General features: G+C 56.8%; 59 protein-coding genes and 1 other RNA gene (2 of these 60 only partly in view). 19 read left to right on the forward strand and 41 right to left on the reverse strand.

Annotated features, from left to right (window positions below; translation table 11 throughout):
• The 15 genes from G364_RS0109995 to rsmI all read right to left on the reverse strand — a co-directional run.
• A protein-coding gene (locus G364_RS0109995; protein WP_019935007.1) for a cell division protein FtsQ/DivIB crosses the window boundary here: on the reverse strand, positions 1-490 show its 5' portion. Its footprint begins 275 nt before the window's first position; the window shows 490 of its 765 coding nt (coding positions 1-490); the start codon lies at positions 488-490; its stop codon lies off the left edge, out of view.
• A gap of 1 nt (position 491) precedes the next feature.
• Positions 492-1,409, reverse strand: a complete 918-nt coding sequence (locus tag G364_RS0110000) for a D-alanine--D-alanine ligase (RefSeq protein ID WP_019935008.1) — start codon at positions 1,407-1,409, stop codon at positions 492-494.
• Complete coding sequence (murC, locus tag G364_RS0110005) at positions 1,406-2,866, reverse strand: UDP-N-acetylmuramate--L-alanine ligase (RefSeq protein ID WP_019935009.1); 1,461 nt, start codon at positions 2,864-2,866, stop codon at positions 1,406-1,408. Before murC ends, G364_RS0110000 begins: the two co-directional genes overlap by 4 nt.
• Before the next feature lie 13 nt (positions 2,867-2,879).
• Positions 2,880-3,947, reverse strand: coding sequence for an undecaprenyldiphospho-muramoylpentapeptide beta-N-acetylglucosaminyltransferase (murG, locus tag G364_RS0110010; protein WP_019935010.1), 1,068 nt, complete (start codon positions 3,945-3,947; stop codon positions 2,880-2,882).
• Entirely contained in the window at positions 3,944-5,119 is a 1,176-nt protein-coding gene (gene ftsW / locus G364_RS0110015; protein WP_019935011.1) for a cell division protein FtsW, read from the reverse strand. The genes murG and ftsW overlap by 4 nt, the downstream gene beginning before the upstream one ends.
• On the reverse strand, positions 5,116-6,414 hold the full coding sequence (gene murD, locus G364_RS0110020) for a UDP-N-acetylmuramoyl-L-alanine--D-glutamate ligase (RefSeq protein ID WP_019935012.1): 1,299 nt from the start codon (positions 6,412-6,414) through the stop codon (positions 5,116-5,118). Before murD ends, ftsW begins: the two co-directional genes overlap by 4 nt.
• A 4-nt stretch (positions 6,415-6,418) precedes the next feature.
• Positions 6,419-7,501, reverse strand: a complete 1,083-nt coding sequence (mraY, locus tag G364_RS0110025) for a phospho-N-acetylmuramoyl-pentapeptide-transferase (protein WP_019935013.1) — start codon at positions 7,499-7,501, stop codon at positions 6,419-6,421.
• Positions 7,495-8,835 (reverse strand): UDP-N-acetylmuramoyl-tripeptide--D-alanyl-D-alanine ligase, encoded by a 1,341-nt coding sequence (locus G364_RS0110030; RefSeq protein ID WP_019935014.1) that lies wholly within the window; start codon positions 8,833-8,835, stop codon positions 7,495-7,497. The genes mraY and G364_RS0110030 overlap by 7 nt, the downstream gene beginning before the upstream one ends.
• Positions 8,832-10,307, reverse strand: a complete 1,476-nt coding sequence (gene murE, locus G364_RS0110035; protein ID WP_026344830.1) for a UDP-N-acetylmuramoyl-L-alanyl-D-glutamate--2,6-diaminopimelate ligase — start codon at positions 10,305-10,307, stop codon at positions 8,832-8,834. Before murE ends, G364_RS0110030 begins: the two co-directional genes overlap by 4 nt.
• Positions 10,288-12,036 carry a peptidoglycan glycosyltransferase FtsI gene (locus tag G364_RS0110040; RefSeq protein ID WP_019935016.1) on the reverse strand — a complete coding sequence of 583 codons (1,749 nt, stop codon included), beginning with the start codon at positions 12,034-12,036 and terminating at the stop codon, positions 10,288-10,290. Before G364_RS0110040 ends, murE begins: the two co-directional genes overlap by 20 nt.
• The gene (gene ftsL, locus G364_RS0110045; RefSeq protein ID WP_019935017.1) at positions 12,033-12,344 is read right to left on the reverse strand and encodes a cell division protein FtsL; all 312 of its coding nucleotides are present in this window, start codon (positions 12,342-12,344) and stop codon (positions 12,033-12,035) included. The genes G364_RS0110040 and ftsL overlap by 4 nt, the downstream gene beginning before the upstream one ends.
• A complete protein-coding gene (gene rsmH / locus G364_RS0110050; protein ID WP_019935018.1) occupies positions 12,344-13,288 on the reverse strand; it encodes a 16S rRNA (cytosine(1402)-N(4))-methyltransferase RsmH in 945 nt (314 codons plus the stop codon). Before rsmH ends, ftsL begins: the two co-directional genes overlap by 1 nt.
• Positions 13,289-13,290: 2 nt before the next feature.
• A complete protein-coding gene (gene mraZ / locus G364_RS0110055; RefSeq protein ID WP_019935019.1) occupies positions 13,291-13,749 on the reverse strand; it encodes a division/cell wall cluster transcriptional repressor MraZ in 459 nt (152 codons plus the stop codon).
• 203 nt (positions 13,750-13,952) lie between these two features.
• Positions 13,953-14,335, reverse strand: an RNA gene (gene rnpB / locus G364_RS16870) — RNase P RNA component class A.
• A 51-nt stretch (positions 14,336-14,386) separates the two neighbouring features.
• Complete coding sequence (gene rsmI, locus G364_RS0110060) at positions 14,387-15,226, reverse strand: 16S rRNA (cytidine(1402)-2'-O)-methyltransferase (RefSeq protein ID WP_026344832.1); 840 nt, start codon at positions 15,224-15,226, stop codon at positions 14,387-14,389.
• Between the two features lie 81 nt (positions 15,227-15,307).
• On the opposite strand from rsmI, the gene G364_RS0110065 reads away from it, so the two are divergent.
• The 4 genes from G364_RS0110065 to dolP are packed head-to-tail and all read left to right on the forward strand — an operon-like array spanning position 15,308 to position 18,583.
• Positions 15,308-17,065, forward strand: coding sequence for a penicillin-binding protein activator (locus G364_RS0110065; RefSeq protein ID WP_169336651.1), 1,758 nt, complete (start codon positions 15,308-15,310; stop codon positions 17,063-17,065).
• A complete protein-coding gene (locus G364_RS0110070; protein WP_040614592.1) occupies positions 17,019-17,402 on the forward strand; it encodes a YraN family protein in 384 nt (127 codons plus the stop codon). The genes G364_RS0110065 and G364_RS0110070 overlap by 47 nt, the downstream gene beginning before the upstream one ends.
• A gap of 8 nt (positions 17,403-17,410) precedes the next feature.
• Entirely contained in the window at positions 17,411-18,001 is a 591-nt protein-coding gene (locus G364_RS0110075) for a D-sedoheptulose-7-phosphate isomerase (protein ID WP_019935023.1), read from the forward strand.
• A 3-nt stretch (positions 18,002-18,004) separates the two neighbouring features.
• Positions 18,005-18,583: a division/outer membrane stress-associated lipid-binding lipoprotein gene (dolP, locus tag G364_RS0110080; protein WP_019935024.1), complete on the forward strand. Its 579-nt coding sequence runs from the start codon at positions 18,005-18,007 to the stop codon at positions 18,581-18,583.
• 46 nt (positions 18,584-18,629) lie between these two features.
• Here dolP and G364_RS0110085 read toward each other — a convergent pair whose 3' ends face one another.
• The 8 genes from G364_RS0110085 to zapE form a co-directional block, all read right to left on the reverse strand.
• Entirely contained in the window at positions 18,630-19,058 is a 429-nt protein-coding gene (locus tag G364_RS0110085; protein WP_211212440.1) for a ClpXP protease specificity-enhancing factor, read from the reverse strand.
• 11 nt (positions 19,059-19,069) lie between these two features.
• The gene (sspA, locus tag G364_RS0110090; protein WP_019935026.1) at positions 19,070-19,699 is read right to left on the reverse strand and encodes a stringent starvation protein SspA; all 630 of its coding nucleotides are present in this window, start codon (positions 19,697-19,699) and stop codon (positions 19,070-19,072) included.
• Positions 19,700-19,787: 88 nt separating this feature from the next.
• Positions 19,788-20,522 carry a cytochrome c1 gene (locus tag G364_RS0110095; protein WP_019935027.1) on the reverse strand — a complete coding sequence of 245 codons (735 nt, stop codon included), beginning with the start codon at positions 20,520-20,522 and terminating at the stop codon, positions 19,788-19,790.
• Entirely contained in the window at positions 20,519-21,736 is a 1,218-nt protein-coding gene (locus G364_RS0110100; RefSeq protein ID WP_019935028.1) for a cytochrome b, read from the reverse strand. Before G364_RS0110100 ends, G364_RS0110095 begins: the two co-directional genes overlap by 4 nt.
• A gap of 4 nt (positions 21,737-21,740) precedes the next feature.
• Complete coding sequence (petA, locus tag G364_RS0110105; RefSeq protein WP_019935029.1) at positions 21,741-22,331, reverse strand: ubiquinol-cytochrome c reductase iron-sulfur subunit; 591 nt, start codon at positions 22,329-22,331, stop codon at positions 21,741-21,743.
• Positions 22,332-22,628: 297 nt separating this feature from the next.
• Entirely contained in the window at positions 22,629-23,021 is a 393-nt protein-coding gene (gene rpsI, locus G364_RS0110115) for a 30S ribosomal protein S9 (protein WP_019935031.1), read from the reverse strand.
• Between the two features lie 15 nt (positions 23,022-23,036).
• Positions 23,037-23,465: a 50S ribosomal protein L13 gene (gene rplM, locus G364_RS0110120; RefSeq protein WP_019935032.1), complete on the reverse strand. Its 429-nt coding sequence runs from the start codon at positions 23,463-23,465 to the stop codon at positions 23,037-23,039.
• 251 nt (positions 23,466-23,716) lie between these two features.
• Positions 23,717-24,817 carry a cell division protein ZapE gene (zapE, locus tag G364_RS0110125; RefSeq protein ID WP_019935033.1) on the reverse strand — a complete coding sequence of 367 codons (1,101 nt, stop codon included), beginning with the start codon at positions 24,815-24,817 and terminating at the stop codon, positions 23,717-23,719.
• Between the two features lie 208 nt (positions 24,818-25,025).
• On the opposite strand from zapE, the gene G364_RS0110130 reads away from it, so the two are divergent.
• Together G364_RS0110130 and degS are read left to right on the forward strand one after the other, a co-directional pair.
• Positions 25,026-26,384, forward strand: a complete 1,359-nt coding sequence (locus G364_RS0110130) for a Do family serine endopeptidase (protein WP_019935034.1) — start codon at positions 25,026-25,028, stop codon at positions 26,382-26,384.
• 94 nt (positions 26,385-26,478) lie between these two features.
• Positions 26,479-27,576 carry an outer membrane-stress sensor serine endopeptidase DegS gene (gene degS, locus G364_RS0110135; protein WP_026344835.1) on the forward strand — a complete coding sequence of 366 codons (1,098 nt, stop codon included), beginning with the start codon at positions 26,479-26,481 and terminating at the stop codon, positions 27,574-27,576.
• 129 nt (positions 27,577-27,705) lie between these two features.
• Here degS and murA read toward each other — a convergent pair whose 3' ends face one another.
• Genes murA through mlaF form a run of 7 tightly spaced genes read right to left on the reverse strand, consistent with a single transcriptional unit; the run spans position 27,706 to position 32,213 of the window.
• Positions 27,706-28,965 (reverse strand): UDP-N-acetylglucosamine 1-carboxyvinyltransferase, encoded by a 1,260-nt coding sequence (murA, locus tag G364_RS0110140; RefSeq protein ID WP_019935036.1) that lies wholly within the window; start codon positions 28,963-28,965, stop codon positions 27,706-27,708.
• A gap of 11 nt (positions 28,966-28,976) precedes the next feature.
• Positions 28,977-29,237 (reverse strand): BolA family protein, encoded by a 261-nt coding sequence (locus tag G364_RS0110145; protein ID WP_019935037.1) that lies wholly within the window; start codon positions 29,235-29,237, stop codon positions 28,977-28,979.
• On the reverse strand, positions 29,221-29,508 hold the full coding sequence (locus G364_RS0110150; RefSeq protein WP_019935038.1) for an STAS domain-containing protein: 288 nt from the start codon (positions 29,506-29,508) through the stop codon (positions 29,221-29,223). The genes G364_RS0110145 and G364_RS0110150 overlap by 17 nt, the downstream gene beginning before the upstream one ends.
• Positions 29,505-30,140, reverse strand: a complete 636-nt coding sequence (gene mlaC, locus G364_RS0110155) for a phospholipid-binding protein MlaC (protein ID WP_026344837.1) — start codon at positions 30,138-30,140, stop codon at positions 29,505-29,507. Before mlaC ends, G364_RS0110150 begins: the two co-directional genes overlap by 4 nt.
• 22 nt (positions 30,141-30,162) lie before the next feature.
• Positions 30,163-30,636, reverse strand: coding sequence for an outer membrane lipid asymmetry maintenance protein MlaD (mlaD, locus tag G364_RS0110160; RefSeq protein WP_019935040.1), 474 nt, complete (start codon positions 30,634-30,636; stop codon positions 30,163-30,165).
• A gap of 7 nt (positions 30,637-30,643) precedes the next feature.
• On the reverse strand, positions 30,644-31,423 hold the full coding sequence (gene mlaE / locus G364_RS0110165) for a lipid asymmetry maintenance ABC transporter permease subunit MlaE (protein ID WP_019935041.1): 780 nt from the start codon (positions 31,421-31,423) through the stop codon (positions 30,644-30,646).
• Positions 31,413-32,213: a phospholipid ABC transporter ATP-binding protein MlaF gene (gene mlaF, locus G364_RS0110170; RefSeq protein WP_026344838.1), complete on the reverse strand. Its 801-nt coding sequence runs from the start codon at positions 32,211-32,213 to the stop codon at positions 31,413-31,415. The genes mlaE and mlaF overlap by 11 nt, the downstream gene beginning before the upstream one ends.
• A 174-nt stretch (positions 32,214-32,387) precedes the next feature.
• Between mlaF and G364_RS0110175 the strand changes: the two genes are divergently transcribed.
• From G364_RS0110175 to mgtE, 11 genes are read left to right on the forward strand one after another with little or no spacing between them, the layout of a single operon-like run.
• On the forward strand, positions 32,388-33,362 hold the full coding sequence (locus G364_RS0110175; RefSeq protein WP_019935043.1) for a KpsF/GutQ family sugar-phosphate isomerase: 975 nt from the start codon (positions 32,388-32,390) through the stop codon (positions 33,360-33,362).
• Positions 33,359-33,913 (forward strand): 3-deoxy-manno-octulosonate-8-phosphatase KdsC, encoded by a 555-nt coding sequence (gene kdsC / locus G364_RS0110180; RefSeq protein ID WP_211212441.1) that lies wholly within the window; start codon positions 33,359-33,361, stop codon positions 33,911-33,913. The genes G364_RS0110175 and kdsC overlap by 4 nt, the downstream gene beginning before the upstream one ends.
• Positions 33,910-34,458, forward strand: coding sequence for an LPS export ABC transporter periplasmic protein LptC (gene lptC, locus G364_RS0110185; RefSeq protein WP_019935045.1), 549 nt, complete (start codon positions 33,910-33,912; stop codon positions 34,456-34,458). The genes kdsC and lptC overlap by 4 nt, the downstream gene beginning before the upstream one ends.
• Positions 34,427-34,948, forward strand: coding sequence for a lipopolysaccharide transport periplasmic protein LptA (gene lptA, locus G364_RS0110190; protein WP_019935046.1), 522 nt, complete (start codon positions 34,427-34,429; stop codon positions 34,946-34,948). Before lptC ends, lptA begins: the two co-directional genes overlap by 32 nt.
• A 1-nt stretch (position 34,949) precedes the next feature.
• Positions 34,950-35,675, forward strand: a complete 726-nt coding sequence (gene lptB / locus G364_RS0110195; protein WP_019935047.1) for an LPS export ABC transporter ATP-binding protein — start codon at positions 34,950-34,952, stop codon at positions 35,673-35,675.
• Between the two features lie 43 nt (positions 35,676-35,718).
• Complete coding sequence (locus tag G364_RS0110200) at positions 35,719-37,155, forward strand: RNA polymerase factor sigma-54 (RefSeq protein ID WP_019935048.1); 1,437 nt, start codon at positions 35,719-35,721, stop codon at positions 37,153-37,155.
• Between the two features lie 24 nt (positions 37,156-37,179).
• Positions 37,180-37,467 (forward strand): ribosome hibernation promoting factor, encoded by a 288-nt coding sequence (hpf, locus tag G364_RS0110205; RefSeq protein ID WP_019935049.1) that lies wholly within the window; start codon positions 37,180-37,182, stop codon positions 37,465-37,467.
• A gap of 2 nt (positions 37,468-37,469) precedes the next feature.
• Complete coding sequence (gene ptsN / locus G364_RS0110210) at positions 37,470-37,916, forward strand: PTS IIA-like nitrogen regulatory protein PtsN (RefSeq protein WP_019935050.1); 447 nt, start codon at positions 37,470-37,472, stop codon at positions 37,914-37,916.
• Between the two features lie 10 nt (positions 37,917-37,926).
• Entirely contained in the window at positions 37,927-38,793 is an 867-nt protein-coding gene (rapZ, locus tag G364_RS0110215; RefSeq protein WP_019935051.1) for an RNase adapter RapZ, read from the forward strand.
• Positions 38,780-39,055 (forward strand): HPr family phosphocarrier protein, encoded by a 276-nt coding sequence (locus G364_RS0110220; RefSeq protein ID WP_019935052.1) that lies wholly within the window; start codon positions 38,780-38,782, stop codon positions 39,053-39,055. The genes rapZ and G364_RS0110220 overlap by 14 nt, the downstream gene beginning before the upstream one ends.
• 9 nt (positions 39,056-39,064) lie before the next feature.
• Positions 39,065-40,426, forward strand: coding sequence for a magnesium transporter (gene mgtE / locus G364_RS0110225; RefSeq protein ID WP_019935053.1), 1,362 nt, complete (start codon positions 39,065-39,067; stop codon positions 40,424-40,426).
• Positions 40,427-40,527: 101 nt separating this feature from the next.
• Here the strand turns inward: mgtE and pmbA are convergent, their stop codons facing one another.
• Positions 40,528-41,868 carry a metalloprotease PmbA gene (pmbA, locus tag G364_RS0110230; protein WP_019935054.1) on the reverse strand — a complete coding sequence of 447 codons (1,341 nt, stop codon included), beginning with the start codon at positions 41,866-41,868 and terminating at the stop codon, positions 40,528-40,530.
• A 113-nt stretch (positions 41,869-41,981) separates the two neighbouring features.
• Here pmbA and yjgA point away from each other — a divergent pair, with 113 nt between their 5' ends.
• Entirely contained in the window at positions 41,982-42,503 is a 522-nt protein-coding gene (yjgA, locus tag G364_RS0110235) for a ribosome biogenesis factor YjgA (protein WP_019935055.1), read from the forward strand.
• 76 nt (positions 42,504-42,579) lie between these two features.
• Here yjgA and tldD read toward each other — a convergent pair whose 3' ends face one another.
• The 8 genes from tldD to G364_RS0110275 all read right to left on the reverse strand — a co-directional run bounded on the left by tldD (position 42,580) and on the right by G364_RS0110275 (position 53,151).
• Positions 42,580-44,025 (reverse strand): metalloprotease TldD, encoded by a 1,446-nt coding sequence (tldD, locus tag G364_RS0110240; RefSeq protein WP_019935056.1) that lies wholly within the window; start codon positions 44,023-44,025, stop codon positions 42,580-42,582.
• Positions 44,022-44,849: a carbon-nitrogen hydrolase family protein gene (locus G364_RS0110245; protein ID WP_019935057.1), complete on the reverse strand. Its 828-nt coding sequence runs from the start codon at positions 44,847-44,849 to the stop codon at positions 44,022-44,024. Before G364_RS0110245 ends, tldD begins: the two co-directional genes overlap by 4 nt.
• Positions 44,850-48,599 (reverse strand): YhdP family protein, encoded by a 3,750-nt coding sequence (locus tag G364_RS0110250; protein ID WP_019935058.1) that lies wholly within the window; start codon positions 48,597-48,599, stop codon positions 44,850-44,852.
• Entirely contained in the window at positions 48,599-50,068 is a 1,470-nt protein-coding gene (gene rng / locus G364_RS0110255; RefSeq protein ID WP_019935059.1) for a ribonuclease G, read from the reverse strand. The genes G364_RS0110250 and rng overlap by 1 nt, the downstream gene beginning before the upstream one ends.
• A gap of 69 nt (positions 50,069-50,137) precedes the next feature.
• Positions 50,138-50,713: a Maf family protein gene (locus G364_RS0110260; RefSeq protein WP_019935060.1), complete on the reverse strand. Its 576-nt coding sequence runs from the start codon at positions 50,711-50,713 to the stop codon at positions 50,138-50,140.
• Positions 50,714-50,722: 9 nt separating this feature from the next.
• On the reverse strand, positions 50,723-51,211 hold the full coding sequence (gene mreD, locus G364_RS0110265; protein WP_019935061.1) for a rod shape-determining protein MreD: 489 nt from the start codon (positions 51,209-51,211) through the stop codon (positions 50,723-50,725).
• Positions 51,208-52,074 (reverse strand): rod shape-determining protein MreC, encoded by an 867-nt coding sequence (mreC, locus tag G364_RS0110270; protein ID WP_019935062.1) that lies wholly within the window; start codon positions 52,072-52,074, stop codon positions 51,208-51,210. Before mreC ends, mreD begins: the two co-directional genes overlap by 4 nt.
• A gap of 33 nt (positions 52,075-52,107) precedes the next feature.
• Positions 52,108-53,151, reverse strand: coding sequence for a rod shape-determining protein (locus tag G364_RS0110275; RefSeq protein ID WP_019935063.1), 1,044 nt, complete (start codon positions 53,149-53,151; stop codon positions 52,108-52,110).
• A gap of 200 nt (positions 53,152-53,351) precedes the next feature.
• Between G364_RS0110275 and G364_RS0110280 the strand changes: the two genes are divergently transcribed.
• Complete coding sequence (locus G364_RS0110280; RefSeq protein WP_026344839.1) at positions 53,352-54,236, forward strand: 1-aminocyclopropane-1-carboxylate deaminase/D-cysteine desulfhydrase; 885 nt, start codon at positions 53,352-53,354, stop codon at positions 54,234-54,236.
• On the opposite strand, the gene G364_RS0110285 is transcribed toward G364_RS0110280, so the two are convergent.
• Positions 54,224-56,137, reverse strand: a complete 1,914-nt coding sequence (locus G364_RS0110285; RefSeq protein ID WP_019935065.1) for an EAL domain-containing protein — start codon at positions 56,135-56,137, stop codon at positions 54,224-54,226. The genes G364_RS0110280 and G364_RS0110285 overlap by 13 nt on opposite strands.
• 146 nt (positions 56,138-56,283) lie before the next feature.
• Positions 56,284-56,375: the end of a single-stranded DNA-binding protein gene (locus G364_RS0110290; RefSeq protein WP_019935066.1), read on the reverse strand. Its footprint extends 490 nt past the window's final position; the window shows 92 of its 582 coding nt (coding positions 491-582); its start codon lies off the right edge, out of view — the gene reads right to left on this strand; the stop codon is at positions 56,284-56,286.

The raw sequence follows: 56,375 nt of genomic DNA on the forward strand, positions 1-56,375 counted from the left end.
GCTGCAGCCGCCGGTATTCTTCGAGTACCTTATGAGCCTCGCCGTCAGGGCCCGACAGCTGGATAAGGTTCAGTTGCTGCCGGTCTGCCTCAAACACTTCGCCGTGAGTGTTGATCAGGGCATCATCATTCCAGAACGCCGCCGCCGGCTGCTCCACGATATAAACCCTCAGGGTATCGGGCCACTGCTTGCGCACCGAGGCCTGATAGACCCAGGGCAGTGCCTGCAGCTGCTGCTGTACCCTGTCTACTTCCAGGGTAAAGAAATTACCCAGTTCCGGCAGTGCCAGTACTGATGCACGAATATCGTCCCGGCTGACAAAACGGTGTTCACCCTGCACTATCAGGCTGTTCACCGGCACCTGGTTAGCCGCCGTGGCCCAGATCATGGCCTGCCACAGGCTCCACAGCAGCGCCCCCAGCACCAGCAGAAAAAACAGCAGGCCGGACAAAAAACCCAGCCGGGTTCGAGTAACGGCAGCTTCGCTCATATCAGCCGGCCATATCCAGCACACGCACCACCAGCTGATCAAAATCGAGACCGGCAACCCGGGCCGCCTTGGGTACCAGGCTGGTTTCGGTCATGCCCGGCACCGTGTTCACTTCCAGCAGCCACCACTGACCGGCTCTGTCTCGCATCAAATCCACCCGGCCCCAGCCGGTGGCGGCCACGCCGTCAAAGGCACGCAGACACAGCGCACCCAGCTCGGCTTCTTCCTGCTCGCTCAGGCCGCAGGGGCACAGATATTCGGTGTCACCCGACTGATACTTGGCGGAGTAATCATAAAAGGTGTGGGGCGTGCGCAGACGAATGGCCGGCAGTGCCCGCTCACCCAGAATGCTGACGGTGTATTCGTCGCCGTCGATAAAGCGTTCCAGCAGTACTTCGTCATCAAATTCAAAGGCTGCATCAACAGCTGCCGCCAGCTCTCCGGCGGTTTCCGCCCGGGCCATACCAATGCTGGAGCCCTCGTGAGACGGCTTGACGAACACAGGACCGCCGAAACGACCGAGCAGCAGATCCGCATCGGCGGCCTGAAACTGCCCCTTACGCACAATTTCAAAATCGGCAGTAGGCAGCCCCATGGCACGCCACACCTGCTTGGTGCGGATCTTGTCCATGGCCAGTGCTGCCCCCAGCACCCGGGAGCCGGTGTAGGGAATGCCCATATGCTCCAGCGCCCCCTGCAGGGTGCCGTCTTCTCCGCCCCGGCCGTGCACCACAATAAAGGCGCGATCAAAGCCGTCTTGCTTGAGCTGTGCCAGCGGGTAGTCTCTGGTGTCGATACCATGAGCATTCACCCCGGCCCGCTGCAGACCGGCGAGCACAGCAGCACCGGAGCGCAGCGAGACTTCCCGCTCGGCAGAGCGTCCGCCAAACAGCACTGCCACCTTGCCGAATTGTTTCATGACTGCTCTCCTTGCTGTTTCATGGCTTTCACCGAAAGTTCAAATCCGCCCAGCTTGCGTGCCAGGGCACCGATATTGCCGGCCCCCTGAGTCAGCACTATGTCACCATCCTGCATCAGTTCAGACAGCACAGCGGGTACTTCATCGGGCGTAGCCACATATATTGGTTCCTGGCCCCGGCTGCGGATACTGCGGCACAACGCCCGGCTGTCGGCACCGGGAATGGGTGCTTCGCCGGCACTGTACACCTCCAGCAGGATCAACACATCGCTTTTCGACAGTACATCGACAAAATCTTCATAGAGATCCCGGGTGCGGGTGTAGCGGTGGGGCTGATACACGGTTACCAGCCGGCGTTCGGGCCAGCCGGCGCGCACGGCATGCTGAGTGGCACGCACTTCACTCGGATGATGACCATAATCATCCACCAGCTTGACCTTGCCCCGGCCGGTGTCGAACTCGCCGTATTGCTGAAAACGCCGGCCCACACCCTCGAATTTCTTCAGCGCCGCCAGAATGGCGTCATCGTCAATGCCGTCTTCACAGGCCACGGCAATGGCCGCCGCTGCATTCTGGGCATTGTGGCGGCCGGGCAGGTTAAGCTGCACATCAAGGCAGGAGCCGTCGGGACGGCACACTCGAAACCGGCTGTGATCAGCACTTTGCTGAAAATCTTCTACCCGGTAGTCTGCCTCGGGATGAAAGCCGTAAGTCACAAACTGCCGGCCAATACGCGGTAACAACCCTTTGACGACCTCATCATCAATACACAACACCGCCAGACCATAGAAGGGCAAGTTGTGCAAGAAGTCGACAAAAGTACCTTCCAGCTTGCTGAAATCACCGCCATAGGTATCCATGTGATCCGCTTCAATATTAGTCACAATAGAGACCATCGGCTGCAGATGCAGAAAGGAGGCGTCGCTTTCATCCGCTTCGGCAATCAGATAACGACTGGTGCCCAGCCGGGCATTGCAGCCGGCACCGTTAAGCAGGCCGCCAATCACAAAGGTAGGATCCTGGCCGGCTTCGCCATAAATGCTGGCAATCAGACTGGTGGTGGTGGTTTTACCGTGAGTGCCGGCCACCGCCACACCATGACGAAAACGCATCAGCTCCGCCAGCATCTCGGCCCGGCGCACCACCGGAATGCGCAGATCCCGAGCTGCCAGCAGCTCGGGGTTATCGGCCTGAATGGCGGTAGACACCACCACCACGCTGGCACCGGCCACCTGCTGGGCATCGTGGCCCAGAAAAATGGTGGCACCCATGGCCTGCAGCCGGTCAGTAACCGGGTTGTAAGCAATATCAGAGCCGGTAATGGCATAACCTTCATTGGCCAGCACCTCGGCAATACCGCCCATGCCGGCCCCGCCAATACCGATAAAGTGAATGCGTCTGACCCGTCTCATCTCGGGAATCATGCTTCTCAGTTTTGCCAGTTCAACCTTGGTCATGCCTGTCTCTCGTTTATTGGGTCAGGGTGCGCAGGCACTGTGCCACCTGCGCCGCCGCATCGGTAATTGCCAGTTGCCGGGCTTTCACGGCCATCTGCTGCAGCCGCTCGCGGTTACCGGCCAGCTGCTCCAGCTGCTGTGCCAGTGCTGCCGGGGTCAGGCCAGCCTGTGGCATCAGCAGGGCTGCGCCCTCATTCACCAGCGCCTGTGCATTTTTGGTCTGGTGATCATCCACCGCATGAGGCAGCGGCACAAAAATGGCCCCCAGGCCGGCGGCGGCCACTTCCGATACCGTCAGGGCACCGGCCCGGCACACCACCAGATCTGCTTCGCCATAGGCAGCGGCCATATCGCTAATAAAGTCGCTTACGTCGGCCTGTACACCTTTTGCCTGATAGGCGGCGCGTACCGCCTCGCTGTTGCCCTTGCCACACTGGTGGCGCACCGCCACAGGCGCATTCACTTGTGCCAGCGCTGCAGGTAAAGTGTCGTTCAGAACCTTCGCTCCCAGACTGCCGCCCACCACCAGCAGACGCAGCGGCTGCGGTGCAAGGCTGATGCGTTCGGCCGGTGCCGGCAACGCTATCACATCGGGGCGCACCGGGTTGCCCACCACCTCGCCCTGCTCAAAAGCACCGGGAAAGGCCATTAATACCTTGCTGGCAATGCGTGCCAGCAGGCGGTTGGTCATGCCGGCAGCGGCGTTCTGCTCATGCAGCACCAGCGGAATGCCCGCCATTCTGGCCGCCACTCCGCCGGGTCCGGCGGCAAAACCGCCCATACCCAGCACCACATGGGGCTGTGTTTCCTTTAAAATTCTGCGCGCCTGCCGCACCGCATTGGCGATTTTAAAGGGAGCCGCCAGCAGCCGCCTGATGCCATTGCCGCGTACCCCGGAAATACTGATGGTATGCAGCGGATAACCGTGCTCCGGCACCAGCCGGGCCTCCATGCGATCCGCCGTGCCCAGCCAGTGAATGGTCCAGCCTTCACTGTGCAGCAGATCCGCCACCGCCAGCCCGGGGAACACATGGCCGCCAGTGCCGCCGGCCATCACCAGCAGCGTTTTGTTGTTGTTCATAGCGCCTCCCGCTGTCTGGCCTGCATGTTGTCGCGACGCCATTCAAAATCGATGCGCACCAGAATGGCCACGGCGGCACTCATCACCAGCAGACTGGAGCCGCCATAGCTCACCAGTGGCAGGGTCAGGCCTTTGGTGGGCAGCATGCCCGAGGCCGCGCCCACATTCACTACGGTCTGAAAGCTGAACCAGATGCCGATGCCCATGGCCAGATAGCCTTCGTACTGGCGTCCGCCCATCAGTACCTTCTGGCCGATACGCAGCGCCTTGAACGCCAGCCAGCACTGCAGCAGCAGTACCAGCAATACACCGGTAAAGCCCAGCTCTTCGCCCAGAATGGCAAACACAAAGTCGGTATGGGCTTCGGGAAGATATTCCAGCTTCTGAATGGAGTTGCCCAGGCCTTCACCAAACCAGCCGCCCCGGCCAAACGCCATCAGCGACTGAGTAAGCTGGTAGCCGCTGCCAAAGGGATCATCCCAGGGATTCAGAAACGAAGTCACCCGTTTAACCCGGTAAGGTGCCATGGCAATCAGCCCGGCTACCAGTGCCATACCCAGCAGCACCAGGCTGATAAACTGGCCCATGCGGGCACCGGCAATAAACAGCATGCCCAGCGTAGTCACAAACAACACCACCACTGAGCCCAGATCCGGCTGCATCAGCAACAGGAAGGACAGCATGCTCATTACCGCCAGCGGCTTGAGAAAGCCTTTCCAGTGGCTGCGCACTTCGTCCTGCTTGCGTACCAGAAAACCGGCCAGAAAGGTAAACAGTGCCAGCTTGGCAATTTCTGCCGGCTGCACGTTGAACAGCCCCAGCGCCAGCCATCGCTTACTGCCGTTTATCTCCCGGCCTACCACCAGTACCAGCATCAGCATGATCAGCGCCAGGATCAGAAAGCTGGCATTGTATTGCTGCCAGCGGGCCATGGGGATCTGCAGCACCAGGGCACTCAGAAACAGACAAACCAGCAAAAAGATGCCGTGACGTTTTACAAAGAAAAAAGCGTCATCGCCCACGGCGATGCCTTCAGCAATGGAGGCCGACGACACCATGACCAGCCCAATGGCCATCAGCGCCAGCGATAAAATAACCAGCTGACGATCATAGATATGCCCCTGAGACGGCCGCAGCAGCCAGTCCATGCTGAAAGCAGGCAGCAGCTTCATAGCGCCTCCACCAGCGACACAAAATGATCGCCCCGGGCCGGATAGTTAGGGTACATATCCAGACTGGCACAGGCCGGTGCCAGCAGCACCCAGTCGCCGGCGGCGGCCTGTCCGGCGCACCAGGCCACGGCTTCATTCATGCTGGCCACGGCGTGCGTATTGGCACCAAGCGCCAGCAACTGCTCCTTGTCCTGCCCCAGGCAGGCCATGCCGGCAATGCGGGTTTGCAGCAGCGGTACCAGCGGAGAAAAGTCCTGCCCCTTGCCCTGACCACCGGCAATCAGCCAGAGCCGGCCGTTTATATCACCGGCAATGCCGTCGATGGCCGCCAGAGTGGCTCCCACATTGGTGGCTTTGGAGTCGTTAATCCAGCGTACGCCATTTTTTTCAGCCACAAACTGGCAACGATGGGCCAGGCCGGTAAAACGGCGCAGCACCGCCAGCTGAGCGATGCGGGAAATACCGGCTTTATCTGCCAGGGCCATGGCAGCCAGGGCATTGAGCTGGTTGTGAGCACCGACAATGCGCAGCTCGCGCACTGCCAGTACCGGCTCGCCGTGCACACTGAGCCACAGTTCGCCATTCTGTTCCAGACGGCCATAGTCCTGCCCGTTCAGGCCAAAGCTGAGCGCTTTGCTCCCCTTTGGCGGATATGTCTCGCTGTCTTCCCGGTTATAAACGCACAGACCTGCCCCCTGATAAATGCCGAGCTTGGTATCCCGGTAATGTGCCAGCGAGTCGTAACGATCCAGATGATCTTCACTGATATTCAGCACGGTAGCCGCCAGTGCCTTCAGCCCCGGCGTGGTTTCCAGCTGAAAGCTGGACAGCTCCAGCACCGCCAGCGCCAGTGGCTGCTCCAGCAGCGCCAGTGCCGGCGTGCCGATATTACCGCCCACGCCCACGGCCAGCCCGGCTTCAGCCGCCATCTCACCCACCAGGGTAGTGACGGTACTTTTGCCGTTGGAGCCGGTAATGGCAATCACTGGAGCTGTACATTCACGCAGAAACAGCTCCACATCACCGATAATTTCCACCCCGACGGCGGCCGCCTGCTGCAGTTCGGGCGTAGCCAGCGGCACACCCGGGCTGACGATAATCAAGTCGGCACCACAGAGCACTTCAGGGTTCAGGCCGCCAAAGTAACATTCCAGTCCTGCCGGCAGCTGTTCGGCACCCGGCGGCGCTGTGCGGGTATCCATCACCACAGGGCGCACGCCCTTGCGCACGCAGTGGTGCACACAGGAAAGCCCCGTTTGCCCCAGTCCGATAATCACAGTGCGTGCAGGAATCATGATGTTATCTCAGCTTCAGAGTGGCCAGGCCGGTAAGCACCAGCATCAGGGTAATGATCCAGAAACGGACAATCACACGAGGCTCGGGCCAGCCTTTCAGTTCATAGTGATGATGAATGGGTGCCATGCGAAAAATTCGCTGGCCCCGCAGCTTGTAGGAACCCACCTGCAGGATCACCGACAGGGTCTCGATAACAAAGATGCCGCCCATGATCACCAGCAAAAATTCCTGGCGTACCAGCACCGCAATCACGCCCAGGGTGGCACCCAGTGCCAGCGAGCCTACATCGCCCATAAATACCTGAGCGGGAAAGGTGTTAAACCATAAAAAACCGAGACCGGCGCCGACAATGGCAGTGCACACCACGGTCAGCTCGCCGGCATTGGCCACATAGGGAATATGCAGATATTCGGCAAAGTTGACGTTACCGGTGGCCCAGGCCACCAGGGCAAAGCCTGCTGCCACCATTACAGTGGGCATAATCGCCAGGCCGTCCAGCCCGTCAGTCAGGTTGACCGCATTGCTGGAGCCGACGATCACGAAGTAACTGAGGATCACAAAAAACAGACCAAGCTGAGGCATGACGTCCTTGAAAAACGGAACAACCAGCTGGGTCTGAGCCGGATCCTTGGCTATCCAGTACACAAAAATGGCCGCTGTCAGCGCTGCCGCCGACTGCCAGAAATACTTCCAGCGGGCGATCAGACCGTCGGTGTTTTTGCGTACCACCTTGCGGTAGTCATCCACAAAGCCGATGGCACCAAAGGCAATCAGTACAAACAGCACCACCCATACATAGGGGTTGGACAACCGTGCCCACAGCAGCACAGAGACAGAAATGGCGATCAGTATCATCAGGCCACCCATGGTAGGGGTACCCGCCTTGCTGAAATGAGACTCAGGACCATCGTTGCGTACTACCTGGCCGATTTGAAGCTTCTGCAGCCGGCGGATCAGCCTTGGTCCAATCCATAAAGACACCATCAGGCCGGTCAGAATGGAGACGATGGCCCTGAAGGTCAGATAAGAAAAAACGTTAAAAAAGCTGAAATGGGGAGTCAGCCATTCCGCCAGCCAGACTAGCATAGCTCTCCCTCCTGAATGGCCCGGACCAGCTGTTCCATCCGCGCGCTGCGTGCACCCTTAACCAAAACGACCACCTTGTTGTGTGCTGCCAGCGCTGCTTTCAGCACTGGCCACAATTGTTGTTTATTCTCGAAATGACGGCCATTGGCCGCCGTTGCCGTATGGTGGCTGTCCCGGCCAGCGGTCAGTACCTCATCAATACCCAGCTTGCGGGCATGCTCACCCACTTTGCTGTGCATTTCGCGGCTGTAATCACCCAGCTCGGCCATATCACCAAACACAAAAATGCGGTAACCCGGCAGGCTGGCCAGGGTATCAAGCCCTGCCAGCACCGACGCTACGCTGGCATTATAGGTATCATCCAGCACCGTCAGACCGGGTCGCGTCCATACCTGTAAACGACCTTTGGCCTGTCCGAAGGCGGCAAGTCCGGTCGCAATGTCGGCCAGACTGGCACCCAGCTGCTCGGTACCGGCGGCAGCGGCCAGGGCATTGGCCACATTGTGTTTGCCGGGCACCGGCAGCTGTACTTCAATTTCGCCCTGGGGCGTCAGCAGCCGAAAGTGAGCACAGCCAGCAGCATTCAGGCTGATATTACGGGCCTGATAGTCCCGGCGCTCACCAAAATAAATCAGTTCCACCTGTTGTTTCCACAGGTTGCAGAACGGACTGTCACCGTTGGCAATGGCCACACCGCCGGGCACCAGACCGCTGTAGATTTCACCTTTGGCCTGAGCGATGCCTTCCAGCGAGCCGAAGCCCTCCAGGTGAGACGCCTCCACATTGTTGATCAGGGCCGCATGGGGTTTCGTCAGCGAGCTGGTCCAGGCGATTTCACCGATATGGTTGGCACCCAGCTCAATCACGGCGTAGTCAGTGCTGTCGGTCAGCTCGCACAGGGTCAGAGGCACACCAATCTCGTTATTGAGGTTACCCCTGGTGGCCAGCACTTCCCCCTTCTGGCGCAGTATGCTGGCGGCCATCTCTTTGACCGTGGTTTTGCCACAGCTGCCGGTAATGGCCAGCACTTTGGCATGGCTGGCATCACGTACCAGACCGCCCAGAACGCCCAGCGCGAGCCGGGTATCGGCCACTCTGATCTGGGGCACATCCAGAGCCTGCCAGCGCTCCACCAGCAGCGCAGCGGCACCCTGCTTCACTGCCTGAACAGTAAAATCGTGGGCATCAAAGCGCTCGCCGGACAGGGCCACAAACAGGCAGCCATCACTCGTGGGCTGCCGGCTGTCGGTGGATACTGCCAGAATGTTCTGATCGGTGCCGCGCAACTCACCGCCGGATGCCTCGGCCAGCCGGCTCAGGGAAAGTGTAATCACAATGTCACTCCCAGCAGCGCCGCCACGGTTTCCCGGTCGCTGTAATGCATGATCTCTGTACCCACAATCTGATAATCCTCATGGCCCTTGCCGGCCACCAAAATAATATCCTGCTCGTCCGCGTGTTCTATGGCGTATGCAATGGCATCACGCCGGCCATGGATTACCTGCGCTGCCGCCGGATTGCTGAGCCCGGCCTGCATGTCGGCAATAATGGCTGCCGGCGACTCAGTACGGGGATTATCGTCGGTAAGGATAACCACATCGGCACCTTGTTCCGCTGCTGCCGCCATCAAGGCCCGCTTGCCCTTGTCCCGATCGCCGCCGCAGCCGCTCAGACACCAGAGCCGGCCCTTGCAATGCTGCTGCAGCGCCTGCAATACCTGCTCAATCGCATCGGGTGTATGGGCATAATCCACCACCAGCAGGGGTTTACCCGGCGCAGTAAACGGCTCCATCCGCCCGGCCACGCCCGTCAGTTTGGGCGCGGTCGCCAGCAGCTTTTCAAAGGACTCGCCCAGCACCAGCAGTGCTCCCATCGCCGCCAGCAGGTTGGCCACATTAAAACGGCCGATCAGGGGGGCGGATAATACACCATTCCCCCAGTCGGAGTTAATGGTCACTTTCACTCCGTCACCATAAAAGTGAACGGTTTCCGCCACCAGCTGACGCCCCCTGAAATCTGCTACCCGCCCGTGCAGACTGTAAGCCACTGCATCGGGGTAATGGCCCAGCCAGCGCCGGCCAAATACGTCATCGGCGTTAATCACCCGCCCTTTGGTACACAGCTCAAAAAGGCTCCGTTTGACTTCACTGTATTCCGCCATGGTGCCGTGATAATCCAGATGATCCCGGCTCAGATTGGTAAACACCGCCACGTCAAAATCAAGCGCAGCCACGCGATGCTGGTGTAAACCATGAGACGACACTTCCATCGCCACTCTGCGTGCACCAGCGCCAAGCATACGCGCCAGCTGCTGCTGCACCTCCAGCGCTGACCCTGTGGTATTGACCGCCGGCTCAAGCTGGCCGCACAGCCCATTACCCAGGGTTCCCATGACACCGCTGGTAGTACCAAGCAGCTGACCCCAGTGCGCAATCAGCTGAGAAACCGTACTTTTGCCGTTTGTGCCGGTCACACCGGCCAGCTGCAGCTGCCGGGCAGGCTCACCATAAAAAGCGCCCGCCAGCAGCGACAATTTGGCTGGCAGGTCAAACACGCCCAACAAACGGTGGTCCCGGCTGTTCAGGCCGGCTTCTTCCTGAGTGTCGGTCTGATAAATTACCGCTGCCGCACCCTGCTCCAGCGCCTGCCCGATAAAACGACGACCATCGGCATGATGGCCTTTAACAGCAATAAACAGACAGCCGGCAGACACAGCCCGGCTGTCGAGGGTCATTCTGTTTATGGCAATGGCCGGGGCCGCATGCCCCAGCGCGCTTGCCAGCTCTCTAAGAGTGAGGGACAACACTTGCCTCCTGTCCTGCCAGCTGGAATTGTTCTTCGGTGGCGGCATCGGGGCGAATATTCAGCAGCTGCAGGGCACCGCTCATCACCTCGGCAAAGACGGGTGCCGCCACCAGACCGCCGTAATATTGATCGCCCTGAGGTTCATTGATCACCACCACCATGGCCAGACGAGGGTTACTCAATGGTGCCACACCAGCAAACAGCCCCACATAATCACTGCCATAACCACCGGCAATGGCCTTGCGCGAGGTACCGGTCTTGCCGCCCACCCGATAACCGGGAATAGCCGCCCGAGTGGCGGTACCACCGGGATTAACCACACTTTCCAGCATTTGTAATACCGCATCAGCATGCTGGCGGGGAATGACCTGCTCGCCGGTGGGCGGCTGGTTACGTTTCACAATGGAAAGCGGATAACGCACACCGCCGTTAGCCAGAATGGCGTAAGCCTGAGCCAGCTGCAGCGGGGTTACCGTCACGCCATATCCAAAAGAAAGGGTCGCCTGCTCTATTTCGGACCAGCGCCGGCGTTGGGGAACCATACCAGTGCTTTCACCCACCAGCCCCATGCCCGAATCGATCCCCAGCCCAAAGCGATACAGGGTATCCAGCATCTGGGCCGGCGTTTCTTCCATGGCCATCCGCACCATGCCCATGTTGGAGGAGTGTTTAAGTACGGTTTCTACGCTGATGTTGCCCAGATTGCGATGGTCCGCTACCCGCTTGCCACCAAGGCGCATCCAGCCCGGATTGGTATCTATCATGCTGCCGGCATTAATAACGCCGTTCTCCAGCGCGCTGACCACTATCATCGGCTTGAGAGTTGAACCGGGTTCATAGGTGTCGGTTACGGCGCGGTTACGGGCACGAAAACTCTGATACTGACTACGGTTATTGGGGTTGAAAGAAGGTGCGTTCACCATGGCGATGACTTCACCGGATTTTACATCAAGCATCACCAGTGAGGCCGAAGTGGCTCTGTGATATTCAAAGGCCCGCTTGAGAGAACGGTAAGCCAGTGCCTGCACCCGCTGATCGATGCTCAGTTCAATGTGATTGGCTTCACGGGCAGCCGATACCACGCCCAGATCTTCAATCACCCGGCCCAGACGGTCCTTGCGCACTTTGCGCTCACCGGGCAACGCGGTCAGCCAGTCATTAAAGCCCCGCTCTATCCCTTCGATACCAGAGCCGTCTATGTTAGTCATGCCCACCAGGTGGGCGTTGATTTCACCGGTAGGATAAAAGCGGCGTTCCTCCGGGCGCAGGTGCACACCAGGCAGGCGCAGCTTGCGAATATATTCGGCTACTGCCGGCGTGACCTGTCGCTGCAGATAAACAAAACGGCGTTTGGGATCCTGTACTCGCTTCAGCAGAGTATCGTGAGGCACGCCCAGCACTTCTGCCAGTGCCTGCCAGGCCTGTTGTTTATCCAGACTGTGCTCGGCATGGATCTGCTTGGGATCCGCCCAGACCGCCTGCACCGGCACAGAAACGGCCAGCTCTTCGCCATTACGATCCATGATCATGCCACGGGAGGTATTACTGACAGCAGTGGAACGCAGCGAGCGCAGATCGCCTTCGAGACGTAGCCGATCCGGCGAAATTACCTGGATCCATGCAGCCCGGGCAAACAGGGCCACAAAGGCCAGTAAAATGACGCCGCAGGTAAAGTAAAACCGGCCACGGGCCATCATGGGTTCTTTTTTCTGCTTCTTGCGCCAGCTCATGGTTGCCTCACCAGTTTCTCCTTGCTTGGCTCGGGTCGTTTCATATTCAGTTTTTCCCGGGCCAGTGCTTCAATCCGGCTGTGCTCCATCAGAGTATTTTGCTCCAGCAGCAGATTACGCCATTCAATATCCAGCTTGTCCTGCTCCGCCATCAGCTGATTATATTCACTGGTTTTCTGCCGCGTACTGTGAGTCACCACTATCACTGACATCGCCGAGATAACGGTAATAATGGCCAGCAGCAGCAGCCATTTGTATCGCCACAGATCCCGTCCCACTTCCCGGGTCAGGTTAATGCGGCTGTCCATCAGGCTTCTCTGTCCAGTCGTTCAGCGACTCGCAGCACTGAGCTGCGGGCTCTGGGGTTGGCAGCCACTTCTTCAGCTGAAGGTTTCTGTGCCTTGCCCACACTTTTGAGCGTGCGGCCACCGGCCAGCTGAGCCTCGGTTAATGGCAGTCCGGGAGGCACTTCAGGTCCTTTTTCCTGCTTACGAATAAAATGTTTGACCAGCCGGTCTTCCAGAGAATGAAAACTGATCACCGACAAACGACCGCCGGTTGCCAGCACACGCAAGGCACCATTGAGCGCCTGGTCAATTTCATCCAGCTCGCTGTTAATGTAGATGCGAATGGCCTGAAAACTGCGGGTGGCGGCGTGCTTGTTCTTTTCCTTACTGGGGTTCACCCGGGCGATCATCTCTGCCAGCTGACGGGTACGGGTCCAGGGCGTGGTCTGGCGATCAAGCACGATGGCCCGGGCAATTTTGCGGGCATGACGCTCTTCACCAAAGGTTTTAAGCACCCAGGCAATGTCGTCTGCATCGGCATGGTTGAGCCAGTCGGCGGCACTCTGGCCGCTGGTTGGATCCATGCGCATATCCAGAGGACCGTCTTTCTGAAAGCTGAAACCGCGCTCGGCTTCATCCAGCTGCGGCGAAGACACACCAAGATCGAGCAGAACGCCGTCAATCTTGCCGGTCAGTCCCGCGGCTTCCATCATGTCGGCCAGACGGGAGAAAGGGCCATGAAGAATAGTAAAGCGGGGATCATCAATTTGTTCGGCCACGGCAATAGCGGCCGGATCCCGGTCAATGGCCAGTAACCGGCCATTCGGGCCAAGTTTTGACAAAATATGGCGCGAGTGACCGCCCCGGCCAAAGGTGCCATCCACATAAATGCCGTCAGGGCGAATATTGAGGCCGGCCACTGCTTCATCCAGCAGTACGGTAATGTGTGCCTGTTGTTCACTCATTGTTATAGCGAAAAGTCCCGCAATCGTTCCGATGACTCCCACCCCTCATGATCAAGAGCCAGTAAATCATCGTTAATTTGTTGTTGCCAGCGAAGCTCACTCCAGATTTCAAAGCGATTGAGCTGTCCCACCAGCATGATTTTTTTCTCAAGCCCGGCATGCAGCCGCAGCGGTGCCGGAACCAGAAAGCGTCCGTTTCCGTCCAGCTCACATTCGGTGGCATGGCCCAACAGCAATCGCTGCAGACGCCGCTCTGTTGGCTGTGTGCTCGACAGGCTGCGCAGCTTGTGTTCTATCAGCTCCCATTCGCCAAGCGGATAGAGCAGCAGACAGGGGTGACTGATGTCGATGGTACAAACCAATAAGCCGTCGCATTGTTCACGCAACGGCTCACGATATCGGGTTGGTATGGCCAGCCGCCCTTTACTGTCAAGGCTGATGGCATGGGCACCACGCAACATTCAGAGTCCCTGTTATTGGCTTTGTTCCACAAAGATCCACTTTTTCCCACCGCAACAAGTGTAAGGAGGCAATACCGGCATTTCAAGCAAGGAAATAGCCATCAGAAGAAAAGGTGGTTACTGAATAAAGGATAAAAAGCTGGCGCAAGCGGCCGGGAATAATAAAACAGCGCAACTCGAAGAGTTGCGCTGTTTTAAGGAAGATAATGAGCTGGCCTGTAAGCCGGGTTCTGTATCGGGCAAGCCCGATTGACAATCATTCCTCTAGGCCGGCAATCGCTCGCCGGCTCCAGCAACCTACCCGCCTCCAGCGCGGGCCGCGCCTGTAGGAGGCCTATTTGGTCTTGCTCCGGGTGGAGTTTACCGTGCCACGGACTGTTGCCAGCCGCGCGGTGCGCTCTTACCGCACCCTTTCACCCTTACCTGTGCCCGAAGGCCATCGGCGGTCTGCTCTCTGCTGCACTGGTCGTGGGCTCACGCCCCCCAGGCGTTACCTGGCACCCTGCCCTGTGGAGCCCGGACTTTCCTCCCCCTCGCCCGTCTGCCAAAAGCACAACGACGAAGCAGCGATTGTCCGGCCAGCTCAGTGCGCAGTGTAACCCAGCCACGCCTGTGGTGCCAGAGTAAATCCGCATCGTTACAAGCCTGCTTCAAGCCCGTGCTTATACAATGCATTTTTTTTCAGCCCATAAATATCGGCAGTCAGCGCAGCGGCTTTTTTCAGCCCCAGATCGGCACTCAGCAAGGCCAGGGTTTTCTGCGCCGGCAGCGGCAAAGCGTCAGCATCAGCCTTGTGTCCGGCTACCATCAGCACAATTTCACCCCGGCAGCGGTTACTGTCTTCCTTAAGCCATGCCAGCATGTCGCCTGCCGGCAGGCCGTGAATGGTTTCAAAGGCTTTGGTCAGCTCCCGGGCCACCACCAGCCGGCGGGCTTCCCCCATCACCTCAACCAGAGCCGTCACCGTATCCAGCAAACGCCGGGGCGACTCATAAAACACCATGGTTCTGGGTTCATCCTTCAGGCTTTCCAGCTTGTCGTGACGGGCCTTGTCTTTTGCGGGCAAAAAGCCTTCGAACACAAAGCGATCCGTAGGCAGCCCCGCTGCCGACAAGGCAGTCACTGCCGCACAGGGACCGGGCAGCGCCACTACCTGAATACCCGCCTCACGACACCGGTTGACCAGATGATAACCGGGATCGCTGATAAGCGGTGTACCCGCATCGGACACCAGCGCTATGCTTTTCCCTTCCAGCAGCCGGGTAACCAGCTGCTCCGCCTTGTGCTGCTCGTTGTGGTCATGCAAGGCCCAGGTCGGTGTGCCAATCTGATAATAAGATAATAATTTCCCGGTGTGGCGAGTGTCTTCACAGGCAATGACATCTACCTGTTTCAGAGTATCCAGAGCGCGCTGGCTGACATCAGCCAGGTTACCGATAGGGGTAGGCACAATATATAAGGCAGCTTGGCTCATCATGACTCCTGTGCAAGCAATTGTTTCACCGTGCCGGCCCGATTACACTTAGGACCAGAATGACTCAGCATGGGAAATAAGGGATTGGCAACTCAACTTCAGCGCATCAGTGTAACACGACTGCTGTTTACTCTGGTGCTTTCAACCATACTCACCGCCTGTGGCAGTGGGTTTCTGCAGCCTGCCGTTACGCCGGAACCGGCACCAGACATGTTCAGCCCGCTGGTGCGTCCGGCAGATCAATACCGGGTTCAGGCTGATATCGCCACCGGTGACAATGCTTTTGCCTGGCAGGTGCTTACCATTCGCTCTTTGTTACAACAAGGCAGCCAGCAGGAAGCCGAAGCCAGATTGCAGGCGTTGCGCGCCACGGCAAGCCTGTCTCAGCAACCCGTGGTACAGCTGCTTGCTGCTGCCTCCCGGCTGACTCAAAACCAGCCAGCCGAAACCTTGTCACTGCTTGATAATATCGATACAGGGGCATTGTCATCTTCCGGTCAGGCCTACTGGTGGCTGCTCAAGGCCAACGGCCATGAGCAGCAGCGTCAGCCGGTGCAGGCTGCCCTGGCGCTGATTGCCCGTAATGAACTGCTGTCGGGCCCTGAGCAACGCCGGGACATTGATCGTATTTATCAATTACTCAGTGCTCAATCTCCCTCCGTACTGCGCAGCGCTCAGAGCGATAACCTTTCGGCCACAGCCAACGGCTGGCTGCGCCTGCTGGCGATTCTGAACAGTCAGGACATTCCCGCCGAGCAAAAAAACTGGCAGCTGCTGTCATGGGAGCGCAGCTATAAGGATCATCCTGCCCGTATTTACCTTCCGCAAGTACAGGACCAGGTGCAGGCACCTGGCTTTGATGCCAGCCATATAGCGGTATTGCTGCCGTTGTCGGGCCGGCTGGCAGAGCAGGGCGAGGCTATTCGTAACGGCATTCTCAGTGCCGGACAGGGACAATCGGCGCGAGTCAGCTTTTTTGATACTCAAAATCAGGACATGGCCGCTCTTTATCAGCAGATTATGCAGTCCGGCGCTGATATGATTCTGGGCCCTTTATTGAAGGATAACGTAGATACATTGCTCAAGCTGGATCCGGCCTTACCGGTACTGGCGCTTAATCAGCCCGCTTACCAGCCGGAACTGGCTACTTTCTATTACTTTTCGTTAGCGCCCGAGGGTGAGGCAAGCGATGCTGCTCGCCGTATGTGGGAAGAAGGGCATCAGCAACCACTGATTTTTGCGCCCGATAATGAGCTTGGCCGGCGAGTCTCGGCAGAGTTCAACCGCCAGTGGCAAACATTTAGCGGTCAGCCGGCTGCCGTATCCTACTTCAGCAATCAGGCCAGCATTGAAAAGGATGTGCGCAGAGCGCTCGGCAGCCATCATGCCGACTCGGTATTTATGCCCACCAATGCTGCCGAAACCCGCTTTATTCTTCCCTATTTTGATTTTGTGCGGGACAGTCGTGCCACACGCCTGCCGACCTATGTCATTTCACGCAGTTATATTCCTGCCGGTGAAGCCCCCATGGGCGAACTGGCCGGACTGCGGCTGGCAGATATGCCCTGGATGTTTGATGGTGCACCTCAGCTGAAAGAAGAGATTCTCGGCTTGTGGCCGAGTGCTGGCAGCGCCTGGCTGCGACTGTTTGCTCTTGGCTATGACGCCCGGGCAATTATTCCCCAGCTGCCGGCGTTGCGTCGTGGTGCGCCCGGAGTACCGGGCCTGACCGGCGAGCTGACAGTATCACCGGAAGGCGTAGTACAGCGGCGCCTGCTATGGAGGGAGTACGACAATGGCAACTGGATACCGATCGGGGCAAACGCCGAACTTCAGGAATAAACGACAATACGGCGCGCTGTATGAGCGCCGTGCCGAAGACTACCTTCGCGCTCAGGGACTGACGCCGGTACAACGCAACTATCAGTGCAAACCGGGTGAGATCGATCTTGTGATGCGCCAGGGCGACACCCTGGTGTTTGTGGAAGTTCGCTTTCGGCAACGGGAAGACTTTGGTGGCGCAGCCATGTCAGTTACCTATGGCAAGCAACAAAAGTTACGCCGTGCAGCATTGTGTTATTTACAAATGAAAGGGCTGAATGAAGCCCATCAGTCCTGTCGTTTCGATCTGGTGGCCATTGACGGTGATCAGGTTAACTGGATACAAAACGCCTTTTGAGGAATCTCATGCAGGAAGAAATCAAAGCCAGCTTTACTGAAAGCATTCAGACCAAAATTGCCGCCGCCGAGGCGCTGCCCGACGATATTCTGGCGGCGGCTCAGATGATGGTCATGTGCCTGCTCAACGGTAACAAACTGCTGGTATGCGGGAATGGCGGCTCCAACGCACTGGCCCAGCTGTTTGTCAGCGAGCTTATCAACCGCTATGAAACAGAACGCCCTGCGCTGCCGGCCATGTGTCTGACCCTGGATACCAGCAGCATCAGCGCCATTGCAGTGGACCATCACTTTGACGATGCCTATGCCCGCCAGATCCGAGCATTTGGACAAAGCGGCGATGTGCTGGTCGTTATCTCTACCAGCGGTCACAGCCGAAACCTGATCAAGGCCGCCGAGGCCGCGCTCAGCCGGGACATGACCATCGTCGCCCTGAGCGGCGGCGACGGCGGCGAACTGGCAGGCCTGCTTGGCCCCAATGATGTGGAAATCAGGGTTCCGGCACTGCGGGCACCGCGCATTCACGAGGTAAACCTGCTCACCCTGCACTGTCTGTGCGACCTGATTGACCGCACGCTTTTCCCCAGCCAGGAGGACTGATTAATGAACAAGACACTGATGGTGATACTGACCTCACTCACCTTGCTGCAGGGCTGCGCCGGGCTGGTGGCCGCAGGCGGTGCAACCGGTGCCAACATGATCACCGACAGGCGCACCATAGGTACGCAAATCAGCGATCAAACCATTGAGATGCGTGCCCTTCACCGGCTGGGAGAAGAACAGCCCATGTGGGACCAGAGCCGTTTTGCCGCCATTGCCACTAACGGAAAAGTATTACTGATTGGTCAGACTCCCAGCGAGGAATACCGCACCCGGGCCGAGCAAATAGTGGCTGACGTACCCGGTGTTAAGGAAGTTTTTAATGAAATACGCACCGGTCAGCCTGTTTCTCTCAGCCAGCAAAGCAAGGACACCTGGCTTACCTCAAAAGTGAAAAGCACACTGCTGGCAGAAAAAAATCTTGACGGCACCAAGCTCAAGGTCGTGACTGAAAATACCGAAGTATTTCTGATCGGTCTGGTAACCCGCAAGGAAGCGGATATCGCCGTGCAGCTGAGCCGTAACGTGGCTGGCGTATCCCGGGTGGTCACCGCGTTTGAATATATACAGCCGGCCCCTTAAGCCGGCAAAACGCGCAAACAAAAACGCAGCCTTGCGGCTGCGTTTTTTATTTAATGACTTTGAGGTTTGGTCTGCCTTTTTTAGGCGCAGGCGAAGACGGCTCAGACTCTGTTACGGACTCAGGCAATGTTTCTTCGCTGGCTGCTTCCAGCCAGGCCTCATAAGCCGGCTCCGGCGGAAAGAAAGTGCCGGCACCGTTTTCACGGGCCTGAATGGCCACCACTGCCGCCATCGGAATATACACCTGCAGCGGCTGGCCGCCAAAACGGGCATTGAAGCTGACCGCTTCATTGTCCATCTGCAGACCGAGCACAGCGCTGGGAGAGATATTCAGCACTATCTGACCGTCATTCACATACTGGCGCGGTACTTCGGTATGAGGTACTTCAGCATTAACCAGCAGATGCGGCGTCAGATCGTTGTCCAGCAACCAGTCATAAAACGCCCGCAGCACATAAGGACGGCTTGGGGTCATTTCATCCATGGTCACACCTTGCTGCTCAGATCACGCTCGGTTTCAGTCAGTGAGGCCTGAAAGGAATCCCGCTCAAACAGACGTACCATATACGCCTTGATTTCCTTGGCGCCACGGCCGGACAGCTCTATGCCCAGAGACGGCAGACGCCACAGCAGCGGCCCCATATAGCAGTCAACCAGGCTGAACTCTTCACTCATAAAATAAGGATATTCGGCAAACACAGGCGCAATGGACAGCAGTGCTTCACGCAGCTCTTTACGGGCTTCATCCGCCTTGTCACCACGCTGAATGCGCTCAGCCAGCGCGTACCAGTCCTGCTCAATCCGATGCATCATCAGCCGGCTGTTACCTCTGGCCACCGGATAAACCGGCATCAGGGGCGGATGAGGAAAGCGCTCATCCAGGTATTCCATAATGATATGAGATTGATAAAGCACCAGCTCACGATCCACCAGGGTGGGCAGAGTACCGTAAGGGTTCAGTTCCAGCATATCTTCGGGCAGGCTGTCAGGCTCTACCTGGCTGATTTCCACACTGACGCCTTTTTCTGCCAGCACAATACGTACCTGATGGCTGTAGATATCATCAGCACCGGAAAACAGCGTCATGATGGAACGTTTATTGGCCGCAACTGCCATTGAATCCTCCAGAAATCAAAAATGGGAACGGCAATGGAAGCATTATACCCCCATTGCCGCTCACCTGCTCAGCTCAGTCGACGTCGGCTCAGTGCACGTCGCGCCAGTATTCTTTCTTCAGCAGATAGGCAATGATGAAGAAGATAACCAGAAAGCCCAGCACCCAATAACCCATGCGCTGGCGCTCCAGTTTAACCGGCTCACCGGAATAGACCAGGAAGTTAACAATATCCAGTACTGCCTGATCATATTCAGCCGGGGTCAGCTCGCCATTACCATCAGCCTGAATACCCACCGGAGTGACCACTTCAACACCGTCAACCATGCGGGTTTCGGTTTTCAGATGGGCACTGCCCTGCAGCGGCTCCAGTACGTGAGGCATACCCACGGACGGGAACACCAGGTTGTTTACACCAAAGGGACGGGTCTCGTCCTTATAGAAAGAACGCAGGTAAGTGTACAGCCAGTCGGCACCACGCACCCGGGCAACCAGGGTCAGATCCGGCGGTGCGGCGCCAAACCAGTTAGCGGCATCCGCTTCAGGAATGGCGTTTTCCATCAGATCCCCGATGGCAACACCGGTGAAGTTCAGGTTGGCCTGCATCACGTCTTCCGGAATACCCAGATCTTCGGCAACACGGTTATAACGCTGATACTGAGTGCTGTGACAGCCTGAGCAGTAGTTCATAAACAGCTTGGCACCGTTTTGCAGCGAGGCCTTGTCACTCAGATCGTAATCCGCCTCATCGAGGTGAACCTTTCCGCCGGCGGCAAAGGTCAGGGCCGGCAACAGTGCAAATAATGCAACAACTATCCTTTTCATTTGAACGTTACCCTCTCTGGCAGCGGCTTGGTTTTTTCGTTTTTGCTGTAGAAGAACAACAGCACGAAGAAGGCAAAATAGCCGAACGACGTAATCTGTGCCAGCAGCGTCAGTACCGGCGTAGACGGCAGCGCGCCCAGAATACCCAGAATAATAAAGCAGATCACAAACTGAACGATGTTCAGCAGGTGCAGCTTGCTGCGATAGCGGAAGGAACGCACCTTGCAGCGATCCAGCCAGGGCAGCACAAACAGTACGGCAATGGACAGACCCATCAGAATAACGCCCATCAGCTTGTCAGGAACCGCACGCAGAATGGCGTAGAAGGGAGTGAAGTACCATACCGGTGCAATATGCTCAGGGGTCTTCAGGCCATTGGCTGCTTCAAAGTTCGGCGCTTCCAGGAAGTAGCCGCCACCTTCAGGCATAAAGAAGATCACGAACGCAAAGAAGAACAGGAAACCGGCCACACCCACAATGTCTTTCACGGTGTAGTAGGGGTGGAAGGGAATGGCGTCTTTTGGCCAGCCGTTCTCATCCTTGTTTTTCTTGATATCGATACCGTCCGGGTTGTTGGATCCCACTTCGTGCAGCGCAACGATGTGCAGGAACACCAGGATCACCAGCACCAGCGGCAGCGCAATCACGTGCAGCGCAAAGAAGCGGGTCAGAGTCGCACCGGAGATAACATAGTCACCCCGAATCCACAGGGTCAGATCGTCACCAATAACCGGAATGGCCCCGAACAGCGAGATAATTACCTGCGCACCCCAGAACGACATCTGGCCCCAGGGCAGCAGATAACCCATAAAGGCTTCCGCCATCAGTACCAGGAAGATCAGCATGCCGAACAGCCACAGCAGTTCGCGCGGCTTCTGGTAAGAGCCGTAGATCAGACCACGGAACATGTGCAGATAAACCACCACAAAGAAGGCGGACGCACCGGTACTGTGCATGTAACGCAGCAGCCAGCCGTACTCTACATCACGCATGATGTATTCGATGGAGGCAAAGGCACCTTCACCGGACGGGTTGTAATTCATGGTCAGCCAGATACCGGTGAGGATCTGGTTTACCAGTACCAGCATGGCCAGTGAGCCAAAGAAGTACCAGAAGTTAAAGTTTTTGGGCGCGGGATACTGACCTACATGCTTGTTGTAGGTCGCTGTCATCGGAATGCGCTCGTCGATCCAGCTTACGAGTTTACCCAGCATGGTGTTAGGCTCCTTCCTTGTCTTCACCCACCAGTATGGTGGCGTCGTTGACATAGTAATAAGGGGGAATGACCAGGTTCAGCGGAGCCGGAACTCCCTGGAACACACGGCCAGCCATATCAAACTTGGAACCATGACAAGGGCAGAAAAAGCCGGCGCTCACACCCTGTACCTGCTCGCCAAAGCTGTCAGGCAGATAGGTGGGCGAACAGCCCAGGTGAGTACACAGACCCACGGCCACAAATACTTCCGGCTTGATAGAACGGTATTCGTTCTGGGCATATTCCGGCTGTTGCGGCTGCTCGGACGCAGGATCCCGCAGCTGGTTATTATGCTTGGGCAGACCGTCCAGAATCTCCTGGTTACGGCGAACCACCCAAACCGGCTTGCCACGCCACTCAACCCGAATCAACTGACCGGGCTCCATTTTGCTGATGTCGACTTCTACCGGCGCGCCGGCGGCTTTTGCCTTGGCGCTGGGGTTCCACGATGCGATGAAAGGCACAGCGGCAAAAGCAGCTCCGACCCCACCCACGACTGTGGTTGACCAGGTCAGAAATCTGCGGCGACCGGTATCAACTGGCGCATTGCTCATCCAAAAACTCTCCCATTTGGTCTCCGCGCATTTATTTTTCGTTCCATGCATTGATACTGCTGTGTGACAACCGCGGCGGATATTCTGGTTTCAATTGCCACAAAAAACCCGGAAATTCTAATGAAAAGCGCGCACTTTTACAAGGACGCGCACCGTGTCACAGATCGCGAATATCAGGCTCAAATTTGTTTCAAATCAACAAATAAGCAACAATCAATCACGCTGCAGAAACGGGCTTTCGATCATAAAAAAGCCCGGATAAACCGGGCTTTTTGATATACAAGACTGCAGTCCCAATTAACGCTTGGAGAACTGGGGACGCTTACGCGCCTTGTGCAGACCAACTTTCTTACGCTCAACGCGACGGGCGTCACGGGTCACGAAGCCGGCCTTACGCAGGGCACCGCGCAGGGTCTCGTCATATTCCATCAGCGCACGGGTAATGCCGTGACGGATGGCACCAGCCTGGCCTGAGATACCACCACCGGCGACGGTGATGTACAGGTCCAGCTTTTCGCTCAGCTCGGTCAGTTCCAGCGGCTGACGAACCACCATGCGGGCGGTTTCGCGACCGAAATACTGATCCAGTGAACGCTTGTTGATAACGATGTTACCGCTGCCCGCTTTTACGAATACACGCGCAGTGGAGCTTTTGCGACGGCCGGTACCGTAGTATTGAGTTTCTGCCATTTGCCTAATCCCGCCTTAGATGTCCAGTACTTGAGGTTGTTGCGCAGCATGGTTGTGCTGGCTGCCCGCAAAGACTTTCATCTTGCGGTACATGGCACGACCCAGGGGGCCGCGAGGCAGCATGCCGCGTACGGCAGACTCGATAACCATCTCGGGCTTGCGCTCGATCAGCTTTTCAAAGCTGATGGACTTGATGCCACCGGGGAAACCGGTGTGAGAGTAGTAAATCTTGTCTTCGGCTTTATTACCGGTTACCTGTACTTTCTCGGCGTTGATAACCACGATGTAGTCACCGCAGTCAACGTGAGGAGTGTATTCAGGCTTATGCTTACCGCGCAGGCGGCGGGCAATCTCGGTGGCCAGACGACCCAGAGTTTTGCCCTCTGCATCAACAACATACCAGTCACGCTTAACGGTTTCTGGCTTAGCAACAAAAGTTTTCATGGATGAACCCAAATTACTGAAAATGAATCCTACACTTGCGCACATGCGCAAAACACGATCAGACCTTCCGCCCCTTCGAGCAGTTGTCTGCTTACTGTGATGCCACCTTATCGGCAGCTGTGTAACGTGGGCCGGGCGATTATAGGTAAAGTTGCCTTAAAAATCACCTGCTAATTTCAATGCCCGTTGAAACCGGCTGGCTCGCCCGCCCTTTTCCCGACCATGCCTCGGATCGGGGCCGCATATTGTGACTAAGGAAGGTGCTCTCTGGCAAGATATTCATGTGATTGCATTTCAGTCAGCCGGGATAAACAGCGCCGGAACTCAAAATTAAGCCGTCCTTCCCCATAAAGTTGCTCCATAGGCACCGCTGCCGACATGATCAGCGTCACGTGGCGCTCATAGAATTCATCTACCATGGCGATAAAGCGCCGGGCAGCATCGTCGCTGTCGAGCCCCATGGGCTGCACATTGGCCAGTAAAACCGTATGGTAGCAACGGGCCAGCTCGATATAGTCCAGCTGCGAGCGGGCAGTGCAGCACAGCTCATGAAAGTCAATGTAAAGTACACCATCACCTTCCGCAACGGCACTTAACTGCCGGTGATTCACTTCTATTTCAGTTTCCCAGCGTCCGGACTCATTGCTGAGCTGAGAAAAATACTGTTCAAGGTTAGCGCTGGCCTGGGCATCCAGTGGCGAATGATAAATCTCAGCCTGCTGCAGGGTCCGCAGCCGGTAGTCAGTGCCCGAATCCACGTTGACCACTTCGCAGTTAGCCTTGATAAGGTCAATGGCCGGCAAAAACCGGGCCCGCTGCAGGCCATTGCGGTACAACTCATCGGGGGGAATATTGGAGGTGGCTACCAGTGTCACCCCATGGCCGAACAGATATTCGAACAGGGTGCCGAGGATCATGGCATCGGTGATGTCGGACACAAAAAACTCGTCAAAACAGATCACCCTGGCATCCCGCGCCAGCCGCTCTGCCACCACTTTAAGCGGATCTGCTTGCCCCTTCAGACTTTTCAGCTCATCGTGTACCCGCACCATAAAACGGTGAAAGTGCACCCTTAGCTTGCGCTCAAAAGGCAGACAGTCGTAGAAAGTATCCATCAGATAGGTTTTGCCCCGGCCTACTCCCCCCCAGAAATAAAGTCCGCGCACTGCAGTAACCGGCGTCTCTGTCTTGCCGGTCAGCCGCTGCCACAAACTGGGCCTGGGGGTAACGGGCGGAGCTGCCGTCAGGTCATCATAAAGACGCTGCAGGTGACTAACGGCCTGCGCCTGGGCGGCATCTTTCACAAAATCGGGACGATTCAAATCTGACTGATATTTGCTGCTGGGAGTCATGACGGTCACGGAGTAAATACAGGGGCTTCAGTGTATGGCTGACCGCTGACGGCAGCAAGAATGAGCCGGCAGAGGCTTGATCTTCCACACAAAAAGCACAATTAATGAAGGTAACCGCATTTCGTTACCAGCGCGGAACTCCCCTTGCCGCCATGAGTCTGACAGACAACTTCCGGCATTTATTGTGTTAACAGTTAGGAGCATATGCATGAAAGGTCGACGTCTTCTGTTGTCCGCCCTGGCCCTGAGCCTGGGCCTGACCACCATTCCTGCGGCACAGGCCGCCCTGCCCTTTGGCGCAGGCAGTGAAATCAACAGTCTGGCCCCGGTGGTGGAGAAGGTCAGCCCGGGCGTGGTCAATATCTCGGTATCGGGAAACAAGGTCAGCCGTCAGGTCCTGCCCGAACCGTTCCGGTTCTTTTTTGGCCCAAACATGCCCGGTGAGCAGGTGCGGGAACGTCCCTTTCAGGCGCTGGGCTCAGGCGTGATTATTGATGCCAAAAAAGGTTATGTGATCACCAATAATCATGTCGTTGAAGATGCTGACAAGATTTTGATTACTCTGATCGACGGCCAGGAATATGAAGCTGAACTGATCGGTGCAGACAAGGAATCAGACATTGCCGTGCTCAAGGTGGACGCCAAAAACCTGGTAGAAATCAGCTTTGCTGACTCAGACCAGTTACGCGTAGGTGACTTTGCCATTGCTATCGGTAACCCCTTTGGCCTGGGCCAGACAGTGACCACCGGCGTAATCAGCGCGCTGGGGCGTACGGGCCTGAATGTAGAAAACCTGGAAAACTTTATTCAGACCGACGCCGCCATCAACTCGGGTAACTCCGGTGGTGCTTTGCTGGATCTCAAAGGAAATCTGGTGGGCATCAATACCGCCATTCTCGGCCCCGGCGGCGGCAATATCGGCATCGGGTTTGCCATTCCGGCCAACATGGTGAAGAACCTGGCAGATCAGATACTTGAGTATGGTGAAGTACGCCGGGGTGTGCTTGGTGTAATGGGCGGCGAGCTCACGTCCGATCTGGCCCGCACCTTTGGCTATCGCAGTCAGCACGGTGCCTTTGTCAGTCAGGTACTGGAAGACTCTGCTGCCGATGAAGCCGGGCTGAAGGCCGGAGACATTATCATCAGTCTGGACGGCAAGCCCATTCGCTCCTTTGGTGAACTGCGCGCCAAGGTAGCCACCATGGGGGCAGATCGCACCGTGGAACTGGGCCTGTTCCGTGACGGCAAGGAAAAAACCGTTGAAGTCACGCTGGACAAAGCCAGTGAACAGAAAGTTGCTGCCAACACCCTGCATCAGGCGCTCGAAGGTGCCTCACTGGCCAACAGTGACCGTGGTGACAGCGTACGCGGCGTGCGCGTCACCGAGGTGGTTCCCCGCTCACCGGCGGCCATGTCCGGCCTGGAGGAAGGTGACGTCATTATCGGCGTCAACCGCCAGCGGGTAAAAGAGCTGGGCGAGCTGCGCAAGATTATTGAGGGTAAGCCCGAAGTGCTGGCGCTGAATATTCAGCGTGGTAATTCATCCATCTATCTGGTACTAAGATAACTTACTGAAATGAAAGGGAGTCTGTCTCTGGGCGGCTCCCTTCATGACGGCTTTATGTTATGCTTTACGGATTCAGCAGCCACCGGCTTATTTCATGCGGCCAGCCACTTTTATCAGATATTGCCTGCAAGGTACGCTTTATGGCGTGCTGATGGCAGTGTTGCTGTTGCTATTATTTCCTCAACTGCGTACTCAATCTCTCGAACACTGGTGGCGTAATCCGCAAACCGGTGTTACCAGCTTTGCCCATGCGGCCTCCCGTGCCGGCCCCGCTGTGGTCAATATCTATACTCGCAGCTTTCAGCACAGCAGCGCCAACCCCACCCTGAATGCAACCGGCCTGGGCTCGGGGGTCATTATGTCAGCCCGTGGCTTTGTTCTGACCAATTATCATGTAATTGCCGATGCCGATCAGGTCATAGTGGCTCTGCAGGACGGACGTATTATTGCTGCCAGAGTCATTGGCTTTGATGTTCCCACGGATCTGGCCGTACTGAAAATCGACGGTGACCGCTTGCCGGAAATTCCACAAAGTGACGATATCAACCCACAGGTGGGCGATATTGTGCTGGCCATCGGCAACCCCTACAACGTGGGCCAGACCATTACTCAGGGCATTATCAGCGCCACCGGCCGCACCGGCCTGTCGAGCATGGGTCCGGACAGTAACGGCCGCCAGGATCTGCTGCAGACCGATGCCGCCATTAATGCGGGCAACTCGGGCGGTGCCCTGGTGAATGTTTACGGTGAGCTGGTAGGCATTAACACGGCGTCATTTCAGAGCGTGGCCCATCAGGAAAGCTATGGTATCAGCTTTGCCATTCCCTATGCTCTGGCAGCCCGTATCATGCAGGAATTAATCACCAATGGCCGGGTGATCAGGGGCTACCTGGGTATTGGCGGTGCCGACATTCCGCCGGTAATGGCTCGCCTGCTCAATATGGAAGAGCGGGCTGGTATTTATGTAGACAGCGTCAGCCCGGATGCGCCGGCAGACAAGGCCGGTATTGTCAGCGGTGATGTGATTCTGGCGCTTGATGGTAAGGAAATCGTCAATACCCGCCAGGCCATGGACACGATAGCAGAAACCCGGCCGGGCACGGAAATTCGCGTCACCCTGTTACGAGAAGGCAAAATGCTGACAGTACCGGTGAAAATTGAAGAAGACAGACGCTTTCAGCGACTGCGCTGAACAGAAAGTTAGAAGCTAGAAGAAAGTGAGCTGCCAACGAAAAAGGGAAGACAACTGCATGTCTTCCCTTTTCATTGTCACTTCAGTCCACTCGAACGACTTCTCGCTTCCAGCTTATGGCTTCCAGCTTCAGTTGCCCTTGATCCGCTCTATGTTGCCGCCCAGGGCTTCGAGCTTGTCTTCAATCACTTCATAGCCGCGGTCAATGTGGTAGATGCGATCCACTATGGTGGTACCTTCGGCCACAAAGCCGGCCAGCACCAGACTGGCCGAAGCGCGCAGATCCGTGGCCATTACGGTGGCACCGGTCAGCTGCTCGGTATCGCCGCAAATGGCCATATTACCATTCAGTTCAATGCTGGCACCCATACGGTTCAGCTCGGGCACGTGCATAAAACGGTTTTCAAAAATGGTTTCGGTTACCTGCCCCACCCCCTTGGCTACCGCATTCAGCACGGTAAACTGAGCCTGCATATCGGTAGGAAAGGCCGGATAAGGCGCGGTTTTGATATCTACCGGCTTAAGGGTACGACCGGTCATATCAAGGCGAACCCAGTCTTCACCGGTCTCTACCAGAGCACCCGCTTCCCGCAGTTTTACTAATACCGCTTCCAGCAAATGCGGATCGGTATTGCGGCAGGTGATATCACCGCCGGTTACCGCTGCGCCCACCAGAAAAGTGCCGGTCTCAATGCGGTCGGGCTGCACACTGTAATTACCGCCGTGCAAGGCCTCAACACCATCAATGATCAGGGTATCCTGCCCAATGCCCTGAATGTTAGCACCCAGTGCATTGAGAAAGTTGGCCAGGTCCACCACTTCCGGCTCACGGGCGGCGTTTTCAATAATGGTACGCCCGTCTGCCAGCACTGCTGCCATCAGCAGGTTTTCAGTGCCGGTCACACTGACCATGTCCATCAGAATATGGGCACCTTTAAGCCGGCCATCAACCCGGGCCTTGATATAGCCGTCCTCGACCCTGATCTTTGCACCCATTTGCTCAAGGCCGTGAATATGCAGGTTGACCGGGCGGGCACCAATGGCACAACCACCGGGCAAAGACACATCAGCCTTGCCAAACTTGGCCACCAGCGGCCCCAGCGCCAGAATGGACGCACGCATGGTGCGCACCAGCTCATAGGGAGCAATATGACTATTTACGCCACCGGCCAGCACGGTAACACCGCCGTTCACCTGCACATCCACGCCCATGGACGCCAGCAGCTTGAGGGTGGTATCCACATCTTTCAGTCTGGGCACATTAGAAAGGTGGATGGCTTCATCACACAGCAGGGTGCCGAAAAGGATGGGCAGGGCGGCGTTTTTGGCACCGGAGATGGTCACCTCGCCGGCCAGCCGGCAGGGCCCCTGAATTCTGAACTTGTCCATTCGCGCTCCTGTCAGGACGGCATTATAAATTTACGCTCCCGGGCCCACTGCTCGGGAGTAAAGGTTTTCACACTCAGGGCATGAATGGCATTTTGGGCAATCAGGTCCATCAGCGGGCCGTTAATGGCCTGCTGGCGCTTCACCCGGCTCATCTCGGCAAACATATCGGCAACGGCAATCACCTGAAAGTGGTCACCATCATTTTTTACATGCAGCTCGTCCAGCTCCAGCGCATCACGCAGCCGGCGCTCTACTTCATTCTTCAGATCCATGTGGACTCCGTGAATCGTTATCGGGCAGGTCAAACAGACTGCCTACCCCGTATAAATCGGCCAGAGGATAAAACTCCTTCGGCGGTGAGAGCAACGCAAGACGCTTATTTTGAGCGGCGAGCTGCTGGCTCCATTGCACCAGCAACGCCAGCCCGGTGGAATCAATGCGTTCTACTGCACTCAAATCTGCCTGACTATCGGCAAACAGGGTATCACGCTCTGCCCACCAGGCCGGTACCTGTTCGCGGGTCAGCGGGCGGCTCAGTTTCATTGTCCGGTTTCCAGCGGCGTCACCGGCTTCCGGGTCAGCTCTCGCAGCTGCTCACTCACGGCCTCAATACCCTTCTGACGAATAAGACCACTGAGTTCAGATTGTTTGGCCGACAGCAGGCTGATACCTTCAGCAATCATATCAAATACTTTCCATTCGCCGGTGCGCTTGTTCTTGCGCAGCTTGAACTCCAGCTTGATTTCAGGCTTGTTCGGCTCCTGTACGGTGACAGGTACTGTAGCCAGGGTTTCTTCGGCAGAGGTACTGCCGGTGCCAATATTGACGGTCTGCTCTTTGTAAGCAGCCAGCGCATCGGCGTAAGTCACCACCAGATAATCACTGAAGGCTTTGACGAACTCTTCGCGCTGTTCGGAAGTCGTGTTCTTGAGCTGGCCACCGATAACGCGAAAGGCGGAGTAACGCACATCGACTGCCGGCAACATATCTTCCCGCACTATGGTCCGCAGGTGCTCAGGATCAGCAGCAATTTTGCTCTGCTCCTGTTTCAGCCGATCAAAGGTGCGCTGTGCCACTTGATCCACCAGCTGATAGGGATCCGTATTTGCCATGGCAGGCATGGTGAACAAGCTGGTGATGACCAGCAAACAGGACATCAGTACTTTTTTCATGATTCCTCCTCAGTGAACTACCGGTTCAGTCTTTACCGATGGAATAGATAAACTTGCCGATTAACTCTTCCAGTACCAGAGCAGACTGAGTATCAGTAATGGTATCGCCATTTTCCAGCATGCCGATACCCATGTCTTCATCAGCAAAGCCGGGCGTAATGCCCAGATACTGCTCTCCCAGCAGACCTGAAGTCAGAATCGATGCGGTGCTGCTTTCGGAAAATTCACCGGCATCCTTATTAATCGCCAGCGTTACCACCGGTACCTGACTCTCTGCATCCAGGCGAATACCGGCCACCCGGCCTACCACCACACCACCCACCTTGATGGGTGAGCGCACTTTCAGGCCGCCTATGTTGTCAAAACGGGCATAGAGGGTATAGGTTTCGCTCTGGCCGTTAACACTGACGCCCGCCACCTTGAAGGCCAGCAGCAGCAAGGCACCGATGCCGGCCAGCATAAAGCAGCCGACGCTGAATTCCAGTTTGCTGTATTTCATTATTAAGTTACCCGAACATAATGGCGGTCAGCACAAAATCGAGCCCCAGTACCGCCAGAGAAGAATGAACCACAGTGCGGGTGGTTGCCTGACTGATCCCTGCTGCCGTCGGCCTGGCATCATGGCCGTTAAACAACGCAATCCAGGTCACCACCAGTGCAAACACCAGACTTTTAATAAAGCCCTGCATAATATCGTCCTGCCAGTCGACGGCTGCCTGCATGGTGGACCAGAAGCCGCCGGCATCAACGCCCAGCCAGTCAACCCCAACCAGTTTGGCCCCCCAGATACCCACGATATTAAACATAAATGCCAACAAGGGCATGCTGATGACCCCCGCCCAGAAACGGGGGGCCACTACCCGGCGCAGCGGATCCACTCCCATCATTTCCAGGCTGGACAGCTGCTCGGTGGCTTTCATCAGGCCCAGCTCGGCAGTCAGTGCCGAGCCGGCACGACCGGCAAACAGCAACGCCGTCACCACCGGTCCCAGCTCCCGCAGCAGCGATAGTGACACCAGCTGCCCCAGGCTGCCCTCGGCACCAAAGTCCACCAGCACGTTATACCCCTGCAGCGCCAGCACCATGCCGATGAACAGTCCTGATACCAGAATAATCAGCACCGACTGAACACCGACCACATGTAATTGCTGTATCAGAAGTGGAAAATGTTTTCTGGGCTCTGGCTTGCCCACCAACGCATGCGTCAGCATAAAGCCACTGCGCCCTAACGCCGTCAGCGCCGATACGCCATTGCGGCCCAGACGACCAATCGTATCAGTCAGCATAAGCAAGTGACTCCCTGTAATCCGGTGCCGGATAATGAAAGGGTACCGGGCCGTCAGCTTCGCCTTGCAAAAACTGGATCACCTGCGGATCCTGATGCGCTTTCAGCTCTGCCGGCGTTCCCGCTGCGATTACCTTTTTATTGGCAATAATGTAGGCGTAATCGGCAATGCTCATCACTTCACCCACATCATGAGTTACCACCACAGAGGTCAGCTGCTGGGCACGGTTCAGTGAAGCTATCAGCCGAACCAGTACGCCCATACTGATGGGATCCTGGCCGGCAAAAGGCTCATCGTACATAATCAACTCGGGATCCAGCGCTATACTCCGGGCCAGCGCCGCGCGCCGGGCCATGCCTCCCGACAGCTCCGCCGGAAATAACGCGGCCGCACCACGTAAGCCGACCGCTTCCAGCTTCATCATGACTAACGTATGAATAATGGCTTCCGGCAGACCGCTATGCTCACGCAGCGGAAAAGCCACATTGTCAAATACTGACATACCGGTAAACAACGCTCCGCTCTGAAACAACATGCCCATACGGCGACGTACGTCGTACAACTGCTTGCGGCCCAGAGCAGGAATGGATGCACCATCAAAGAGTATTTTGCCGCTGTCGGGCTTGATCTGGCCGCCAATCAGGCGCAGCAGTGTGGTCTTGCCAATGCCGCTGGGGCCCATAATGGCGGTGATCTTTCCACGCGGAATGTCCATGCTGATGCCCTCGTAAAGAGGTCGTTCACCACGGCTGAAGCAAAGATCCCTTATTTCAACAAGGCTTTGACTCACGCTATGTCCCCGCAAAAAAGAAGTGATTGTATGAGTTCGGCTGACTATCAGCAACTACAGCACACCGATTTGCGCCACCCTCTGACCAGAGCAGCCCTCGGGCAAATGCACCAAGCCGGTCGCTTCTCGGCCCCGGCTTTTCTATAATGTCGCGGCCTTAATGCGGAGAACCTCATGTCAGCTGAATTTGATTATCGCACCACTGCCCAACGTGTTCTGGATATTGAAAAGGCAGCCCTGGAGGGCCTTTCTCAATATCTGGATGAATCTTTTAACAAGGCCTGCCGGCTGATGTTTGAATGTCCCGGCAAGGTCATTGTCACCGGCATGGGAAAATCAGGCCATATTGCCAATAAAATCGCTGCTACCCTGGCCAGTACCGGCACTCCTGCTTTTTATGTTCACCCGGGAGAAGCCAGCCATGGTGATCTGGGTATGATAGACAGCAAGGATGTGGTGCTGGCGCTGTCCAACTCCGGCGAAAGCGAGGAAATTATCGCACTGTTGCCGGTGCTGCGCCGGCGTGGTCTTAAACTCATCTGCATGACCGGCAAGCCTGAATCCACCATGGCCCGGGAGGCAGATGTACATTTGTGCACTCGCGTCGAGCAGGAAGCCTGCCCGCTCGGGCTGGCTCCCACCGCCAGTACCACGGCGGCCCTGGCCATGGGCGATGCATTGGCGGTCGCGCTGCTTGAAGCCCGTGGCTTTACTGCCGACGACTTTGCCCTCAGCCATCCCGGCGGAGCCCTGGGTAAGCGGCTGCTGCTGCGGGTGGCCGACATCATGCACAAGGAAGACAAGGTACCCAGTGTGGGCCTGAATACCCTGGTGATAGAAGCACTGCTGGAAATTGGCCGCACTGGTATGGGCTTTACTGCCGTCGTCGATGATCAGGGCCGGCTGGCTGGCATCTATACTGATGGTGATCTGCGCCGGACCCTTGATCAGAAAGTGGATGTACACAACACCCGCATCGAGCAGGTGATGACCAAAGGCTGCACGACGGTTCCTCCGGGCATGCTGGCAGCAGAAGCCGTTAATCTGATGGAAGAGAAAAAAATCAGCGGTCTGCTGGTATTGGATGAACAGCAGCGTCCTATCGGTGCCTTTAATATGCACGACTTGTTACGCGCAGGAGTGATCTGATGACAGTGCAGACCCTTTATGGTGATATCAGCCAGGAGATCTGGCAGCAACTTAAACAAATTCGCCTGCTGATCTGTGATGTGGACGGCGTGCTGTCTGACGGCATGATTTATCTGGGCAATAACGGTGAGGAATACAAGAGTTTTTCCACCCGTGACGGCTTTGGTATCAAGGCACTGCTCAACGCCGGCATCGAGGTGGCGGTGATCACCGGACGCAACTCACGCATCGTCACGGATCGCATGAACGCATTGGGTGTGCGCCATATCTATCAGGGTCAGAGTGATAAACTGCGCAGCTATGGTGAGCTGCTTGATCACCTGCAGCTGACAGCACAACAGGTGGCCTATATCGGCGATGACGTGGTGGATCTGCCGGTGATGCAGGACTGCGGGCTGGGGGTGGCAGTGGCCGATGCGCATCCGCTGGTGCTGCAGCGCGCTGGTTACATTACCCGTACCACCGGCGGACACGGTGCCGTCCGTGAATTGTGCGATCTGTTGCTGGATGCCCAAGGCATACTGGCACAGGCTGAGGGCATGAGCGTATGAACCGTCAGACCTGGATATTTGCCGGTCTGTTTGTGGCTGCGCTGATCACCTGGCAATGGTTTCGCAACGATCAGACCATCATGGTAAACGAACAGGATTTTCAGCCCGATTTTGTGGCAACGAACCTCAGCAGCATACAGTACAACCGACAGGGGCTGCCCTATCGCGGCATGGAAGCGGAGCAGGCAGAGTACTACGAGTCCCTCTCCATGACCCTGATGAAAAAACCTGTTATCTTGCTTTATTCTCCTGACGGCCAGCCGCAATGGCGTCTCAGCGGTGATAACGGCACCATCAACACCGGCGATAATGCGGTGCTGACCAGTAATGTAGTGGGCAAAGGGCTGCAACCGGATGCGCTGGTGGAAACCCTGACCACCGAATATCTGGAGATGGATTTTATTAACAACAGGCTGCGTTCCGATCAGACAGTAAGACTGGAAAGCTCGCAGTATCAGGCGCAAGGCACAGGCCTGCTGGGCAAGCTTGATCAACAAACGGTGGAACTACTGAATGAAACCCGGGCAACTTACTTTAATCCTTAGTCTTGGCGGCCTGCTGGGCCTGGGTCAGGTGCAGGCCAAAGACAGTGACTATCGTCAGCCGGTTACCATAGACGCTGGCCGCCAGCTGGTGGAGCTGGCCGAAAACAAGGTGACCTTTACCGATAATGTAGTGGTGAAACAGGGCAGCATAGATGTGCGTGCCAGTGAACTGGTCGTGCTCCGTAATGAGCAGGGGCTGCAGTCCATGACCGCCAGGGGCAATCCGGCCACTTACCGGCAAGTGCTCAATAACGGCAAGCCGGTACAGGCACAGGCACGGGAAATTCACTATGACATGGCGGCCCGCACCATCACCCTGATCCGGGAGGCGGAGCTTAAGCAGGACGATAACATCGTGACCGGCTACCGTATCCGCTACTTTATCGACAAGGAACAAATGGAAGCCGAGAGCCAGGGCGGCAAAGACAGGGTCACCACCATCTTTCTGCCGGAGCAGGTGCAGAATTTCGACAACCAGAGTAACGACTGACATGGCCAGACTTAAAGCACGCGGTCTGCAGAAAAGCTACAAAGGCCGCAAGGTAGTGGCAGATGTCAGCCTGACGGTAAATACGGGCCAGATAGTGGGATTGCTCGGCCCCAACGGTGCCGGCAAAACCACTTCCTTTTACATGATTGTAGGCCTGGTGCAGCGGGATGCAGGCAGCATCACCATAGACGACAATGACATCAGCCACGAGCCTATGCATGTGCGGGCCCGCGCCGGCATTGGCTATCTGCCTCAGGAAGCGTCCATTTTTCGCCGCCTGAGCGTGGCCGATAACCTGATGGCCGTACTGCAGACCCGCAAGGATCTGAGCGCCGACGGCCGTAACGAAAAAATGGAACAGCTGCTGGAAGAGTTCAATATTGTCCATATTCGTGACAGTCTCGGTATGAGTCTGTCCGGTGGTGAACGCCGGCGCGTGGAAATTGCCCGGGCACTGGCGGCAGATCCGCGCTTTATTCTGCTTGATGAACCTTTTGCCGGCGTTGATCCCATCTCTGTGCTTGATATTAAGAAAATTATATTACATCTGAAAGATCGAGGCCTGGGCGTACTGATCACCGATCACAATGTGCGTGAGACGCTGGATGTATGTGAAAAGGCCTATATTGTCAGCCACGGGCACCGTATTGCTGCTGGCACACCAGCTGAAATCCTGGCCAATGAGCAGGTCAAGAAAGTCTATCTTGGTGAACAATTCAGCCTCTGAAGGCACCGCTTCGCGCGGTTGATATGGAAGGACGTTAGCATACATGAAGCCGACTCTTCAGTTACGCCTTGGCCAGCAACTGACCATGACCCCTCAGCTGCAACAGGCCATTCGTCTGCTGCAGCTGTCCAGCCTTGAGCTGCAGCAGGAAATTCAGCAGGCACTGGACAGTAATCCGCTGCTGGAGCAGGAGGAGCCGGACAGTATCAGGGTTGAGGATAATCGCAACGAGGAGCAAATTGCCGCAGACAGTGCCATGGAACGTAATCAGCTTTCTGAAGAGCTGCCCATGGACACCAGCTGGGAGGAAGTTTATACCGCCTCTCCGGTCAGTGGTGGTGCCGGTCTGCCGGAAGGGCTGGAAGATAATGTCTATCAGGGAGAAACCACCGAAACGCTGCAGGATTACCTGATCTGGCAAATGAACCTGACTCCCTTCAGTGATACCGATCAGGCCATTGCCCTTGCGATTATCGATGCCGTGGACGATGCAGGCTATCTCACCGCCGATATTGACGAACTGTTAGCTGCAGCCTCGGCCGACGAGCTGGGCATTGAAGCCGATGAAGTAGAAGCCGTGCTCAAACGCATTCAGCATTTCGATCCCATCGGCGTAGCTGCCCGCAGCGTGCAGGAATGCCTGTGTATTCAGCTCGATCAGTTTCCCGCCAGCACCCCCTGGCTGGCAGAAGCCCGGTTGCTGCTGGAACAGCACATGGATCTGCTGGGTAACCGCGACTACCGTACTCTGCAGCGCAAGACCAGGCTGAAAGAAGACGAGCTGAGAGAAGTTCTGAATCTGATCCAGCAGCTTGAACCCCGCCCCGGCAGCAGCATTATTCAGGGCAGCTCCGAATATGTGATTCCGGATGTGGTGGTCACCAAACGCAACGGTGCCTGGGTCGTGGAACTCAACCCGGAGGCCATGCCCAAGGTACGCCTGAATCAGACCTATGCCGCACTTGCCGACAAGCCCCGCAATAGTGAAGACGGCCAGTTTATTCGTAATCATCTGCAGGATGCCAAGTGGTTCCTTAAAAGTCTCGACAGCCGAAATGAGACGCTGCTCAAGGTTGCCAATTGTATTGTTGAGCAACAACAGGCATTCTTTGAGTATGGAGAAGAGGCCATGAAGCCCATGGTGCTGAACCATGTGGCCGAGGCAGTAGAGATGCATGAGTCCACCATCTCACGCGTGACCACACAAAAGTTTCTGCACTCGCCCCGGGGCGTGTTTGAGCTTAAGTATTTCTTCTCCAGTCATGTGGGCACCGACGATGGTGGTGAATGTTCATCCACGGCAATTCGTGCTCTGATCAAAAAGCTGGTCGGGGCAGAAAACCCGGCCAAGCCGCTGAGTGACAGTAAGATTGCTCAGTTGCTGGCCGAGCAGGGGATTAAGGTGGCCAGGCGTACCATCGCCAAGTACAGGGAGTCACTGGCCATCCCCCCTTCCAATCAGCGTAAACGCCTGGTTTAAAGGCAACGACAGAAGGAAGACGTTATGCAAATTAACCTGACCGGACACCATGTAGAAATCACAGATGCACTGCGTGACTATGTTAATAGCAAGTTTACCCGGCTGGAGCGCCACTTCGACCACATTACCAATGTGCACGTCATCCTTAATGTAGAAAAAATGCAGCAAATTGCCGAAGCCAAACTGCACGTCAGTGGTGGTGAGCTGTTTGCCAACGCCCAGCATGAAAATATGTATGCCGCCATCGACGGACTCATTGACAAGCTGGATCGTCAGATCATCAAACACAAAGAGAAGCTCAAGCAAAAGTAACCATGGAAGTCGCCGACATACTAAGCAGGGACTGCACGCGCAGTGCAGTTCCCTGCACGAGCAAGAAGCGTGCTCTGGAAATTATCAGCGAGCTGGCTGCCGAACATTTGAATATCGGCAGCCAGCCGCTTTTTGACTGTTTGCTGGCCCGTGAAAAGATGGGCACTACCGGCATCGGTAATGGCATTGCCATACCTCATGGTCGTATTGGCAATGACAACAAGGCGACCGCGGTACTGCTGACTTTTGCCGAACCGGTAGAATTTGATGCCATCGACAATCAGCCGGTTGGTCTGGTGTTTGCGCTGCTGGTGCCTGAGCAGGAATGTAAACAACATCTGAAAACGCTGTCCTTAATTGCTGAAAAGCTCAGCAACAAACAGATTTGCCGGCAGCTGCGTCAGGCCGGCAGTGACGAAGAGCTTTATCAAATCATGATTTCTGCCTGAAGGAGCCTATATGCAGCTGGTGATTGTGAGTGGTCGTTCCGGGTCCGGTAAAACCGTCGCCCTGCGGGTGCTTGAAGATCTGGGTCACTACTGCGTCGATAACCTGCCGGTTGAGTTACTGCCTGAGCTGGTCCGCCTGCGCCAGAACCGGCCCGGCGCGGTTGCGGTGAGTATAGATGTGCGCAACCTGCCCGACAGCCCCGATAAGCTGGAAGCCTTTCTGGCCGAAGTGCGGGCCATGGACGAGGTGCAGGTATCCAGTTTCTTTATTGATGCCGAAAACGCAGTATTGATCCGCCGCTTTGGCGATACGCGGCGACTGCACCCTCTGTCGCGCCACAGCCTGACTCTGGATGAGGCCATTCGCGAAGAAACTCATCTGCTGGCCCCCTTGTCTTCCGATGCGGATCTGCGTATCGACACCTCAAGCTTAAGCATTCACGATCTCAGCGAAATTATTCGCGAGCGTATTCTTGGCAAAAAAGAAAAAGAGCTGAACTGGGTATTTGAGTCTTTTGGTTACAAATATGGCGTTTCCAAAGATGCTGACTTTGTGTTTGATGCCCGCTTTCTGCCCAATCCTCATTGGATTGCCGAGCTGCGTCCTTACACAGGTAAGGATCAGCCGGTGGCCGACTACCTCAGCAGTCAGCCCGAGGTGATGAAATACCTGTGGCAGCTGGAAAATCTGCTGATCACCTGGATGCCTCATCTGGAGCGTAATAATCGCAGCTATGTCACCGTCTCCATCGGCTGTACCGGCGGACAGCACCGTTCTGTATTTATCGCCGAGCAGCTGGCAAGGGTGTTTGGCCAGATGGGCAAGAGTGTGCAACTGCGCCACCGCACGCTGGAAAAGCGCCATGCCGAAAATTGAACGGGATCTGAAAATCGTCAACAAGCTCGGATTACACGCCCGGGCTGCCATACAACTGGTGCAACTTACTCAGCAGTTTGATGCTGAAGTTACCGTCTGCAATCAGCAGAAACAGGCTCCCGCCAACAGCGTGATGGGCCTGCTGATGCTGGAAACCGCTCAGGGACAGGCCATCAGGGTGATGGCAGAAGGGCCGGAAGCCGAAGCCGCCCTGAATGCGGTAGAGCAGCTGGTGGCGGCACGCTTTAACGAATCGGAATAATTCGGGATCATGACAGACGCCGCAGATCAGAGCAGCACACCGGATCACCTGGAAGCCATTACTCAGGCGCTGAACAGCGGCATGTTCGTGCATGTGCGCCGCATGCTGCAGCAAATGCGCCCCGGCGACGTAGCCTGGCTGCTGGAGTCTTCTCCTGCCCCCAGCCGCAAAGTGTTGTGGCAACTGATTGACCCCGACGATTACGGCGAAATTCTGGAAGAGCTGTCAGAAGAGGTGCGCGATGGCATTATCCGGCTGATGGCGCCGGAAAAGCTGGCAGTGGCACTGGAAGACATGGAGTCGGACGATCTGGCTTATGTGTTGCGGGATTTGCCCGAGCAGCTGTTCAATCAGGTGCTCACCGAGATGGACGAGCAGGACAGGCACAGAGCCGAGCTGGCGCTGTCCTATCCGGAAGACACTGCCGGCTCACTGATGAATACCGAGTTCATCAGTTTGCGCCCGGACGTCACCATAGAGGTGGTACTGCGCTATCTGCGGCTGCACAACGAGCTGCCGGAAGGCACGGATACCCTGTATGTGGTGGATCAGCATAACCGCTTGCTGGGTGATATTTCTCTCGCCAGTCTGGTCGTACAGTCCCCCACTACGACGGTGGCCGAAGCCATGGATACCACAGTCGAAGCCATTCCGCTGACCATGAGCGACACCGAGGTGGCGAATTTGTTTGAGCGCCATGACTGGCTCTCGGCCCCTGTAGTTGATGAGCAAAATCAGCTGCTGGGCCGTATTACCATCGACGATGTGGTCGACATTATTCGGGAAGAAGGTGAACACTCCATGATGGGCATGGCCAAAATGGATGATGACGAAGACACCTTTGCTCCTGTACTGGTCAGTGCCCGCCGTCGCTCTTTCTGGCTGGCCATCAATCTGGGCTCGGCACTGGTCGCCGCCAGCGTGTCCAATATGTTTGAAGCCACTCTCTCCCAATTGGCCACCCTGGCCATATTAATGACCATAGTACCGTCCATGGGCGGCATTGCCGGCAACCAGACTCTGGCACTGGTGATCCGCGGCATGGCGGTGGGCCATATCAGTGACAGCAACGCCCGCTGGCTGCTCACCAAAGAGGCCCTGGTAGGTCTGTTTAACGGCATGCTGTGGGCGCTGGCCATTTCCGTGGTGGTGGGGCTGTGGAAAGGCAGCTGGGAAATTGGCCTGGTCATTGCCGCCGCCATGTTTATCAACCTGTCGGTAGCCGGCCTGGCCGGGGCCAGTATTCCGATTATCATGAAACGCTTTAATATCGACCCGGCCCTGGCCGGCTCCATGGCATTAACCACCATCACCGACACAGTGGGCCTGCTGTCCTTCCTCGGCCTGGCCACACTGATCCTGCTGCACTGAGGCTGGAAGCCGAAAGCTAGAAGCGGGAAGCCCCCAAAAAACACCAAGGGCCGCATGCGCGGCCCTTCTTACAGCTTCAAGCTTCCGGCTTACAGCTATGTTTATTGCCCTGCAATCTTCATCTTGTCGATCAGTACCGAGCCGGTGTGCAAGCTGGAGCGGGTTTCCACGTCGGTGCCGATGGCCTGAATGCCGGCAAACATGGTTTTCAGGTTGCCGGCGATGGTGATTTCTTCCACCGGATAAGCAATTTCGCCGTTCTCAACCCAGAAGCCGGCGGCCCCCCGGGAGTAATCGCCGGTCACTATGTTCACTCCCTGCCCCATCATCTCGGTCACCAGCAGGCCGGTGCCCATTTGTTTGAGCAGTTCGGCATGGCTCTGGCCGCTGCTGGAAATGGTCCAGTTATGAATGCCGCCGGCATGGCCAGTGAGCGGCAAGCCCAGCTTGCGCGCCGAGTAGCTGGTCAGCAGGTAGGTCTGCAGCACACCGTTTTCAATGATATTACGCTCGACCGTGCGCACTCCTTCATTATCAAAGGGCGCACTGGCCAGGCCCTTGTGCAGGTGAGGCTGCTCGTGAATGGTAAGCCAGTCCGGAAATATCTGCTCACCGCAGGCATCCAGCAGAAAGGACGATTTGCGATAGAGGTTGCCGCCGCTGATGCCCATGACCAGATGGCCGAACAGGCCCGCCGCCACGTCGGGATGAAACAGCACAGGGGCCTGAGTGGTCCCGATTTTGCGGCCGCCAAGCCGGCCAAGGGTACGGCTGACCGCCTCGTCGGCCACTTTTTCCGGAGCCCAGAGATCATCAAAGCTGCGCGCCGAGGTAAATCCGTACTCCCGCTGCATATCGCCGTCCTGCTCGCCAATCAGCACACAACTCATACCGTAGCGGGAGCCGGCAAAGCCTTTCACAAAGCCATGGCTGTTGCCGTAGACACGAATGCCCACATTGGCAGAGTAACTGGCTCCGTCAGACTGTTTGATGCGCTTGTCCCGCCCCAGCGCGGAGCGCTCGCATTGCAGCGCCAGCTCAATGCCCTCGGCAGGATCCATGACACGGGGAAAGCACAGTTCAAGCTCGGGGGACTCCCAGGCCAGCTGATCCGCATCGGCCAGGCCGGCATGAGGGTCGGCTGTGGTATAGCGGGAAATATCCAGTGCCGCCGCCACGGTGCGGGCAATGGCGTCGGGGCGCAGATCCGAGGTGGACGCCGAGCCCTTGCGGCCATCACGATAAACGGCAATGCCAAGGGCACCGTCTTTATTGAATTCGATGTTTTCCAGCTCAGCATTGCGGGTATTGACCGACAGTCCGGTTTGCTTGCTGATGGAAACCTCTGCGGCGTCCGCACCCAGCCGCTTCGCGCTTTCCAGCGCCTGCTCTACCGCCAGCTCTAGCTGACGCTGTTCGTTGTGAATCTCTTCAGGAGTCATAATGAAATCGCTGGTTCTGTTTGTTGCTAGCATAACAGACCCCTGCGCCCCTTGGGAGAAGCTGGTAGAATAATCATCATCAGCCAATTATTTAACGATTCCAGAGAGACGTAATGCGCCATCACGACGACCAGCCCGATCATGACGACGAGATTGAATGGGTCAGTAAAAGCGAAATGAAACGGGAAAGTCAGGCGTTGCAGCAGCTTGGCATGGACCTGGTTAAACTCAACCCGAGCGAGCTGGCCAAGGTTCCTCTGGATGACGAGCTGAAAGACGCCATTGATCTGGCTCACAAGCTGGCCAACAAGCGTGAGGCGCAGCGCCGTCACCTGCAGTTTATCGGCAAGCTGATGCGCACCCGGGATGTCACCGCTATTCGCGACGCGTTAAATGCCTTTGATCAGAAAAGTGCCGTGGCCAATGCCCGTTTTCATAAGCTGGAGCAATGGCGCGACCGGCTGATCAAGGAAGGTGACAAAGCGGTGAATGACCTGGTGGCCCAGCACCGCCAGCTCGACCGGCAAAAGCTGCGCCAGCTGGCCCGCACCGGCCGCAAGGAGCTGGCCGCCGGCCTGCCCCCCAAAGCCTACCGGGAACTGTTCCAGTACCTGAAGCAAAACCTGGAGCCGTAAGCAGCCCTTCACTGCGAAGCCTTATAAAAATAACAACGCCGGCATGATGCCGGCGTTTTTTGCGTTCAGTGGCGGGTTACTGGGTGCCGCCCACCGTCATGCGGTCCAGCTTGAGGGTGGGCTGGCCCACGCCTACCGGCACACTCTGGCCGTCCTTGCCACAGACGCCCACGCCGGCGTCCAGGCTCAGATCATTACCCACCATTGACACCTGGCTCATGGCCTCAGGGCCGTTACCAATCAGGGTGGCCCCCTTGATTGGCGCGGTCAGCTTGCCATCTTCAATCAGATAGGCTTCTGACGCCGAGAACACAAACCGGCCCGAGGTAATGTCTACCTGACCACCACCGAAGTTGGGCGCATAAATGCCCTTCTTCACGCTGCGAATAATCTCGTCCGGCGGTGTCTCGCCGGCCAGCATATAGGTGTTGGTCATGCGCGGCATGGGCAGGTGAGCATAAGACTCGCGCCGGCCGTTGCCGGTGGGTGCCATGCCCATCAGCCGGGCGTTGAGCTTGTCCTGCATATAGCCCCTGAGCACGCCGTTTTCAATCAGCACGTTATAGCCGCTGGCGGTGCCTTCATCATCCACGGTCAAAGAGCCACGACGATTGGCCAGGGTGCCGTCATCCACTATGGTGCACAGCTCCGAGGCCACCTTTTCACCAATGCGACCGGAGTAGGCAGAAGAGCCCTTGCGGTTGAAATCCCCTTCCAGACCATGACCCACCGCCTCGTGCAGCAGCACACCGGGCCAGCCGGCACCCAGCACTACCGGCATGGTGCCGGCTGGCGCGTCTACCGCTTCCAGGTTCACCAGCGCCTGACGCACCGCTTCCCGGGCATAGCTCATGGCTCTGGGCTGGCCGTCGATCTCTTCCAGAAAATAATCATAACCAAAACGACCGCCACCGCCGCTGCTGCCCCGCTCCCGCCGGCCATTGCGCTCTGCCAGTACCGAGCAGTTCAGTCGCACCAGCGGGCGCAGATCCGTGGCCAGAGTGCCGTCGGTGGCCAGCACCAGTATTTCTTCATATACCCCTGAGATGGAAGCGATCACCTGTGTAATGGACGGATCCAGACTGCGGGCAAAGGCGTCCATTTGCTGCAGCAGGGCTATTTTTTGCTCCCGGGGCAGACTGTCCAGCGGGTTCAGCCCCCTGTAACGGGCGGTCACCGGCTGCGGCTGGCCCACCTTGAAGCGACCGTCGCCACCGTGAGCGGCAATGCCCCGGGCGGCACTCACCGCCTGATCCAGCGCCGTGGCGTTAAGTTCGTCAGAATAGGCAAAGCCGGTTTTTTCACCGCTGACGGCGCGCACGCCCACACCCTGCTCTATGTTGTAGCTGCCGTCCTTGACGATGCCGTCTTCCAGCACCCAGGACTCATGCACACTGTTCTGAAAATACAGATCGGCAAAGTCGATCTGGTGGCGGCTGAGCCGCGCCAGCTGGGCATCGAGCAAGGCCATATCCAGCTCATTGGGCACCAGCAGGCTTTGATTAATCTGTTCAATACTCATTCGTTGTCTCTCCACACCGCTCGCAGGCAGGCATGTTGGGCCACGGGCATTTGCCGGCGTATGCTGTCGAGGCGATGTTGTTCAAGGGGGGCCACGATCAGGCCTTCACCATTGGGCAGGCAGGCCTGAATGTCACCCCAGGGATCCAGGATCACCGAATGCCCCCAGGTTTGCCGGCCCCCGGCATGCTCACCCACCTGGGCTGCCGCCAGAACATAACACTGATTTTCAATGGCTCTGGCCTGTAGCAAGGGCAGCCAGTGTGCCTTGCCGGTAACGCGGGTGAAGGCGGCCGGCACCAGCAGAATATCCGCCCCTTGTTCACGCAGGGCCCGGTACAGCTCGGGAAAACGCAGATCATAACAGACTGACAGCCCCAGACGACCAAAGGGGCTGTCAACCACACATAACTCATGACCGGGGCTGAAGGTATCGGATTCGCGATAACGACCATGGCCATCGGCCACATCCACATCAAACAGATGCAGCTTGTGATAACAGGCTACCCGCTCGCCTTTATCGTTAAATACCAGACAGCTGGTATGCAGCTTGTCACTCTGCTCTGTCTGGGTCGGCATGGACCCCACCACCAGCCAGATGCCGTATTGCCTTGCCCACTGGGCCAGACAGTCTTGCACCGGCCCGTTTCCCAATGGCTCGGCCACGGCCTGCACGGCCTGGCGGTTGCCAAATACCACAGCGTTTTCCGGCAATTGCACCAGCAGTGGCCGGCTGGCGGGCAGGCGTTCCAGCAGGGCAGCAATTTTCGCCTGGTTGACCGGCCAGTGATCACTGGCATTCAGTTGCAGAGCGACCAGTTCCATTTATGGCTCCTTGTTAATAGCAGGCAGTTTGATTTTATTTTGTTCCCGCCCCAGCTCTTTGACTTCCGGGCTGGCCAGCGGTCCCGTTACCTCATAGCGAATGCGGGTAAACACATCCACCACCGGGCCAAACAATTTGGACGCCGCCAGCACATAAAGGCCGGTGACCGGTGTCACCGCAAAAGCGGTTAATACGGGCAGATTACCGGTTAAATCCGGAGTAAAGTCAAAGCGATAATTCAGCTGACTGGCTGGCAGATCAACCAGCCCTTTACCGGTCAGATCACCGGCTGCCCCTTCCAGTAAGAAATCATTGTTGTGCAGCACTCCATTGTTGAATTCACCGGTTGCGCTGATGCGGTCAAAGTAAAAGCCGCCTTCAAATACATCACGAAAATCCAGCCGCAGCCGGCGCAGCACTGAATCCATACTCAGTACCGACAGCAGCCCTGCTCCCTTGTCGCTGACGCCGGTCAGCACACCGGCACCGGTTTCCACACTCACAGTGCCATTCAGGGTGGCAGGCTCAGGCTGCCAGGGCAACCCGGGCCAGTTTAATTGCGCCTCAATCAGCGCCTTGGTATCCCGAAAGGGAGAGGCATGACCCAACGCCCGCCAGAGCTGCTGCAATGACTGAGCACCACCCTGCCACTGAATACGGCTGGTATTCAGCCCTTGCTGCTGCAGCCATTGCCCCTGAACCCGCCCCTGCAGCTGATCTCCATCCAGCCAGAGGTCATCCAGACTAATGCCGTTTTGAGCTTGCAGCGGCGTGAGCTGAAGCCCCATTTTGCCCAGTGACAAATTACGCCAGCGGCAGTCATCACAGCGGAACACCAGCGCCGGAATATCAGAGGGCGACAGCGCATCAGGGACTTCGCCAGACTCATTAGTTTGCGGATCAAGCCATAAGCGCTCAAACAATGCGGTCACAGGCTCACCGTCAGCCCACGTAAGACTGCCTTTTACCTGTTGCGAATCTATGGTGAGACGCCGCCGTTCTGCCGCCTCCGGGGTAACGCCCAGCCGCAAATCACTGAGTAATTGTCCCCAAAGTGTTCCCCGGTCGGCGCGCAGTGCCATTCGATAGTCTTCAGGCCAGTGCAGTTTCATTTGCTGAGGCTGCTGCTGGCCTTGCGTTTCAGACAGCGCAATCCACTCATCCAGCGCCAGCGCTTCCAGATGGGCCGCTATATCCAGCGCAGCTCTTGGCCCGGCCGCGCCGGCTCCGCCTGCAGTCACCCAAAGCCGCCGGATAGTGGTACCGGCATCACTGAATTCAAGTACGGCATCGGCATCAAGATCCGGCGCCAGACTCAGCTGTGCTTGTGCCTGAGTGGCATTGCCGGAAACGTTCAGCTTAACCGGCCGGGTCCAGTCTGCTTCTTTCGCCAGCGGTGCCGGCAACTCGCTATGCAGCCCGTTCAGATCAGAGCTGAGTCTGGCGTCATAGCCAACTTCTCCCTGCTGCAGGCGTAGCGTCACATCGCCCTGCCAGCGGGTCTCGCCACTCAGCGCCGCCAGCCCGGGCTGTGCCTTCGCCAGCGCGTCTCCCTGCAGCCGGCCGGCCAGTTCAATCGTGGCGTCATAGCCGGCATTGGTGACTTGCCCGGCATAATTCACCGTCAGCGGCTGCCCCAGCCACTGCGTCTGCAACCCGGCCAGCCTGGTCTCTTGCTGATCAAACATCAGGGTGCCGGTCACCTTGGTCAGCGGCATGGCAAGCGGCGTAACCTGCACTTGATTACCAGAAAAATCGACCTCACCATCAACGCCGACGTCACCACCGCTCAGAGGAATATTCAGCGCCAGCCTGCCAGTGAGCGGACCTGACACCTGTATCTGCTCCAGAGCAACGCCCACCGAGCTTTTTAACGGAGATTGCGTGAGATAATCCGTCACCGCCTCGCCGGCACCACTGACCCCGGCATTCAGCTCCAGATGCGCGTTTTCATCAAGGGGAGTAATACGGGCATCAATATCGACGGCACGCGCCGCACCTAACCGGCCGCTGCCCTGCTGCATATAGAGGTTATCGTTCTCAAACAACAGCTCCAGATCAAGATCGGTTAATGGTTGCCAGTCAGGATCAAAGCGAAATTCAGCCTGACGCAGCGGCACCCTGGCCTGAAACAGGCCGCTGCCATCATGATAGGGAAACTGATTAAGCCGGCCATACCAGAGCACCTTGGCCTGGCTGGCCTGACCAGCCACTATGGCACCTTCCAGATAGTCCACCAGCGGTGTGCCCATCACCGGCTCGGGCAGATAGCCTCCCGCCGCACCGGCCCGGTGCAGCTCCACACTGGCCGAAGCACTGAGCAGTGGCGAGTCATTAGCAGGCAGCTGCAGGCTGATATGGGCATCCACATCCAGATCATCACCGGCAAGACGCAGCGCATCACTCCATAGCCACCAGCCATCTTTGCGCTTTTGCCACTGCCATTGAGCCTGCAGCTGTTGCACCGGCCAGGCATGACGAAAAGCGCTGTCCCACTGCCAGGCCGATGCCTCAGGCTGCTGAACGCTTAAACGGCCATGATCCGCCGCCACCACAAAGCTGCCTTGCAGACCACGGACACCGGGAATCCACTCAAACGCCTGCGTACCGACATGATGGTATTCTCCCTGCAGCTGCCAGTCACTGCCGGCGGACGGTATATCCGCCTCCAGGTAAAGCCTGGCCAGCTCTCCTGCCGGTGCCGCTCCCGTCAGCTGCCGGGCTGCTGCCGGCCAGTAATGCTCCCCCCACTGGGCCAGTAAAGCCACATCAGTGAGGCTGAGCCGGTCCAGATAACCGGTCAGTTTGTTGTTGTGCCTGTCCAGCTGCACTTTCCAGCTGGGCCAGGACTCCCCGTCCACGCTGATATCAATGCCGCTGCTGGCCAGCTGCCAGCCCTGCTGGGTAGGTTGCCACTGAATACGGCCCCCCTTTACCGCCACCTGGTGCTCCCCGCCCCAGCGAGCTTCACTGTTTCCCAGAGTCAGCAGTGCCGCCTGCAGCTCTCCCTGCTGCCACTCCAGCCAGGCTTCAAAAGAGAGCCGGGCGGCCACTTTTTTATCATTGGGTCTTGCCTGAGCCAGCATGGGGCCGGCATCCACCCCCTTAGCCTGCATATAGATGCCGCCACTCAGGCTGTGAATATCATCCCCTTCGAGGCGCCCCTTGAACACAAACTGCTGGCCGGCGGCACTGCCAAACCCAAGCCGCCCTTCCCCCTGGTGCAAACCGGGCCGGTTTTGCCAGTGCAGGGCGGGAATTTGTAACTCCAGCAGCGGTTTGCCGGGGCTGGCCAGCACCAGCTGAGCGTTGAGCAGGGTAAGTTTCCGCACTGCCTGCAATGCCAGGGTGCGCAACTCGTCAAGATCGGTATTGGCTTTCTCTCCTGCGGGGGTCAGTTCCAGTCGCAGACCATCAAGCGTGACTTCGTTCAGCACCGGCCGCCACTGGCGCAAACTCTGCCACAGCTGCATATCAATCAGGGCACGCCGCAGGGTCAGCCGGGGTTGCTCGGATCCCTGCAATTGCAGCTTTTCCAGCACCAGCACTGGGCCATAATCTTTCCAGTCCAGCCCCAGATCAGCAATGCTCAGACTCAGATTGTGCTGATCCAGCATGCGGTTCAGCCACTGCTGCTGTAACCCTGCCAGCCAGGGCGAACCAAAACGCAGCAGAGTAACCAGCAGCGCCAGCACCACAGCAATGCCGGCCAGGGTAAACCAGGCCCAGCTGAAAGTGCGCCTCAGCACTACATCATCACCACATCAAACTGCTCCTGGTTATACAGGGGTTCATTATTCACCTTGACCTGCTTGCCAATAAAGACTTCCAGCTCTGCCAGCATATGAGATTCGTCTTCCTGCAGGGCGTCCGCCACGGCAGTAGAGGCGTAGACCACAAACTTGTCAGCATCGTAGGCTTTATTAACGCGCAGTATCTCCCGCAGAATTTCGTAGCTGACGGTCTCTACGGTTTTCACCCGGGCCCGGCCGTTACATTCGGGGCAGGCATCACAGAGCACATGCTCCAGGCTTTCCCGCGTGCGCTTGCGGGTCATTTCGACCAGACCCAGCTGAGAAAAACCGTTTACATTGGTTTTAGCCCTGTCTCTGGCCAGCGCCAGCTCCAGGCTGTGCAGTACCCGACGCTTGTGATCCTCATCGTGCATATCAATGAAATCAATAATGATAATCCCCCCCAGATTGCGCAGTCGCAACTGGCGGGCAATGGCCTGGGTGGCCTCGATATTGGTGTTGAAAATGGTTTCTTCAAGGTTGCGGTGGCCCACAAAAGCCCCGGTGTTGATATCGACCGTGGTCATGGCCTCAGTCTGATCGATGATCAGGTAGCCGCCGGACTTGAGCTCCACTTTACGATCCAGCGCGCGCTGAATTTCGTTTTCCACATCGTAGAGATCAAAAATGGGAGCATTGCCATGATAATACTCAATGCGGCCGCACAGCTCGGGTACAAACTCTTCTACAAAGGTACACAGGCTGTCACAGGTTTCCCGGGAATCAACCCGAATGCGGTCCAGCTCGGCCCCGACAAAATCACGTACGATACGAAACGCCAGCCGCAGATCTTCATATAACATGGAGCAGGAAGCGTATTTGCTTCTGCGCTCCTGAATTTTCCGCCACAGCCGTTTCAGAAAAGCCGCATCCTGAGCCAGCTCCTGCTCGCCAATACCTTCGGCAGCGGTGCGAATAATAAAACCACCCTGCTCATCCACATGCTCGGCAGCCAGCGCTTTGAGCCGCTCCCGCTCCTGCTCGGAATCAATGCGCTGGGAAACGCCCACATAGGCACTGCCGGGCATAAACACCAGATAACGGGAGGGCAATGTAATATCGGTGGTCAGACGCGCCCCTTTGGTACCGAGCGGATCTTTCACCACCTGCACCATGATGTCCTGGCCCTGACGCACCAGCTCGGCAATATTGCCCGCCTGAAAGTGGGCCTGCTCACGGGTGTCGACACATTCAGTATGAGGAACTATATCGGAGGCGTGCAGAAAAGCGGCCCGTTCGCCGCCAATATCCACAAAGGCTGCCTGCATACCCGGCAATACTCTGCTGACCTTGCCCTTATAAATATTGCCCACTATGCCACGGCGGGCCTGCCGCTCAATGTGCACTTCCTGCAGGATACCGTTTTCCACCAGGGCTACCCGGGTCTCCGCCGGGGTCATATTGATAATCAGTTCTGCAGACATAAGGGCTCCGCCAGTCCGAATAGAGAATGCCCTAAATTAACACAGAATAACCCTGTTCCGGAGTCTGATTCAGGCAGTGGCGATGCCATGGCGCTGCAGCAGTGCCTCGGTTTCCACCAGCGGCAGACCCACCACGGCGCTGTAGCTGCCATTAATGCCCGATACAAAACGCCCGCCCACTCCCTGAATGCCATAGCCACCGGCCTTATCGGCGGGCTCGCCGGTGCGCCAGTAACGGTCGATGTCGGCCTCGCTCAGGCACCGAAACGTTACTTCAGTGGTCACCAGCACCACCTCACATCCACCATCGGCAGCCAGTGCCATGGCAGTCATCACCTGATGGGTGCGCCCTGACAAACGCGCCAGCATGGCTTTGCCGTGGGCTTCGTTCCGGGGTTTTTCCAGTACTTCATCGTTCAGCACCACTATGGTGTCACCGCCCAGTACCGGCAGCGGCATTGGTGCCAGTGCAGCGCCCGCCTGCGCTTTGTCCTGCGCCAGCCGCTGTACATAGCCGGTAGCAGACTCACCCGGTCGCTGGCACTCTTCCACCTCGGGGCGTACCAGTGCAAAGCTGACTCCCAGCTGTGCCAGCAGTTCGCGGCGGCGCGGTGAAGCAGATGCCAGGTAAAGAGCAATACTCATATCGGCTCCTCAGGTCAGAGAAAACTGGCGGCGGCATTTGCGCAGCAACAGAAAGATCCAGGGCCAGAACAACATGCTGCTGACGATGGACCAGAAGTAGTGATAGTCCACCTGGGTTTCGCTGTTAAGGTAAGCGGTCCAGAAAATCAGCAGCTTGTTCAGCATCACCAGACCACCTACCACAAAAGCCTGCTGCCAAACCGAGTAATTGCGCATGCGCTGAAACTGGGATGTTGCCAGATAAACCGGAATAACCAGCGCCAGAGCTCTTACTCCCAATACTGAACCAAGCAAAAGATCCAGTAACAGACCGGCTACAAAGGCAGTGCCCACATTGGCCCTGTGTGGCAGCGCTATGCTCCAGTAAATGAGCACCACCAGCAACCAGTCAGGACGAAAGGGAGCAATCAGATCAGGCAAAGGCAGAATAGACAACATCAGCGCCAGCATCAGGCTGAACATAATGGTCAGTCTGCTGCGCCACGGGAAACCACTCATGAGGCCCCCTCCGGTGCTACATTTGGTAACGATGTTCTCACTCTGGGTTCAGGCCACAGTAATAGCAGATAACGTACTCTGTCCAGGGCAGCAAAAGGCGTAATGCGAATCTCGGCAAAGGGCTGGCCTTCCTCATAGCCAACATGGGTAACTCTGCCGACCGGGTAGCCTTCGGGGAACCGTCCGGCCAGGCCGGAGCTGAGCAGTACGTCCCCTTCCTGTATGTCGGTATTGCGGGTGATATTGTCGAGCAGCAGCCGATCCAGGCGACCACTGCCGCTGGCAATGGCGCGAATGTCATTGCGCTCCACCCGCACCGGAATGCCGTGACTGGCATCCGTGATCAGCAAGACCCGGCTGGTGGTTTTACCAACAGACATGACCTGCCCTACCACTCCCTGTTCATTCAGCACTGGCTGACCTTCAAACACACCCTGCAACGTGCCTTTATCAATCACAACCTGGTGGGAGAAAGGATCGGTATCCACCGCCATGATTTCAGCCACCATGCGCCTTGCGTCCTGCTGAACCGGCGAGCCCAGCAATTCGCGCAGACGCTGATTTTCCTGCTCCAGGTGGCGCAACCGCAGCAAATCATCCCGCAGCAAAAACAATTCACGCTCCATGCGCTCAGCCTGGGTTAACAAGGTCTTTCGCGACATCAGCTGGGTTGAAGCAGTGTCCAGCAAAATGCGCGGGCTGTTGGCCATATACTGCAGTGGGCTGACCAGAGAGTTAAGGTAAAGCCTGATATCGGAAAAGGACTGATAACGGCTGTCTGCCACCATCAGCGCAAGACTGGCCAGCACCGCCAGTGTCAGGCGAATGGGCAAAGAGGGTCCGCGACCAAAAATAAGTTTCATTAAAAGAGCGAGCCGGTCACCCGGCCCGATTCATCAGTCGTAGTGAAACAAGTCGCCGCCATGCATGTCGATCATCTCCAGCGCCTTGCCGCCTCCCCGGGCCACACAAGTCATGGGATCATCAGCCACCACAACAGGAATGCCGGTTTCTTCCATCAGCAGGCGATCCAGATCACGCAGCAAAGCACCACCTCCGGTCAATACCATGCCGCGTTCAGAAATATCTGACGCCAGCTCAGGTGGAGACTGCTCCAGCGCCACCATCACTGCACTGACAATGCCGGTCAGCGGCTCCTGCAAGGCTTCCAGAATTTCATTGGAATTCAGGGTAAAGCTGCGCGGAACCCCTTCTGCCAGGTTGCGCCCCCGAACTTCAATCTCAATAACATCATCACCCGGATAAGCAGAGCCCACTTCATGCTTGATGCGTTCAGCAGTGGCTTCACCAATCAGGGAGCCGTAGTTGCGGCGCACATAATTAATAATGGCTTCATCAAAACGATCACCGCCTACTCTCACCGACTGGGAATAAACAACACCGTTAAGGGAGATAATGGCCACTTCGGTGGTACCGCCGCCAATATCCACCACCATGGAGCCAGTGGCTTCGGATACCGGCAGGCCGGCACCAATGGCCGCTGCCATGGGTTCATCAATCAGATAAACCTCACGGGCACCGGCGCCCAGGGCAGACTCCTTGATGGCCCGGCGCTCTACCTGCGTAGAGCCACAGGGAACACAGACCAGTACTCGAGGACTGGGGCGGAAGAAATTATTGTCGTGCACCTGCTTGATAAAGTGCTGCAACATTTTCTCGGTAACGTAGAAGTCGGCAATCACGCCATCTTTCATCGGACGAATGGCGGCAATGTTGCCGGGAGTACGCCCCAGCATCTGTTTGGCGGCATGACCGACGGCGGCAACGCTCTGGGCCGAACCGGCTCTTTCCTGGCGAATGGCCACGACGGAGGGTTCGTTCAGAACTATGCCCTGATCTTTTACGTAGATAAGGGTGTTGGCCGTTCCCAAGTCGATGGACAAATCGTTGGAAAACATGCCTCTGAGCTTCTTGAACATATGCTGAAGGGGATCCTGGGTTGATACCGGAAAAATTCGGCTAACTTTACCAACGCAACCACCCCCTAGCAAGGCAGAACCCGGCCAGGCCTGGTTGCAATCGAATACGAGTTTTAATAAATCAATAAGTTCCCTACACTAAGCACCTCTGAATCCTTTCTGTTTATTTTTGCGTGATCCAACTTCAACGCTGGCAACACTTGTTTCGCCATTCTCTGTCGCCACTGATACCACTTGAGCATACGACGCTGCAACAGCACAGGGTGGCGCTTTATATTAAACGGGATGACCTGCTGCACCCTTCCATATCCGGCAATAAATGGCGAAAACTTAAATATGTGCTGCGCCAGGCGCTGTCGGAGCAGGCGGCCGGCCTGCTCAGCTTTGGCGGAGCCTGGTCCAATCACTTACATGCACTGGCTGCCGCCGGCCATACACTGGGAATGCCTACCGTCGGCATAGTACGTGGTGAGCCCGAATACGCCGCCAACCCCACCCTGTCCGATGCGCAAGGCTGGGGCATGCAGCTGGCGTTTGTAGACCGTCAAACCTATCGCCGCCGCCACCATGCTGATTTTCTTGCCGAACTGCGCCGCCGCTACCCCGGTTTTTATCTTATTCCTGAAGGCGGCAGCTGCGAGCTGGCCCTGCCTGGTGTGGCCGAGTTGTGGCAAGAGCTGCCAGCATGCGACCAGCTGATCCTGCCGGTGGCCAGCGGCGGTACCCTGGCGGGCTTGTTGTCAGCCCGCCCCGAACACACACACCTTACCGGCTATGCCGTACTCAAAGGCAAAGACTGGCTGGCCCGGACGGTGCAGCAGCTGTATGCCCCTGCTGAATCAGATAACGGCTGGCGGTTACGCCTGAATCATCATGGCGGTGGCTATGCCAAATGCTCCGTCGAAGACCGCAGCGCCATTACGGCCCTGAGCACAGCATTGGGCATTCCGCTGGAGCCTATATACAGTGGCAAGGCCATGCTGGGGTTGTTTCGTGATATTGAGGCCGGCTGTTACCCGCCCGATAGCCGGCTGATATTTTTGCATACCGGTGGCCTGCAAAGTGCAAGGTCTCAAGTCAGCTGAAAACGCTCAGGACAGGAAAAATAATATCCCTGTCCGGCATGCACACCCAACTGCTTCAGGCAGGTCCACTCTGCTTCGGTTTCCACGCCCACCGCTATCACCCGGGTATGATTGCCCATGCAGTTACCCAACAAACTGCGCACCGCCATCTGATTCACCGATTTCTTGTCAATATCTCTGACCAGGCTGGGGTGCAGCTTGAGGTAATCGAGATCATAATCCTTGATGTACTGAGTGCTGACCACATCCTGGCCAACATGGTCCACCGCCAGCCGGCAGCCAAGCGCCTTCAGCGCCCGCAGTGGTTTTACCAGCTCCAGAAAGTGCCGGCCTACGCCCGCTTCAGACAGCTCAATGACCAGCTCATGAAGCAAAGGCCTGGGCAACTGGATCAGTTCAAACACCAGCCAGCGGTGAAAACTCCGGTTAAGGATACTGGCGACCGACAGGTTAACAGCCAGCACCGCCTTGCGGTCAGCGTCTTGTAGTGCCGTCAGGCTTTGCAACATAATGCAGCGATCCAGATCCTGCAGCAAACCACACTTCTCTGCCATGGGCAGAAAATGACCGGCAGCCAGCTCCCGCCCCTGCTCATCATGAATACGGGCAAGCAATTCAATGCTCTCGGGAGTGGCCTCTGCAGCGCTGTAAATACCCTGACGGTCCAGTAGTATGGCATCCTGCTCCAGCAGACGTCCAAGCAAAGTGCGCCATCGTACCGTACCTTTGCCACTGCTTTCTTCGGTCAGCCCCTTATAGTACATAAAGTAGCCGTCACCACCCTGTAGGGCAGCGCTGCGTAACGCCAGCTCGGCCTCTTCTTCTATCTGATGTAACTGTTCGCCAAAGCGAAAACAAACACCGCCGATATAAACCGCCGGCTCTTTGACGACATCAGGCCAGTGCAGCCGACGCAGCAGTTTAAGCACCTGCCGGGCGGCCTCCTGGGCTTCGCTTTCTACCGTGTTGGGAAACATCAGTGCAAAGGTATTACCGGTATAGCGGGCCTGCAGGGCACCGGGATAACGCCGGATCAGGTGTCCCAGATACACCGACGCCGAGCTGAGCAGCTCATCACCTCTGTCATGGCCCAGTTTATGGTTGATGTGCTCCAGATCCTGCAGCTCTACCAGCAATAATGCAGCTGATTGACTGGCTGAGTCATTCAGCGCCGCTTCCAGCCGGTTATCAAAAAACACCCGGTTGCCGATGCCAATATTGCGATCAACAAACACATTGGCCCGAATAAAAGTGTCAAAGCGACTACGCTCCTTACGGGCTTCACGCAAGTCAGCCATCAGCTTATCCAGAGCGCGGCTGGCAGCCTGAGGCCACTCTTCTTTCGGGCTGTGTTGCAACATACTGAGCCGGCCGTCCAGGATCAGCCGGCCACGCTGCTCAAGCAGTTCGGCACCACGCAGCTGCCGGCGAAACCAGCGCAGACTAAGCAGCAGTCCGGCAAACACCAGCATAATGGCACCGGTCAGACCGGATACCGCAGCCAGAGAATGGTCTATATGGTAAAAAGGCGGGCGCAGGACCAGCCTGACAAAAAGCCCGTCATGACTGGTGAGTGCTCTGTCGTACTGCTCGCTGATTTCATCACTCGCCAGCGGCTGAGTCAGACCAGACCGGTAATACTCTTTATGCTGATCATGCACAGTAAAAACAATGAGTTCGTTCGTATCCAGCAGCGCCGGCAACCATCGATCAATATTGGGCTGAGCAGTACTCTCAGGCTGCCAGGATTCATCCACCATGCGTACCACTGCATCAACCTGACGCTGCTGATAGGCAATGCCCATCTGATAAAAGCTGAGCCCGGCACCAATCAACACCATCAGTACCGCCGCCAGCACGCACAGGGTGATGGTGGTAATAAACTGATTGGTAAACTTCATGTGCTTTCCTTGCGGCCGGCACCCTGCCGGCGGTTTCCTTTTAATGCAGATTCAGGCGAACCCACTCGTAATCAACTCAGTATCGTGCAGTTTTTAACGTATGCCAATAAAAAGACCCCGCCAAAGCGGGGTCTTGAGGCGCTCCGTCAGAACGGAATATCGTCATCAAAGTCCATGGGCGGTTCATTGTATACCGGCTGACTTTGTGGTTTCTGCTGGGGCTGGCTTTGGGGCTGCT

The sequence above is a fragment of the Oceanimonas smirnovii ATCC BAA-899 genome (assembly GCF_000381965.1).
GTDB classification, from domain to species: Bacteria; Pseudomonadota; Gammaproteobacteria; order Enterobacterales; family Aeromonadaceae; genus Oceanimonas; species Oceanimonas smirnovii.

Excerpts from the sequence above, each read along its gene's own strand:
- zapE (WP_019935033.1), bottom strand. The coding sequence starts at position 24,817 with ATGACTCCCAGCAGCAAATATCAGTCAGATTTGAATCGTCCCGATTTT.
- mlaD (WP_019935040.1), bottom strand. The coding sequence starts at position 30,636 with ATGAAATACAGCAAACTGGAATTCAGCGTCGGCTGCTTTATGCTGGCC.
- degS (WP_026344835.1), top strand. The coding sequence starts at position 26,479 with ATGCGGCCAGCCACTTTTATCAGATATTGCCTGCAAGGTACGCTTTAT.
- ftsW (WP_019935011.1), bottom strand. The coding sequence starts at position 5,119 with ATGAAGCTGCTGCCTGCTTTCAGCATGGACTGGCTGCTGCGGCCGTCT.
- murD (WP_019935012.1), bottom strand. The coding sequence starts at position 6,414 with ATGATTCCTGCACGCACTGTGATTATCGGACTGGGGCAAACGGGGCTT.
- rplM (WP_019935032.1), bottom strand. The coding sequence starts at position 23,465 with ATGAAAACTTTTGTTGCTAAGCCAGAAACCGTTAAGCGTGACTGGTAT.
- lptA (WP_019935046.1), top strand. The coding sequence starts at position 34,427 with ATGAAACCCGGGCAACTTACTTTAATCCTTAGTCTTGGCGGCCTGCTG.
- G364_RS0110070 (WP_040614592.1), top strand. The coding sequence starts at position 17,019 with ATGGCAACTGGATACCGATCGGGGCAAACGCCGAACTTCAGGAATAAA.
- G364_RS0110100 (WP_019935028.1), bottom strand. The coding sequence starts at position 21,736 with ATGCTGGGTAAACTCGTAAGCTGGATCGACGAGCGCATTCCGATGACA.
- pmbA (WP_019935054.1), bottom strand. The coding sequence starts at position 41,868 with ATGACTCCTGAAGAGATTCACAACGAACAGCGTCAGCTAGAGCTGGCG.
- G364_RS0110040 (WP_019935016.1), bottom strand. The coding sequence starts at position 12,036 with ATGAGCTGGCGCAAGAAGCAGAAAAAAGAACCCATGATGGCCCGTGGC.
- mlaE (WP_019935041.1), bottom strand. The coding sequence starts at position 31,423 with ATGCTGACTGATACGATTGGTCGTCTGGGCCGCAATGGCGTATCGGCG.
- ftsL (WP_019935017.1), bottom strand. The coding sequence starts at position 12,344 with ATGGACAGCCGCATTAACCTGACCCGGGAAGTGGGACGGGATCTGTGG.
- ptsN (WP_019935050.1), top strand. The coding sequence starts at position 37,470 with ATGGAAGTCGCCGACATACTAAGCAGGGACTGCACGCGCAGTGCAGTT.
- lptC (WP_019935045.1), top strand. The coding sequence starts at position 33,910 with ATGAACCGTCAGACCTGGATATTTGCCGGTCTGTTTGTGGCTGCGCTG.
- mreC (WP_019935062.1), bottom strand. The coding sequence starts at position 52,074 with ATGAAACTTATTTTTGGTCGCGGACCCTCTTTGCCCATTCGCCTGACA.
- mgtE (WP_019935053.1), top strand. The coding sequence starts at position 39,065 with ATGACAGACGCCGCAGATCAGAGCAGCACACCGGATCACCTGGAAGCC.
- rsmI (WP_026344832.1), bottom strand. The coding sequence starts at position 15,226 with ATGATGAGCCAAGCTGCCTTATATATTGTGCCTACCCCTATCGGTAAC.
- tldD (WP_019935056.1), bottom strand. The coding sequence starts at position 44,025 with ATGAGTATTGAACAGATTAATCAAAGCCTGCTGGTGCCCAATGAGCTG.
- G364_RS0110075 (WP_019935023.1), top strand. The coding sequence starts at position 17,411 with ATGCAGGAAGAAATCAAAGCCAGCTTTACTGAAAGCATTCAGACCAAA.
- rapZ (WP_019935051.1), top strand. The coding sequence starts at position 37,927 with ATGCAGCTGGTGATTGTGAGTGGTCGTTCCGGGTCCGGTAAAACCGTC.
- sspA (WP_019935026.1), bottom strand. The coding sequence starts at position 19,699 with ATGGCAGTTGCGGCCAATAAACGTTCCATCATGACGCTGTTTTCCGGT.
- G364_RS0110260 (WP_019935060.1), bottom strand. The coding sequence starts at position 50,713 with ATGAGTATTGCTCTTTACCTGGCATCTGCTTCACCGCGCCGCCGCGAA.
- mreD (WP_019935061.1), bottom strand. The coding sequence starts at position 51,211 with ATGAGTGGTTTCCCGTGGCGCAGCAGACTGACCATTATGTTCAGCCTG.
- G364_RS0110245 (WP_019935057.1), bottom strand. The coding sequence starts at position 44,849 with ATGGAACTGGTCGCTCTGCAACTGAATGCCAGTGATCACTGGCCGGTC.
- rng (WP_019935059.1), bottom strand. The coding sequence starts at position 50,068 with ATGTCTGCAGAACTGATTATCAATATGACCCCGGCGGAGACCCGGGTA.
- G364_RS0110000 (WP_019935008.1), bottom strand. The coding sequence starts at position 1,409 with ATGAAACAATTCGGCAAGGTGGCAGTGCTGTTTGGCGGACGCTCTGCC.
- G364_RS0110085 (WP_211212440.1), bottom strand. The coding sequence starts at position 19,058 with ATGACCCCAAGCCGTCCTTATGTGCTGCGGGCGTTTTATGACTGGTTG.
- rsmH (WP_019935018.1), bottom strand. The coding sequence starts at position 13,288 with ATGAGTGAACAACAGGCACACATTACCGTACTGCTGGATGAAGCAGTG.
- rpsI (WP_019935031.1), bottom strand. The coding sequence starts at position 23,021 with ATGGCAGAAACTCAATACTACGGTACCGGCCGTCGCAAAAGCTCCACT.
- G364_RS0110130 (WP_019935034.1), top strand. The coding sequence starts at position 25,026 with ATGAAAGGTCGACGTCTTCTGTTGTCCGCCCTGGCCCTGAGCCTGGGC.
- petA (WP_019935029.1), bottom strand. The coding sequence starts at position 22,331 with ATGAGCAATGCGCCAGTTGATACCGGTCGCCGCAGATTTCTGACCTGG.
- G364_RS0110145 (WP_019935037.1), bottom strand. The coding sequence starts at position 29,237 with ATGGATCTGAAGAATGAAGTAGAGCGCCGGCTGCGTGATGCGCTGGAG.
- murA (WP_019935036.1), bottom strand. The coding sequence starts at position 28,965 with ATGGACAAGTTCAGAATTCAGGGGCCCTGCCGGCTGGCCGGCGAGGTG.
- murG (WP_019935010.1), bottom strand. The coding sequence starts at position 3,947 with ATGAACAACAACAAAACGCTGCTGGTGATGGCCGGCGGCACTGGCGGC.
- G364_RS0110220 (WP_019935052.1), top strand. The coding sequence starts at position 38,780 with ATGCCGAAAATTGAACGGGATCTGAAAATCGTCAACAAGCTCGGATTA.
- G364_RS0110285 (WP_019935065.1), bottom strand. The coding sequence starts at position 56,137 with ATGAAGTTTACCAATCAGTTTATTACCACCATCACCCTGTGCGTGCTG.
- G364_RS0110200 (WP_019935048.1), top strand. The coding sequence starts at position 35,719 with ATGAAGCCGACTCTTCAGTTACGCCTTGGCCAGCAACTGACCATGACC.
- hpf (WP_019935049.1), top strand. The coding sequence starts at position 37,180 with ATGCAAATTAACCTGACCGGACACCATGTAGAAATCACAGATGCACTG.
- G364_RS0110095 (WP_019935027.1), bottom strand. The coding sequence starts at position 20,522 with ATGAAAAGGATAGTTGTTGCATTATTTGCACTGTTGCCGGCCCTGACC.
- G364_RS0110175 (WP_019935043.1), top strand. The coding sequence starts at position 32,388 with ATGTCAGCTGAATTTGATTATCGCACCACTGCCCAACGTGTTCTGGAT.
- lptB (WP_019935047.1), top strand. The coding sequence starts at position 34,950 with ATGGCCAGACTTAAAGCACGCGGTCTGCAGAAAAGCTACAAAGGCCGC.
- yjgA (WP_019935055.1), top strand. The coding sequence starts at position 41,982 with ATGCGCCATCACGACGACCAGCCCGATCATGACGACGAGATTGAATGG.
- G364_RS0110275 (WP_019935063.1), bottom strand. The coding sequence starts at position 53,151 with ATGTTCAAGAAGCTCAGAGGCATGTTTTCCAACGATTTGTCCATCGAC.
- dolP (WP_019935024.1), top strand. The coding sequence starts at position 18,005 with ATGAACAAGACACTGATGGTGATACTGACCTCACTCACCTTGCTGCAG.
- murC (WP_019935009.1), bottom strand. The coding sequence starts at position 2,866 with ATGACCAAGGTTGAACTGGCAAAACTGAGAAGCATGATTCCCGAGATG.
- G364_RS0110150 (WP_019935038.1), bottom strand. The coding sequence starts at position 29,508 with ATGAAACTGAGCCGCCCGCTGACCCGCGAACAGGTACCGGCCTGGTGG.
- mraZ (WP_019935019.1), bottom strand. The coding sequence starts at position 13,749 with ATGTTGCGTGGTGCCCATGCCATCAGCCTTGACAGTAAAGGGCGGCTG.
- mraY (WP_019935013.1), bottom strand. The coding sequence starts at position 7,501 with ATGCTAGTCTGGCTGGCGGAATGGCTGACTCCCCATTTCAGCTTTTTT.